Here is a 57,671-nt window from a genome sequence, read left to right on the forward strand (position 1 = left end):
CACAAATATTTTACTCACACGTTTAGCGTTGCACACTCGGCAGCGCTCGCTGTGCTCATCATTTAGAGCACCGCACTCGCCGCAATAAATCAACCTGCTCCTCCAATCACATGGTCATCTTTGTATTGAAGATCAAACCATCCTCTATTGTAAAGCCTTAAGTAGTTTGCAAATAGCAAACACCCCAAGCCGTAAACCTCAAAAATGTGCAGACACGGCAGAGGTATTATATGTTACAAGTTTGTAAGCATTACTATAAGCAACCAGATGTGCAAAACAACAAACTACAGGCAAGTATCTAACTATATAAACCGATATAGCTAATACTTAGTTTCCCAGTATTTTTACTCACTATTTACACATTAAATCTGGTACCCTATCGCACAGAAAGAAATGTTTTTTCTGAAAGGGACCAGATATGCCAAAGATCACATTTATTGGAGCTGGGAGTACCGTCTTCGCCAAAAACCTCATAGGAGATATCCTCTCTTTTCCAGAACTACAAGACTCAACCATATGCCTATTTGACATAGACCCAGATCGGCTTTCGACATCAGAGATCGTAGCTAACAAGATAAAGCAAGCCCTCAATGCGCCCGCCAAGATAGAGGCTACTACTGATCGCAGGGAGGCACTATATGGAGCTGACTATGCTCTATGCATGATTCAGGTCGCTGGATACAAGCCAGGTACAGTTATAGACTTCGAGATTCCCAAGAAGTACGGCCTAAGGCAGACTATAGCTGATACCCTAGGTATTGGCGGTATAATGAGGGCCCTCAGAACCATACCTGTACTCCTAGATATGTGCAAGGACATGGAGGAACTCTGTCCAGATGTTTACTTCCTAAACTACGTAAATCCCATGGCGATGAACTGCTGGGCAATAAGCCGCGCCAGCAAGATAAAGACTGTTGGCCTGTGTCATAGCGTCCAAGGAACAGCATGGGAACTATCGAAGGACATAGGCATACCCCTCGAAGAGATCAACTTTGTGTGTGCTGGTATAAACCATATGGCGTTTTATCTTAAGTTCGAGAGAAACGGAGAAGACCTATATCCGCTGATAAGAAAGGTCATAGAAGAGGGAAGAGTACCAGACCATAATCGCGTAAGATATGACGTGTTCAAGAGATTTGGATACTTTGCGACAGAATCAAGCGAGCACTTTAGTGAGTACGTTCCCTGGTACATCAAGAGAGACAGACCAGATCTTATAGAGAAGTACAACATACCCCTAGACGAGTACATAAGAAGATGCGAGGCACAAATCGCTGGCTGGGAAGAGCTACGCAAGCGTTACGAGAGCGATGAGCCCATACAAGTCGAAAGGACCCACGAGTTTGCATCTTACATCATACATAGCATAGAGACAGGTATTCCCAAGCTGGATGAAAGGGGTAACACCCGTGTAATCTATGGTAACGTACCTAACAACGGCTTGATCGACAACCTCCCTCAGGGATGCTGTGTTGAAGTTCCATGCCTCGTGGATAGAAATGGCATCCAGCCAATCAAGATAGGTTCTTTGCCAATACAGCTGGCAGCACTAATGCAGACTAACATCAATGTGCAAGCTCTCACTGTAGAGGCAGCACTAACTAAGAAGAAAGAGTATATCTATCAGGCAGCAATGCTTGACCCGCATACTGCAGCTGAGCTAGATCCAGATCAGATATATTCTCTAGTAGATGAGCTCATAGCTGCCCATGGCGACTGGCTACCAGAATATCACTAATAAACCTTTGGTTCACTTACCTAAGGGGAAGGAGGGTCTACTCCTTCCCCTTAGATGATAAAGACGATTATGAAAGCTCTGACTGTAACACTTAATGCAGCCATAGATATAACTTATACTCTACCTTACATACAGCCAGGCGAGTCTTTGCGCGTACACGAGAAGATCTACTCCCCTGGTGGCAAAGGCAACAACGTGGCTAAGATCCTCAATATTCTAGGTGATGATGTAATAGCCACGGGATTTGTAGGCGGATACACGGGGCAGTTCATAGAAGAGTCTTTGCAATCTATAGGCGTAGTGCCCAAGTTTGTAAAAACCACAGATGCTTCCAGACTATGCATAGCGATAATCGAGGAGGTAAACGGCCGGGTATCAGAACTGCTGGAGCCAGGAGCAAATATTACTAAGGATGAATCTGACAGGCTCTTAGAGAAGGTTAAGCATCTAGCGACAAAGGTGGATACAGTAGTATTTTCAGGTAGCTTGCCCAAGGGGGTTCCAAACGACTACTACAAGATCCTGTTATCGCAGCTAAGGAATTTAAATGTACAGACTGTTTTAGATACCAGTGGAGAGGCCCTAAGGTTAGGCTTAAACGGAAAGCCTAATATCATAAAGCCCAATAGAAAAGAGATTCAAGATCTGATGGGTAGAGATGCCCCAGTAAAAGAGATAATAGCTTTCTGTAGGCAAGAATTGCTAGCTAAGTACCTATCTCCGGGTGCAATAGTATTGACAACTCTGGGGAAAGACGGTGCCATACTGCTAACAAAAGAGCTTGTGTTGCAAGCAATACCTCCTGATATAAAGGTAGTAAACCCAGTTGGGGCAGGAGATGCGTTGCTAGCAGGTTTTCTGCATGCTCAGTACATATGGCAAGATTACGATCTGATGCTAAAGTATGCTGTAGCAGTAGGTACAGCCTCAGCTCTACAGAAAACCGCAGGGAATGTAAATCTGCAAGATATAGACCCAATAATGTCTCAGGTAACCGTTAGAACACTTTTATAGGAGCAGAATAGGTGTTAGAAACAAGCACAGCAAACTCCCATACCTACAACGAGATCACTAATCAGCCAGTCTCCTGGAAGACAACTATTGATGCGATATCCCCACAATGGGCAGAGTTGCAACCCCAGCTGAATATAACCCCTGACACTCACTACATATTCGTAGGATGTGGCACATCTCTGTATATAGCCCAGAGTGCAGCTCAGTGTTTTCAAGAGATAACTGGCTATATGTCATCAGCTGTGCCTGGCTCCGAAGTGTTCCTGTCCGCCAAATCTACTGTACCATCCAAGTATCCAGTAATAGCCTTCATAATCTCTCGTTCTGGTACGACTACCGAGGCATTACTTGCGGCCGACTATTTGACCGCTAACAGATCCAACGTAACTACAATTGGTATAACTTGCAACAGTGATACCGAGCTTACTAAGAGAACTAAACTCAGCATTCAGCTTCCTCATGCACACGAGGAATCGGTAGTTATGACCCAATCATTCACCTCGATGCTGATAGCTTTGCAGTACGTAGCTGCATCTCTAGCAGGAGATCAGAGGGTTATAGACCAGATCTCATCCTTGAGCAATCACTTGCAGAGAGACATCAGGAGTTTTGAATCCAAGGCACAGGAGTTAGGGGAGAATTTAAAACTAGATCATTTTGTGTATCTAGGGCTTGGACCGAACTATGGCCTCGCTCAGGAGGGCAACCTCAAGCTTAAGGAGATGACGCAGGTCCACTGTGAGGCATACAATCCTCTGGAGTTCAGGCATGGTCCAATATCAACAGTAAGAGAAGGCACCGCAATAATCTTGCTTGCAGGCAACAGAGAAAGAGAATATATAACACCACTAGTAACGGATCTTAAGGAAGTAGGCGCTTTTGTTGCTTCATGCTCTCCTTATCCCGTCGATGGAACCGACATATACCTGCCTGTAGGAAAAGAGCTGTCAGATGTGCCTAGATGTGCGCTGTACATGCCGTTCTTGCAATATCTGGCCTACTACAGGGCAGTTTCATTGGGATTAAATCCAGATCAGCCCAGAAACCTTTCGCAGGTAGTAAAACTGGATGAATAGTGAACGATCAAGACCTCTCGCCATAGTCGGCAACCTAAACGTCGATCTTTGGGTAAGAACAGTTAGTCGTTTCCCAAGATGGGACGAAGAGCTCGTAGTTGATTCCGCCCAAATGGTTCTCGCAGGTACCGCCGGCTATATCATGCTCGCAGCAAAGGGGCTAGGAATCCCCACTTTTACCATATCTACCATAGGGAATGACGCATTCGGGCGCTTTCTATTAGAAGAGATGAAGAATCACGGACTATCCTGCGAAGGTGTGATCGTAATGGAAGGGGAAGAGACTTCCATAGGGATCATACTCGTCGGGGATAAAGGGCAGAGGGGAATATTATCCACACTGGGAGCCCACAGCAAGATGGATCTAACTTTAGTTAGAAGTCGTGATTCTCTTATATCTTCTTGTGAAGAGGTCTTCCTCTGTGGTAATTATCTGTTACCTCTGATGTCCCCCTCGCACATTCAAGATTTCGCTAAAGAGCTACGAGAGCGAGGACAAATCGTATTCTTTGATCCTAGCTGGGATCCTAGTGGATGGACAGATATTACAAGGGGAAATACTTACTCCCTCTTACAACACGTGGATGTTTATTTACCCAACCAGGAAGAGCTTATACATCTTACAGCTAAGAACAGCTTAGATGGGGCATTAAGGGAAATAAGGCCTAGGATCGCAGGTGAGGCTGTTATCAAGATGGGGGAAAGAGGGGCTCTATATATAGACAAGAACGAAGAGATACATTTTGAAGGCTTTAGAGTTGAAGCCGTAAACACAGTGGGGGCAGGAGATGTATTTGATCTAGGGTACTTATATGCCCGTAGGTGCGGTTGGCCACCTTACCGCAGGTTACAATTTGCGTGCGCCCTTGCTGCAATGGTCATATCACAACATAGAGACCGCCAATATCCGAAACTATCAGAGGTGCTTAAATTCCTTCAAAAGAACACTCGTGATAACTTCTGGGACTTTTAGGGAGTTTCAGCTTGCAATTGCGTCTACCGCTTCCCTTATCTTCCTAGCTACTTCTTCCATAGCCGCTTCGTCTGCGTACTTTTGTCTAGGCCAAAAGAAACCTCTAAGACCATCTCCCCTCCTTCTGGGGACAACGTGCACATGCAGATGAGGAACGCTCTGGCTAATTTTATTGTTTATTCCCACGAAGGTCCCTTCAGCTTCCATCGCCCTAGGTACAGCTTCAGAAAGGATTCTTACGGCTTTGAATAAAGGTAATACAAGATCGTTAGGCAGATCTGGCAGAGTAGCATAATGCTTTCTAGGAATAACTAGTACGTGCCCTGGGAAAACAGGCCTTATATCAAGAAAAGCAAGACAAAAATCGTCGGCATAGACTACCTTAGCTTTGGATTCGCCACTGCTTATAAGACAGAATTTGCATTTGGGTTCTGATCCCATAGCTACTTCCAGTTCTCGATAGTCTCTATCGCTTTGCGCGCAGTCTCTTTACAGTCCTCCGCGTACTCTTCAGCATCATGTAACCTTTCTTGTAAGGCATCAAGCTCAGTAAAGGACATCTCCCTGCGCTGTCCTTCCTCAAGCTTCAGAAACACTGATTCCAGAATTCTGAAAGCTTCCATCAGTAGATCATGGGATCTCTCTACACTCGCTACCAATTCTTCTGACATTACATATACCTCCAAAATGCAGCAAATTTAGCAGTAACAGTACCACTGTAACAGGAGAAGTGGCAAATTTCTTGCTTCTTCTAGGGTCACGAATAACTGCGATCTGGGGCTAGAAATGATCAGGGATGTAGCTTTAAGGGATAAGAAGCTATGGGGATGGAACAAGACTACTTTCAAGAGGTGGCAAATACCGTAGTCAAAAAGATTGGTAGTCTGCTAGACCAACAAGTCATAGTGGCAGATGATCGGGGCTGGGTTATAGCTAGTACGGACAGAAGATTTATGGGGAAGAATCTTGATACTAGTCCCAGCCGCCGTGTGTTTCACCAACTTAGAGTGCCGATAAAAATAAGAGATAGGTGTGGGCAATTGATGATTATCGAGTCCAATAAGCCTTTTGTACCTCCAAGAATGGCAGAGGCTCTCGTGGAGATGGTGATCAATCAGATAATGCTGGTTGAAAGCCTTCCGAACCAATCTGATCTAAAGAACAAGCTGATATATGATCTTCTGCATGGCAACTCTAGCGATGAAGCATCGATAATCAGGCAAGCTCAAATCCTGGGAATGGACTTAAACTTACCACGAGCTGTGCTGCTGATAGATGCTTCCAAATACATCCTGGATGGCGATGATAGACAAGTACAGCAAAAGGTGAACACTGTAATAAGGAGCATTGTGGACTTCTTTATGCTGCCCTCGGATACAATATGCGGCTATATAGGTGAGGGAGAAGTCGTAGTACTCAAAGCCAGTAGCTCGAGGGACCTTGCCAACTGGTTGCGACCGAAAGAGAAGCTAGATACTAGTCCCTCTTCATGGGCAAATTTGGCGGCCTTGAAGAGGGCGGCTAGCGCTCTGTTGTCCAAGTTACGATCTGAGACAAAGCAACCCATTACTATAGGGATCGGAAGATATCACCCTGGTATACTAGGGCTTACTGCTTCTTATCAGGATGCTCGGGCAGCGCTCTCGCTTGGGCTTAAATTCTATGGCCCTAACAAGGTTCACTGCCTGGACAGCCTTGGTATACCAGCATTTGTCGGCATATCAGATGAACGCACAAAGAATGATTTGGCTACACATCTACTTAAGCCTCTTGAGAAATACCCAGAGCTGACGCAAACTCTCGAGGTATTCTTTGATGAGAATTGTTGCCCCACAAGTGCATCTAAAAAACTCTGCATACACAGGAATACCCTATCTTATCGCCTCGATAAGATAGCCTCCTTGACAGGGCTTGATCCTCGTGACTTTGATAGCGCTGTCCAGTTGAGGCTTGCACTCACCCTCAAGGCTTCCAGCAGAGACGAATAGAAGCACCATTATGCAATCGCACAAAGCATCCTGATATGCATCTTGATACTCTGTGCATATGCACGATGCGGTAATACATCTGTACCTACTAGGATTATCTGCAGGAGACAGGAATGACCATAAGTATCAATAATTTGCTCCAGCAAAGACAGGAAAAGCTGAATATGGCTATAAATCAACTCATTAAAGATTCAGAGTTGTTAGAGAGCGTGGCCAACACACTAATTCAAAGCTTGTGTTCGGATAGAAAGATCCTGATATGCGGGAATGGTGGAAGCGCTGCGCAAGCACAGCATATGGCAGGAGAGCTGCTCGGGCGTTTCAAGAAGAACAGAGCTCCTATAGCAGCCCTAGCATTGGGCACTGATGTAGCTACGACTACGGCTATAGCTAATGACTTCGGATATGAACAATTGTTTCTGCGCCAGGTCGATGCTTTGGGCAATGAGGGAGATGTGTTGTTGATCCTTAGCACTAGTGGGAATTCGCCTAATGTGCTTGCAGCTGCTAATACCGCCCGCAGGAAAGGTCTCAAAACGGTAGCCTTTACAGGCAAGAAACCTAGCAAGGTAGTGGGTCTGGCAGACATAGTAGTGCACTTCCCAGCCGAAGAGACAGACATCATACAGGAACTACACTTACTAGCCATACATATTCTATGCGAGGTTATAGAAGAGCACTTATCCAAAGAGGTGGTTGATGGGCAATAGGGCAGTGTTTCTAGACCGCGATGGCACGCTAGTACATCCAAAACATTATCCTTCCAGGGCTGAGGATCTAGTACTCTACCAAGGCTTGCCGGAAGAGATGCGAATCCTACAGCAAATGGGATTCAAACTAGTCGTGATCACCAACCAAGGAGGTATAGCTCATGGCTACTTCACAGAGCAGGATCTAGAACTCATGCACGCTAGCCTCCAATATCAGCTCTCTAAGTTTGGTGTACACATAGATGCTTTCTACTACTGTCCGCACCATCCACAGGGAAACTTAGCCCATCTAGCTTGTGAATGTGAATGCAGGAAACCAAAACCAGGAATGATATTACAGGCTACCAAAGATATGGATTTGGACCTATCGTCCTCATGGATGGTAGGCGACATACTCAACGACGTAGAGGCAGGCAGAAAAGCTGGCTGCAAGACCATCTTGGTAGACCTCGGTACTGAGTCTAAGCCTAGCGGACCGTATAGAACTCCTGATTACGTCGCAAGAACCACAAAGCATGCCCTCCAGATCATCCAAAGCCTGGAGGGTCAAAGAAAAGATGTCGATCTTGACTATATCCCTTCTTCCTGGAAGGCAGCTGTGTAGCCCAAGAGTCCAACAAGGAGCTCCAAGATGCTGAAAGTAGACATCGTAAACAACTTCCATAAAGTTAGGGCGCTGGTAATTGGAGACGCAATGCTCGACAGCTACTTAGAGGGCACAGCAAGCAGACTGTGTTCTGAGGGTCCAGTGCCGGTAGTAACTAAAAGTGGGGAGGAAAGAGTCCCTGGGGGAGCTGCCAATACTGCTTCAAACCTCAGAGCTCTTGGAGCGCAAGTTATGTTTCTAGGATTTGTGGGCAGAGATACAAACGCTGCCTACCTCAGGACCGCGCTTAAAAGATACGACATCGACGATGGGTGGCTGGTAGAGGACCCTAATATTTCCACCATACACAAGATGAGGATAATAGCAGACGAACAGTACGTGGTCAGGTTCGACGAGGGCGACACGACTAACTACTCGAAATCCTCCAGGGAGGAGCTGCTGTACAAGTTGGAGCAAGCACTACCGAAGTGCGACGTAATTGTAGTATCAGACTACAGCTATGGAACTGTATCTGAAGAGGTAACATCGGTAATAAAGGACTTTCGTAGGACTCACGCCATACCCCTCCTGGTAGATTCCAAGAATATCATTTCATACGACAAGGCTGGCGCGACCTTGATAACGCCCAACCATCATGAAGCTCGAGCTGCTGTTGGTAGACCAGCAAGTGTCAAGCCCCCCGATATCGAGGAAATGATGAGTATAGGCAAAAAACTCCTTGACTGCATAGACTGTCAATTTATAGCCATCACAATGGCCAGTGAGGGAGTGTTACTGTTGGGGCAAAAAGCCGAACCTCTACATATACCGGCTTATCCTATTCCCAAAGCCAGTGTGGCTGGTGCAGGGGATTCTTTCCTGGCAGCAACAGCTTTATCTCTTGCTGTAGGCGCTGATATCGCAGAAGCTACTCGCATAGGGGTCGAGAACGCTAGGCTGGCTGTGCTCAAGCGGAGGACTGCCGTAGTAGAACATAGAGAACTCCTCCTTAGGATGAGCACTCTAGATAGACAAAGCGACCAGCCATATGAATCTCTTATCGCAGAGCTGGAGGCAGCACGTAGAGAGGGCAAAGTCATAGTTATGGTCAATGGGGTTTTCGATCTGCTCCACGCTGGGCACGTAAACCTGCTTAGGAAAGCCAAAGAGCTTGGTGATCTATTGGTAGTAGCCATCAACTCCGATAAAAGCGCTCGCAGACTCAAAGGTCCTAACAGGCCAATAAACGATGAAAGACACCGCCTGGAGCTAGTAGCTTCGCTAGAGCCAGTAGACCATGTAGTGCTCTTCGACGAGGATACCCCTACACAACTGATCAAGGCGATCAGGCCTCATGTGCTTGTCAAAGGGGCAGACTACCAGAGACAGGAAATTCCGGAATCTCCGATACTTCAGGACATAGGAACTAAGCTTGTCTTAGTTCCTATGACGGAAAATTACAGTACATCCAGCTTGATAGAAAGAATCGTCAGCTCTGCTCCCAATCAACAACTAACAAGCGAGGTCATGTAGACGTGAACACAGACTGGCTTCAAGCCAAGCGAATATTAATTGTGAGGCTAGACAACCTTGGAGATGTAGTCTTGGCCACTCCTGCGATAAGAGCGATCAAGGAGACTTTACCTGAGTGTCAAATTACTCTCCTGGCCAGCCCAGTAGGGGCACAGGTAGCCGAAGTCAACCCCGATATAGATTCCGTGATCGTCTATAGCGCTCCATGGATGGCCCCCTGGCAGAGACTACCCCAAGACAGCGCACGAGAGATGAAGATAATAGAGCAGATAAGAAGCCAAAAGTTCGACGGAGCTATAATCTTCACCTCTTATCGTCAGAGTCCTTTGCCTGCTGCCTACTTGTGTTACCTAGCAGATGTACCCCTCAGGCTTGGAGCTACGAGCGACGGAGCAGGGTCCCTACTCACTACCAGGCATAAGCCACCAACAAAGCTTATCCACGAGGTGGAGAGAGGACTCGAGCTTGTATCAGCCGTAGGGTTCTCGGGCACCCAAGATGATCTGGTAATAGAAGTTCCCTCTGCATTTAGGCGTACAGTCCGTGGATGGCTCGAAGATATGTCAATAAAGTCTCCAGAATCACCGCTCGTAGTGATTCATCCAGGCTGCAGTATGCCCGCACGCACGTACCCATGGCAGTCCTATGCACAAGTAGCTGATCTCATCAAGATTGAGATAGGAGCAGAAGTCGTCCTTACTGGAGCAGAAACAGAGCTGGGCTTGCTTAAGCATATTAAGAGCCACATGACAACAGAACCCAAGCTCTTCTATGGCAGAAGCTTACCTGAACTTTGTGCGTTGATCGAACATGCGGATCTGGTAATTACCAACAATACTGGGCCAATGCACCTAGCAGCGGCTCTAAAGACACCCGTAGTAGCCCTGTTCGCATTGACCAATCCTCCAGAGCAGTGGCGCCCTTGGAAAGTTCCTCATAAGCTTCTATTCCACGAGGTTGACTGTCGTATCTGCTACTCTCGCATATGTCCATTTGAACATGAGTGTCTCGCCTCGGTGTCGCCTCAAGAAGTACTACAGGCTTCGATAGATCTGCTGCAAGGATCAGCCCAAAGGAGGATCGCATGAGCGAGTGGCTAAATGTCAAAAACCTCCTAGCTGTTCGCTTGGATAACATAGGCGACGTCATAATGACAGGACCAGCGCTACGTGCGATAAAAGAAAATCTGCCTGAGACGAAGATTACCATGTTGCTCTCTCCCGGTGGGGCCAGTGCCGCCCCACTACTACCTTGGGTCGATGAAGTTATAGCGTGGAAATCTCTTTGGCAAGATCTAGGAGATTTGCCTTTTGATCCAGTTAGAGAGCTTGAATTAGTAGAGAAGCTTCGAGAACATGCCTTCGATGGAGCGATAATATTCACCTCCTTCAGCCAGGACCCGCATGTTCCTGGTTATGTTTGCTACCTGGCTGGAATCCCACTGCGGGCAGGTGAATCTAAGGAGTTCGGGGGGAGCGTGCTCACACATGAACTAAAGAGCGTCCCCGACAATGTCCATCAAGTCGAGAGAAATCTCAGGCTAATAGAGTCTCTAGGTTTCAAAGTGAGAGATCGCAGTCTAAAGGTATTCATCCCTGAAGAAGCATCTCTATCTGCCTATGAGAAGCTGGGATCAATAGGCATCAGAGTCGATGAAGGGTATGTGGTTATCCATCCTGGCGCAAGTGCAAGTGCTCGCAGATATCCCGTGGATAGATTCACCGTGATAGCTCAGGAACTAACCAGAAAAGGTATACAGGTGATTGTAACCGGCAGTGATAGGGAGCGCCCCTTGGTAGAGGAGATCGCAGATGCCACACCGGAAGTCAAAACTTTGGTAGGTGTCACCTCACTATCTGAATATGCAGCAGTATTGAAAATGGCCAAGGCCGTGATATGCAATAACACTCTCCCTATGCATCTCTCAGATGCTCTAAGAGTACCAGTTGTGGTTCTTTTCTCGGGCACAGATGAGGAGAGTGCTTGGGGACCAAGAGATACCAGAGCCCTACTAATGAGGAAACCTACTCCATGCCACCCTTGTTATCTATTCAAGTGCCCTATAGGTCAGCCCTGCTTAGATATACCCCCACACGAAGTCTCTAAGGCCGTATTTGGAATCATCTCGTAATTCAAACGGAGATCGACATGAATCATCCAGTTGCACTTGACAACATAGAGAAAATAGCGATATTCAGAGCGTTGTTTCTAGGTGACCTGTTCTTTACTCTACCCGCATTCCGAGCCCTAAGGGAGAGGTTCCCAAATGCTGAAATAACCCTTATAGGATTACCCTGGGCAAAAGAGTTTGTATCGAGATTTAGCCATTATTTGGACCGATTCCTCGAGTTCCCAGGTTATCCAGGCATTATTGAGGTAGATGTTAATCCTACCAGAACTCAAGAGTTTCTTATACAGGCCAGAGACTACGGCTATGATCTAGCTATCCAGATGCAAGGTAATGGAACAACCAGCAATGGTTTCGTTGCCGAATTAGGAGCCAGAATAAGCCTAGGACATGCCGTCGATGGAGACGACAGGTTAACGATAAGTATCCCTTTTACCGAGAGACCAATCAAAAATGAGATATTAAGATGGCTAGATCTTATAAGTCTGTTAGGTGCACACAGCACGCCAGACTTAGAGTTCCCTATCTATCCATACGAAAGAGCTCGAGCCGAAGAGCTAATCCGGCTCGCATTGTATCACAACGGGCCAATAGTTGGCATGCACATTGGTGCTAAAGAAGACATCAGAAGGTGGCCGGCACGGAAGTTTGGAGAGTTGGCAAAGATCCTCGTCAAGCTTTTTGATGCCACCATAGTACTTACCGGAACTTCCCAGGAAATTGGGCTTTCACGGGAAGTAGAAGTAGCTGTTGGAAGCAACATGGTCAATCTTATGGGCAAAACAGACCTAGGGACTTTCGCAGCGGTAGTATCCTTGATGGATCTTCTAGTTACTAACGATACAGGAGCCTCTCATATAGCAGCAGCCACTGGCACACCTAGCGTAGTCCTATTTGGTCCTACCACACCTGAGCAATTCGGGCCCATAAACCAGGATCTACATAAGGCGGTGAAAGCTTACGAGCACGTGCAAACCTACAATGGTAGTCCCCTATGGGAGCTACCAGTTGAACCGGTGTTGGATGCCTGTGTCTATATGCTCCAGAACTACTACGTAAAGCCATCTACAGCATTTTGAGGTGTTTCTAGTGATGCGTAGATACAAAATACTTTGTTGGCATATACATGGCAGCTATCTGGACGCTTTGGCGCAAATAGACCAAGATTGGTACCTACCAGTAACTCCTGACAGAGGTGAAGGGTATGGTGGTAGACGCCCAGGAATGCCTCCATATGTACGAGAGGTACCAGCCGAAGAAGTTAGGAATCTGGACTTAGACATAATAATATGCCAGACTCCCAAAAACTTTTACGAAGATATTCCTGCGATACTTAGTCCCGAACAACAAAAGTTACCTAGGATCTACCTGGAACACAATTGTCCTCGGCAGCATCCCACTGATACAAAGCATCCAATAGACGATCCTAATGTCCTTTTAGTACACGTAACTCACTTCAACAACCTTATGTGGGATAGCGGCAGAACGCCCACTATGGTTATTGAGCACAGCGTGGCTATTGATCCCTCCATAGAGTACGTTGGCGATCGAGATAAAGGTATAACCGTAATCAACGAGATGAAACGTCGTGGACGCATCTCGGGCTACGACATCTTCTGCAAGGCTCGTGAGATTGTTCCATTGGACACTTGCGGCATAAAGAGTGAGGAGATAGGAGGACTAGGGGATATCAAGTACCGAGATCTGCATCGCCTGATGGCGAGATATCGCTTTCTATTCAGTCCCATGAGATACACCAGCTTACCACTGGCGGTGATAGAAGCCATGACCATAGGTATGCCCGTGATAGCACTGGCCACTACGGAACTACCTACTGTGATACAGAACGGCTACAACGGCTACGTATCTTGTGATGTCGAGTTCCTTATAGACAGAATGTTGTTCCTTTTGAACAACCCTGAGGAAGCAAAAAGACTAGGACAGAATGCAAAGTGCACTGCCCAGGAGAGATTCAACTTAGAAAGGTTCAGGAGGGATTGGAACAAAGCCTTCAATCTGGTAGCTGGAGGTCTATGATGCACTCACCTGAGGGACCCAAAGTTGCATTTATTAGTGAGCACGCAAGTCCAGCAGCCCTCCTTGGAGGCGTAGATGCAGGTGGGCAAAACGTGTACGTGGATGAAATAAGCCGTAACCTGGGATCGATGGGTATCAGTGTAGATGTCTTTACTCGCCTGGACTCCCCGAACTCTCCAGAGGTACAGGACTGGAGTAAAGGCGTAAGAATTATCAACGTGCCAGCCGGACCAAAACAGCACGTATTCAGAGATGATCTATGGCCTCTTATGCCAGAGTTCGCCCGAAACATGCTGGATTTTATCGAGCGCAATAACATTCGATATGACTTAATTCACAGCAACTTCTGGATGTCTGGCTGGGTAGCTACCAAGCTTAAACATCGGGCTAATATCCCAATGATCCATATCTTTCACGCTATGGGTAAGACTAAGCGCAAACACCAGAGGGATATGGACACTAGTCCCACAGAGAGAATTACTATCGAGCAATTCGTAGCTTCGGAAGCTAACTACCTAATAGCCCAGTGCCCCAGCGAAAAGCTGGAGTTGACCGAGGATTACGGAGTTGATCCTGCAAAAGTAATGATCATCCCTTCAGCAGTTAACATAGAGAGATTCCGCCCAATAGGTAAAGAAACTGCGAGAGCACTTATAGGACTAGATTGGCAAGGCCCAATAATCGGCTATGTGGGACGCCTTATACCCAGAAAGGACGTAAGAAACCTCGTATTAGCACTACACAAGGTCGTTACAAACAGAACAGACCTCAATCCATTGCTAATGGTGGTAGGCGGTGAGACCAGAGAGCCCGATCCCAGGGCAACTCCTGAGATCGGAGTTCTCCAATCCATGATCTCGGAGCTAGGTTTGCAGGATAGGGTTATATTTACAGGCAAGAGACAACCTGATGAGCTCTATGCCTATTATTCAGCCGCTGACCTGATAGTTACAACTCCTTGGTATGAGCCGTTTGGGCTAACACCACTTGAGGCTATGGCCTGCGGCAGGCCAGTAATAGGCTCTAACGTGGGAGGAATAGCTTTTACCGTATCAGAGGGCGAGACTGGCTATCTTGTGCCTCCTAAATCACCGGAGATCCTTGCCGATCGCATTGTAGAGCTCCTTGATAACAATGATCTCAGGAACCGCATGGGTTCTAACGCCAGGCAGCGGGTGGTGAAGTTGTTTACCTGGGAAAGAGCAGCGGAGCTAACAGCCCAACTGTATGGAAAAGCAATAAGCAAGAGACTTCACATCGCGAATACGGACTATAGAAAGGAGTCAGATTATGAATACAGATAGAGCTCATAACCGCACGGTTATCATCACGGGAGCTGGAAGCGGCCTAGGTGAGGCCACAGCTTGCACCTTTGCTCAAGACGGGTTCAACGTCGCATGTCTTGACATCAATGAGCAAGCAGCCCAAAACATCGCTAACAGACTGAATGAGAATGGAGCGAAGGCTATTGCTATCCGGTGTGATGTATCAAAAGAAGATGACGTATTTGGTGCAGTCCAAAAAACTTTCGAGACCTTCCAGAGGATAGATGTTGTGGTCAACTGTGCGGCTGTGGACCATACCCTTTCTGTCAGCGACATGACCATAGCACAGTGGGACCAGGTCATATCAGTGAACCTCAGGGGTCCTTTTTTGATGGCTAAGGCAGTACTTCCAATTATGAGGAGTCAAAAATATGGACACATCGTCAACATAGCCTCTACTGCAGCCACTAGGGCTTGGGCAAACGCCGCTGCCTATCATGCATCCAAATGGGGACTCAGAGGTTTCAGTAGGGCTCTAGGCGTAGAGGGACGTCCAGATAATATAAGGGTCACAAATGTTATTCCAGGGGGTATGAAGACTCACTTCTTCGATAGATTCGTCGAGCAGGGTATCCCTATGCCGGATCCTGCTAATCTACAGGATCCGGCAAATGTGGCCAAGGTAATACTCTTTGCAGTCAACATGCCTGAAGAGTCCTGCATGCAGGAGGTCATAGTTACACCGCTTACTGAGACAAGCTGGCCCTAGTCCACATTAGCTTACGAGACCTTAGGTTCTATGCAAGAGACTATAATCTCAAGGGCGCCATTTAGAATAAGCTTCGCAGGCGGAGGTACAGATCTACCGGAGTACTACCAGAGGTATGAAGGGGTTGTACTTAGCACCGCCATTAACAAGTACTGCTACACGATTCTGCGACAAAGCTTAGATGGCAGTTTCCACTTGAAGTCCACCATCGACGGGATAGTGTGGGAGTGTTTCCAAGGCTTACCCAAAACACGCGCGGAAGATAGGCTGGCCATCCAGAAGTCAGCAATCGCAACGTTCTACCAAGGTAACCAAGCATTAGATATCTTCACAACTTCTGAGATACCTAGCGGCACTGGTTTGGGATCTTCAAGTGCGCTGGCCGTATCCATGCTGCAAGCGCTACTTACGTCATCCAATGTACACTACAGCAAGTATGATTTAGCCGAAGCAGCATGTCGACTTGAGATCGATGTCCTCAGATCCCCCATAGGCAAGCAGGACCAGTATGCATCGGCCTTTGGAGGACTAAATCTTATCTGGTTCTATAGGAATAAGACTCTGGTTGAGCCCATGCAGATAGCCCCTGAAAGGCTACGTTTGCTCGAAGACAATCTTCTCCTGTTCTATGTCGGAGGTACACGTAAAGCATCTGAGATTCTAAAGGAGCAGAAACAGGCAACACAATCAAGCATACAGACGTTAGGCCACCTGCATCAACTAAAACAATTGGCTCTAGATATGGCAGATACTCTGCGTAGAGGCCAACTGAATGAATTTGGATCAATGCTACACCACGCCTGGGAGCTTAAGAAAGGCTTATCTGACAAGATCTCTAACCAATACATAGATGAGATCTATCAGCTCACACTCAAACTGGGAGCTATAGGAGGAAAGCTAGCAGGGGCTGGTGGTGCTGGTTTCCTAATGCTCTACGTACCGCAAAGTAGTCAAACCAAGGTAAAGGACAAACTAGAAGGCTTGGGCATTCGCGAGATGCCCTTTAGTTTCGACTTCGAAGGAGCTTGCTTACTCAAGTCAGGCTGGTCCATCGTAAGGAGCAATCAAAGATGATTGATACGATCAAGAATTATTGGGACGGTATAACTAGATCAATACAAAGAGTTGATCTCGAGGCTATTGAAGCAGCGACCTGGGAGATAATCTCATGTCATAACAGCGGCAACAACATATACATAGTGGGTAATGGCGGGAGCGCTGCTACAGCTTCGCACTTTGCATGTGACCTATCCAAGGGAGCAAGGGTCCCAGGACACGCTCCGTTCAGAGTCTTATCACTTACAGATAATATGCCATTGGTCACTGCCTGGGCTAATGATTCGTCCTTTGAACACGTGTTTGCTGAACAATTAAGACCAATGATCAGGCAAGGGGATCTATTGATAGTTATCAGTGCAAGCGGCAATTCTCCCAATGTAGTCTTTGCTGCCCAGGTAGCGAAGGATTTGGGAGCAAGGGTATTAGGACTTACAGGCAAAGATGGCGGCAAGCTACGGAACATAGCAAATCTGACAATTACAGTACCTGCCGAGCATATAGAGCAGGTGGAAGATGCACATCTAGTCATGGCTCATTGTATATGCTTTTCAATTAGGGAATATCTTACTAACAAAACTATCAAAATAGAGGATAGCGCTCTGCAACAGGTAATTCAGGCCAACCTCTGATCCCCTGGATCACCCCCGACAACTACAAAGCTCCATGGGTGGGCTCAAGTCCCACTTATAAAAGGGTCTAGCCAAAAACAGCAAAATTTCTTAGAATGCGGCTTGCAAGGTAAAAGTTCCTGCTTGCCTTTTTACCCGCAAGGGCAAACATCAAACATGAAAGGAGGAGGCTATGGGTAGACCAGTAACTCTCTTCACCGGCCAGTGGGCAGACCTTCCCCTGGAAGAGCTGGCTAAAAAGGTAAGTCAATGGGGGTACGATGGGTTAGAGTTAGCCTGCTGGGGAGATCACTTTGAGGTCCAGAGAGCCCTCAAGGAGCCCGATTACGTACAGTCAAGATGGGAGATCCTGAATCGCTATGGTCTCAAGTGCTTTGCGATAAGCAATCACTTAGTAGGGCAGGCAGTTTGTGATCCCATAGATTCTAGGCACAAGGCTATTTTGCCGCCGCATGTGTGGGGTGATGGAGACCCAGAAGGCGTCAGACAGAGAGCCGCGCAGGAGATGATGGACACGGCCAGGGCTGCCGCTAAGTTCGGAGTTACCCAGGTAAATGGCTTCACAGGTTCACCCATCTGGCATCTACTTTACTCCTTCCCGCCTAACGATTTTGAGGAGATTGAAAAGGGTTATCAGGAATTCGCTGAGCGCTGGGGCCCCATCATAGATGTATTTGAACAGGAAGGTGTAAAGTTCGGCCTTGAGGTACACCCTACCGAGATAGCTTATGACTTCGTAACCACCAGGAAGGCTCTGGACGCGATAGGCAACAGGGAAGGGTTCGGGATAAACTTCGACCCCAGCCATTTTGCCCACCAGTTTCTCAATCCCGTGGACTTCATAGAGGAGTTCGCTGACCGCATCTACCATGTGCACATCAAAGACTCCAAGAAATTCCTAGATGGTAGGAAGAGCATATTAGGATCACATCTAAACTTCGGTGACAGACGAAGAGGCTGGGACTTTGTCTCTCCTGGACATGGAGATGTTGATTTTGAGGCTATGATAAGAGCCCTGAATCGCATAGGTTACAACGGGCCACTTTCCGTAGAATGGGAAGACTCTGGTATGGACCGTGAGTGGGGTGCTCAAGACGCACTAGCCTTTGTGCGCAAGGTAGACTTCCCAGCTTCTGCTGTAGCTTTTGATGCAGCTTTCGCTCGAGAATAAATTACACCTAACCAATAAAACTCTAGGGAGTGCGAACATGTCTGAACAAGTAGGCTTCGTAACCATGGCTGGCCAGAGAGCTACCTCTAAGGCGCCAGAAGTAGGTGTAGGTATGCTCGGCTATGCATTTATGGGCAAGGCTCACACTAATGCTTTCAAGAAGCTGCCATACATAGTCTATCCACCCCCAGCCATTCCCAGACTAGTGGCTATAGCCGGTCGAAATGAGGAGGCTGTTAAAGAGGCTGCATCTCGATATGGCTATGAAGGTTACTACACTGACTGGCGCCAGATGCTTGACGACGATCGTATCCAGCTGTTCGATAACGGAGGGCCAAACTATGCTCATGCTGAGCCTTGTATAGCGGCAGCACAAAAGGGCAAGCATATCCTATGCGAGAAGCCCCTAGCAAGAAATGCACAAGAAGCTAAGGCGATGCTGGATGCGGTCAATCAAGCAGGCGTCAAGGCGATGGTCGGCTTCAACTACAGATTCGTGCCAGCAGTACGCCTAGCTTATGAAATGATTAAGAACGGCGAGCTAGGGGAAATCTATCACTTCAGGGCGGTGTACCTTCAGGAATGGATTACAGATCCAGAATTCCCATACATATGGAGGTTGGACAAGGAGCTTGCAGGTAGCGGTGCGTTGGGAGACCTTGGCGCACATATAATCGACCTCGGCCGGCATCTTATCGGTGAGGTTAAGTCTGTGATGGCTATGACCAGAACGTTTATCCCAGAACGCAACGACCCTGAGACAGGTCAGCGGCGTAAGGTAGAGGTAGATGACGCATTTGAGGCAGTAGTCGAGTTTGAGAACGGAGCTGTCGGCACCTTGGAGGCCTCCAGGTTTGCTACAGGTAGAAAGAACCACCAAGTGTTCGAGATAAATGGCTCCAAGGGCTCTATAAGATTCAATCTGGAGAGGTTGAACGAGCTGGAGGTCTACCGGACAGACTCTCCTAAACATACTCAAGGCTTCACGGATGTGCTCGTTACAGAAAGCTATCATCCCTTCTGGTCCAACTGGTGGCCTCACGGACACATAATCGGTTGGGAGCACACCTTTGTACATGAGATAGCTCACCTTCTGGATTGTATAGTGAACGATAAAGACATAGCTCCTTACGGTGCCACCTTTGAAGATGGTTACCGTAATGCAGTGATATGCGATGCGATTCTTCAATCCGCCGAGGAGGGTAAGAGGGTAGAAGTAACCTTCTAGCTCATCGCAGCACAAGACGTATATAGAGAGGGGATGGCTAGGTCTGCCATCCCCTTATGGTAATTAGAACTTTATCGTGGAGGGCCCATATGTTCGACCTATCAGGCAAGGTAGCTTTAGTTACAGGTGCAAGCAAGGGCATTGGGCAGGAATTGGCAATCGCACTGGGCAAAGCTGGTGCTGCTGTGGTGGCTAATTACCATACAGATCGTAGAGGAGCGGAGATCGCAGTTGAGAAAGTGCTAGAGGCCGGAGGCAAGGCCATAGCTGTGCAGGGGGATATCTCCTCTGTAGCTCAATGCCGTATGCTAGTCAGCAAAACCGTAGAAACGTTTGGGAGGATAGATATAGCTTGCTGCCATGCTGGGATAACAAGCTGGGGTAAATTCCTTGACTATACCGAAGAAGCATTTGATGCCGTGGTAAACACTAACCTTAAGGGGACTTACTTCACCGCTCAGGCTGCCGCTCGAGAGATGATCAAACAGGGAGAAGGTGGCAGGATAATCATCACGTCCTCCGTTACAGGCAACCAGGCAGTGCACTACCTCTCAGCTTATGCGATGACCAAGGGAGGACTGCAGATGCTCACGCGTAACCTTGTGTTAGAGCTATCTCCTTACGGGATCACCATAAACGCTGTAGCGCCGGGACCAATTGTCAATGAGCGTAATCTGCATGACGACCCTGAATACGAAACTAAATGGGCCAAAGTTGTACCTATGGGGAGAGCTGGTTATCCTAAAGATGTAGCCTCTGCCGTACTGTTCTTTGCATCAGAGGAGGCCGAATGGATTACAGGTACAGTACTGCTCGTAGATGGGGGATGGACTTGTTACAGTCCAACACCTGACTTCGAATTCGTCGAGCGAGAGGGAAGAATAGGAACGGGATAATAGGAAGCCTTAAGAAAGGATCGCTAAATGGTCGTACAAAAAATAACCATCACTTTGGTGTTGATTCTGACGCTACTAGTAGCTGCATGTGGTGGGGAGCAGCGATCACCAACCCCCACTCAATCCGTAATCTCTCCCTCTCCGTCAGTTGCTCCCACCTCACCAAGCACTAGCAATCCATCGCCCAGCCCAACTCAGATAGCAGCTTCACAGAGTACCCCGACACTGGTAGCCACCGAGGAAACGAACAAGCCTAGCCAAGAACCCACCAAAGAACCTACTCCAAATCCTACCCCTTCAGCCACCCAAGAACGCAAAGTCAATCGCAACGTACGAGTAGGTATTAGACAGGTTGCCTCAGGATTTGACCAACCCCTATTTATCACTTACGCCAACGATAACAGCAACCGACTCTTCGTGGTTGAGAAAGGCGGGAAAATAAAATTCCTGAATGGTCAGATTTTCTTGGATATTACCAATAGAGTAGGTTCTAGTGGATCCGAGCAGGGATTGCTGGGGTTAGCTTTCCACCCCAACTATAGGGTGAACAGGAGGTTTTTCGTAAATTACACAGACCTTAATGGTAACACGGTAGTCGCGGAGTTCAGAGCCTTAGACAATGGTAGAAGAGCAGATCCCAACTCCGAAAAAGTCATACTAAGGCAGGAACAACCAGCGGCCAATCATAACGGTGGCATGTTAGCTTTTGGGCCCGACGGCTATCTATACATAGCGCTAGGAGATGGAGGGGGCGCTAACGACACTTATGGTAATGGGCAAAATCTGAACACTCTGCTTGCAAAGATTCTCAGGATAGATGTAGATCGAGGCGATCCATACTCGATTCCTAAGGATAATCCCTTTGTTGGCCGCGATAATGCCAGACCCGAAACCTGGGCGTGGGGACTTAGAAATCCCTGGAGGTTTAGCTTTGATCGGCAGACAGGAGATCTCTATATCGCGGATGTAGGGCAAAACCACTGGGAAGAAATCAACTATCAAAGAGCCGGATCGAAGGGAGGTCAAAACTATGGTTGGCCAATTATGGAGGGCAATCACTGTCTATCCTCCGACCAATGCAACCAGGAAGGGCTTACACTGCCAGTTGCTGAGTATAGTCACGAACTAGGATGTTCCGTTACGGGCGGGTATGTCTATAGAGGGAAGAGATTTCCTGCCCTCAGAGGAAAGTACTTCTTTGGTGACTACTGCACAGGCAGAATTTGGAGCTTGCAAAGAGCAGAAAACGGCAACTGGGTTATGAAGGAAGAAACCGACACAGACCTGAGCATCAGCTCATTCGGCGAGGACCAAAACGGAGAAATATATGTCACCGACCTGGCTGGCGGTGGCATATATATGCTGACAGCCTCAAGCTAGAAGTTTACAAGATTGGGGGAGGTGTACCTCCCCCAATCCCAACCAATTCCTCTTAGTAACCGTAGCCTGAAGAACGGGACTCTCTCTGTTGCCTATAGCAATCAGAGCAGTACACAGGGCGATTACCCTTAGGCTGGAAAGGAACTCTAGCGACTCGGCCGCAAGAATCGCAGGTTACCTCATACATCTCTCGTGGCCCATTGTTGGAGTAGCTGGAGCCATTCTGAGCAGACCTTCTAGCTCTCCTACAATCGGGACACCTGCTGGGCTCATTCATTAGCCCCTTACTAGCGTAGAACTCTTGCTCTCCTTGAGTGAAAACAAAGGTTGCACCACAGTCTTTACATGTTAGAGTTTTATCCGCGTATACCAAGGTCTATTTCTCCTCCGAAAATGGAAACCAGTTATTTCTTCTTACCACGCCTCAACACGATCTTCCCATAAGTGCCAACCAGCGATGCGGCCTAACTCTCTGCGGGAAACACAGGAGAATTTCGAGGTTGGAGCTTATGAAGAATTTCCATATTGTTGCGTAGCATTAGTGCTAGTATACATCAGTCGAACGGAAATAGCGATAATTTTAGGGAAAATTGCAGAAATTGCACTACAATTAGCCTAGCTCTTGCCTAACTAATCACGGAGTCTAGTCCATGAACAGAGAGCAGCTAATCGAAAAATTGGTCGCGATCATTGGTCCTCAAGGAGTAGTACACGACAGAGAGCAGCTCAGGACATATGAGTGTGATGGCTTAGCTAACTATAGAGCTATACCTACTGCTGTTGTTCTGCCAGAAACTACCGAGCAAGTTCAAGCTATAGTCAAGTTATGTCACCGCCATAAGATTCCATTTGTAGCTAGGGGTTCAGGCACAGGACTTTCAGGTGGAGCCATGCCTGTCGAAAAGGGAATACTCATCTCCCTCTCCAGAATGAGGAGAATTTTGGAAGTCGACATTCCCAATCAAAGAGTAGTGGTTGAGCCTGGGGTTATAAACCTATGGGTCACTCAGGCAGTATCACAGTACGGTTACTACTATGCACCAGACCCTTCTAGTCAGTTGATCTGCTCGATAGGAGGAAACGTAGCTGAAAACTCAGGAGGAGCCCATTGCCTGAAGTATGGCTTCACCACTAATCATGTAACTGGTCTGGAGGTCGTGCTACCAGATGGTGAGATTATCCATATTGGAGGAAAAGCCCTAGACACCCCAGGATATGACCTTGTGGGAACTATTGTGGGGTCCGAAGGCACGTTAGGGGTAGTCACCAAGATAACGCTTCGCATAGTTCGCAAGCCGGAGATGGTGAGCACGCTCCTAGCCGCTTTTGACACTATAGAGCAAGCTGGGGCAGCAGTATCGCAGATCATAGCGTCGGGCATAGTGCCTGCAGCAGTCGAAATGATGGATCCACTTTCAATTGAGGCCGTAGAGGCGGCGGTACATGCTGGCTATCCTAAGGCTGGAGCAGTGCTGATAGTAGAACTAGATGGACCACTCCTAGAAGTTGAGGACCAGTTCAATAAAGTAAAGGACATTTGTCTACACAACGGCTCTACAGAGATACGAATTGCCCGTAATGAAGAGGAAAGAGCATTGATCTGGAAGGGACGCAAATCGGCCTTTGCTGCAGTCGGCAGGATAAGTCCTAATTTCTATGTACAGGATGGCGTTATCCCCAGAACGGCACTGCCAGATGTGCTGCGAGAGATAGAAGAAATAAGTGCACAAAGCGGCATAAGAGTAGCCAACGTCTTTCATGCCGGCGACGGCAACCTGCATCCATTAGTGCTCTATGATGCCAGCATACCTGGTCAGGAGGAGAAAGCGGAGAAGGTAGCAGGTGATATCTTATCAATCTGTCTTAGATATGGGGGATCCATTACCGGTGAACATGGAGTCGGAGTAGATAAGAAGAAGTATATGCCCAAGATGTTCTCAGAAGAAGATATGAATGCTATGCACATGTTGCGTTGTGCTTTCGATCCTGAAGGCATATGCAACCCTGGCAAAGTCTTCCCTACGCCACGCCTGTGTGGCGAGAGACCAGGCCCTGGTAAAATACATCCACTGCAGGAAGCAGGTTTGGCAGAGATCTTCTAATGACAACATTAGATATAACAGACAAATTACCGAATATAGAGATCAAAACCACATCAACCAATATAGATGGGTCGCAACCAGGATTTATAGCTAAACCAGGATCTCCTACTGATACAGTAGAGATACTCAAGTATGCACATCAGAAAGGAATTAGTGTTATACCCTTCGGCTCTGGGACAAAGTTAGGATGGGGTAATCCTCCCCAGAGATGCGACCTACTGATCAACACCACAAAACTTGACAAGATCATCGAGTACAGTCCAGACGACCTTATAGTCAAGGTGCAGGCAGGTATAAAGCTGGAAGAGCTTCAACAAGAGCTGCGAAAACACAATCAGATGCTTGCCCTAGACCCACCAGAAAAGTCCGCCACTATAGGGGGGATAATAGCTGCAAACGCCTCTGGTCCTAGAAGGCTCAGATACGGTACTACCAGGGATCTGCTCATAGGAATAACCGTAGCTCTAACTAATGGCGATCTTGTGCATGGCGGAGGCAAAGTTGTCAAGAACGTGGCTGGCTACGATCTTTGTAAGTTGTTCACAGGCTCATTAGGAACACTAGGAGTAATCGTAGAGGCAGTATTTAGATTGCATCCCTTACCTACCAAGTCCTTTATATTGAAAGTGAACCTCAAAGAACTTGATCAAGCAGAACAATGTATACAGCAAGTTCTCAACTCATATCTGGTGACATCAGCTCTTGAAGTTCATTATAGCGGTACAGGCGAAGTCTATTTATGGTGTATGGTAGAGGGTTCTTCAGATAATATAGCACGCTCAGCAGCTGAAGCCCTACGACAGATACTGAGTAACCATGGGACTTGTCAGGTTTTTGATCTCGATGAAGACCCAGCAGTCTATGACAATCTCAGACAGTATCCATGGGAAGCAGATGATCTGGGCATAAAGTTGTCCTCTACCATCTCCAGACTCAAACCCATAGCAATGCTAGCCAGATCGACATCTCAACAACACGGTTGCGGTTTTGAGCTTAGGAGTCATGCGGGATCAGGCATAACTTATCTGGCCCTAAAGGGAGGCAAAAACCTACCTGTCGATACGCAGGTGTCATTGATTCAATCAATAAGGGAAGCTTTGACGTCCGAAGACTCTGCTATGGTCCTGGAGGCAAGCTTACCTCTCAAGCAGAGAATAGATGTATGGGGATATGTAGGAGATGCCCTGCCCCTTATGAGGAGGATCAAGGATCAGTTCGATCCTGGAAAGATACTCAGCCCAGGCAGGTTCGTGGGAGGAATATAAATGATAAGAATTACCAATAGATCCAAAGGTGACTTCGGGAACACAATAATTAAGCCGGCATTCGACTCCCACGAGTCACCATCTAAAGAACTGATAGACGACTGCATACACTGTGGTTTCTGCTTGCCTACCTGCCCAACATATTTACTCTGGGGAGAGGAGATGGACTCCCCTCGAGGCAGGATCTATCTTATGAAAGCCGCTCTGAACGGTGATCCGCTTACAGATAGTATGGTCCTCCATTGGGATCTCTGCCTAGGGTGTATGGCATGCGTTACAGCTTGCCCAAGCGGTGTCAAGTACGACAGGCTTATAGAGGACACAAGATATCAAGTAGAGAAGCGTTACCCTAGACCCCTTGCCGACAGGGCTTTCAGAAAGCTAATATTTGAAATCTTCCCGCATCCCAACAGGCTCAGAGCTATTCTGCCTCTTTTGCTCTTTTATAGACACAGTCCTTTGTCTAAAATGTTGGAGTCGCGCCTTCTTAGCAAGCTAATCCCATCCAGGTTGCGGAATCTTCTCGAGCTTGCCCCAGAGGTTGACCCATCCTTCTTTTCATATAAATACCCAGAGAAGATACCTGCTAAAGGCAAACGAAGAGCTAAAGTAGGGCTTATTACGGGATGCGTACAGCGGGTATTCTTCAGTCATGTAAATAGAGCTACTATCAACGTGTTATCGGCGGAGGGATGCGAGGTATATATACCTAGGTCTCAGGGATGCTGTGGAGCTCTTGCACTACATTCAGGAAATAAGGACGCTGCAAGAGATTTTGCCAGATCTCTCATCAATGCCTTCGATGGCCTGGATCTTGACTATATAGTGATCAACGCTGCTGGATGCGGATCAACGCTCAAGGAATATGCACTACTGCTCCAGAACGATGCTATCTATAGGGGCCGGGCTAAAGAGTTCGCAGACAAGATTGTCGATGTATCGGAACTCTTAGTCAAATTAGGTCCAGTGGCTAAGCGTCACCCACTAAGAACTAGGGTAGCCTACCACGACGCTTGTCATCTTAGACATGCGCAAGGTATAAGGAATGAACCTAGAGAGCTGCTCACCGGCATACCTGAGCTCGAACTTGTAGAGCCCCCCGAGGCAGACATATGCTGCGGAAGTGCCGGTATATATAATCTTCTCAATCCCGAGGCTGCTCGAGAATTAGGCGAGCGCAAACTAAAGAATATAAGCTCCACCGGAGCAAAGTATGTAGCAAGTGCTAATCCCGGATGCACATTACAAATAAGCTCAATCGCACAGCTACACAATCAGGCTTTCCACATAGCGCACCCGATTGAATACCTGGAGGCTTCGATACTGGGCAAGGGAATACCATAAGCTTGCAGACTTCTTGGAGGTAGAAATCATGACAGTTGGGATTCATCCCAAGACGATCACGGTACCCAAGCGATTACTTCTTGGGCCAGGACCTAGTGAGCTTGATCCCGAGGTTGCGAGGGCATTATCTCTTCCCTCCCTAGGACATCTCGATCCAGCAATGGTGGAGATAATGCAGGACATCAAACGGCTTCTGCAGTACACATTCGTGACCAGGAACGAGGCTACTCTAGCTGTTTCTGGTACGGGCACATCTGCAATGGAAACAGCCTTAGCTAATGTGATTGAGCCCGGCGATAAGGTGCTCGTAGGGATAATGGGTTATTTTGGAGATCGCCTGGCTCAAATAGCTACCAAGTTGGGAGGCCAGGTAATCAGAGTTGAAGCAGAGTGGGGAAAAGCTATTGATCCGGATATGATGATTGCTCGCATAAAAGAGGTAATCCCCCAAGTGGTCTGTCTTGTACACGCAGAGACATCTACCGGGGTAGCCCAGCCAGAAATAGAACACATCTCCTCTGCGGCCCATGAAGTTGGGGCCTTGTTAGTAGTGGATACTGTGACATCGCTAGGTGGGCAGCCCGTGAAGGTAGATGAGTGGGGAATAGATGTATGTTACAGTGCAGGACAGAAGTGCATTGGAGCTCCTCCTGGGCTCTCACCAATTACCTTTGGTGAGCTAGCATTAGATAAGATCAACAAGCGCACAACTCCTGTCTCGAGTTTTTATCTAGATTTGAATCTGTTGCGTAATTACTGGGATAGCCAGCAATATCATCACACTATATCCGCACCACTCGTCTATGCCCTGCACACAGCTCTCAACAAAATACAGCAAGAGGGACTAGAAAACAGGTGGAAAAGACACGAGATAAATCAGCGAGCATTCCTGGCTGGATTAGAGGGTCTAAGCTTAGCTCCTCTAGCTGAGAAAGATCATAGGCTCAATACGCTGATTACTATAAAGACTACAGAAGATATCACAGAGAGAACCATAAGACAGGAACTGCTCAACGACTATTCGATAGAAGTAGGAGGTGGTATAGGACCGTTCCAAGGCAAACTGCTGAGGATTGGTTTAATGGGCTACGGATCAAGAAGAGAGTTTATCATCCAGTTGCTTGCAGCCCTAGAATCAATCTTGCGCAAGCACGGAAGATCCGTACCAGAGGGGTGTTCGGTAGCAGCAGCAATGAAAGTCTATGAAACAGCTCTGTAGGAGGGAAAGAAGGTATTGAGCTCGAACAACCAAGTCTATGGGGGAATAGAAGCAGGCGGTACCAAGTTTGTATGCGCTGTGGGTACTGGACCGGATGATATCAGGTCATCTATTACTTTTCCGACCACCTATCCAGAAGAAACTCTGGAAAAAGCGGTAAGCTTCTTCAGGCAGGCTACTAAAGGTTTGACGCTAGTAGCTATAGGAATTGCATCCTTCGGACCAGTAGATCCTAATCCCTTGTCTCCAACTTATGGGTACATTACATCTACACCTAAGCCGGGATGGGCCAACACCGACTTTGCAGGATACATCAGAGAATCCCTTAGGGTTCCAGTAGGATTTGATACCGATACTAATGTTGCAGCGCTGGGAGAGCACAGATGGGGAGCCGCAGTGGGACTTGACACCTTTATCTATCTGACCGTAGGCACGGGCATAGGTGGAGGAGGGCTAGTCAACGGCAAGCTTATTCATGGAATGCTTCATCCTGAGATGGGGCACCTTGCTATTCCCCACGACAAAGAGGAAGACCCTTTTGAGGGCTGGTGCAAGTTCCATAAGGATTGCCTTGAGGGATTAGCTTCAGGACCAGCTATCGAGTCCAGATGGGGGATAAGAGGCGAGAACCTTCCTGCAGATCATCCAGCATGGCAGCTGGAGGCTAAGTACCTGGCTTTTGGCTTAGTAAACTATATCTACACACTGTCCCCCCAGCGCATCATTATGGGAGGCGGAGTAATGCAACAATCGCATCTATTCCCTCTCATTCGCCAGAGGGTTCAGCATTTACTTAATGGGTATATACAAGTAGATGACGTTCTACAGCAAATCGATCAGTATATAGTCCCACCTAAACTAGGGCCCAGGGCAGGCGTACTTGGAGCGATTGCACTAGCACAGGATATTGCCGGGGACTGACAGAGAAAGTGGGGGCGGTGGGATTCGAACCCACACTGACACCATTTTAAGTGGTGTGTCTCTGCCAATTGGACTACGCCCCCTCGCTTACAATTATACTAATTAGGATTAGATACTCGCCATATATGCAAAAAGTGAATTCAAAACATATCGTGCTCATAGGATTAAGCGGTAGTGGCAAAAGTACTGTAGGATGCCTTTTGGCCTCCAAGATGGGGCTGCCTTATATAGATATCGACCGGGAAATTGAAAAGCACGCAGGCATGCTGATAGAGGAGATCTTCTCTAAGTTTGGAGAAGGGAAGTTTCGGCAATTGGAAAGTGATCAAATAAATAGAGCCCTAAAGGGTAAAAGGGCCGTGGTTTCGCTTGGAGGTGGAGCTATCCTATTGGAAGAGAACCGCAAGCTGATATGGGATTTATCCACGGTTATATGGCTACAGGCAAGCATAGAAACTATAGCTAATAGGCTGAAACATACTAAAGAGATAAGACCACTGCTTGCAGGTGACGACATGACGCGTAGACTGGAGAATATGCTCCGGAATAGAGAAAGGTATTACTCTCAGGCACACTTATGCGTGGTGACAGATAACAAGTCGCCCTACACTATAGTGGAAGAAATACTCTCTTTTGTCCGTTGATTGTCGGCTTGCTGGATAGCAACGCCTTTGATACCCTGAAGATTGATTAACTAGCTTCTTGGTGGTGATATAGATGCCCGAGATAGTTGCTAGCGATGTGGTGGATGTATATCCATTTTGCATATCAGAAAATAGAGCTTACTACCTGACCTTGCTAAGGACTCCAGGGCTTGAACTTGGTAACACCTGGCAAGCCGTACATGGCCGTATAAAGAAGAAAGAATCTGCTATCCAGGCCGCAACGAGAGAGCTTCAAGAGCAGACAGGGCTTACTCCCACATCTGTCTGGAATATCGATTTTGTCAACACGTTTTATTCTCCTGAGGAGGATACAATTTACTTGGTACCCTGCTTTGGGGTACACGTATCAGAAAGCGCTCAGATTGAACTTACGCCCATGCATGTAAACTGGGAGTGGGTACCACCAGAGGTTGCAGTAAGAAGGTTCGTATGGATTGGTCAGAGGCTCGCATTACAGACCCTGCATGATGAGATAGCGGGACCTATAGCAGCCGGACTCGATCCTAATCCGTATTTGCAGATACCTCCATCGTTATATCTGCACGGGAAAAAGAGAGGACTAATAAAATGAACTTCGGCGATCTGGTTGAAAGGCGTATAAGGGAAGCTCAGTTAGAGGGTAAGTTCAAAAACATTAAGGGTGAGGGCGCACCAATTGATCTACAAGAGAATCCTTTCGAAGATCCTGAGATGCGCCTTGCCTATAAGATGCTCAAGAACGCTGGCTTTTGTCCGGAGTGGATCGAGCTTATGAAACAGATAGACGAAGAGATCTCCCAAGTGGAAAGAGTGTGGGAAAACTACAGGTTCAACCGCCAACGGCAGATCAAAAGTGCTCAGAACGTTAAGGTAGTCAAGTTTGCAGAGACTATAAGAGAAATAGATAGGTCAAGGAACATCACTCTTCAGCGACTAGAGACTAGATGGCGCGAGATCAACAGCAAGATAACCTACTTCAATGCCATAGTGCCAGTAGATAGCCTAAAGAAGTCTCTTATAAGCATAGACAAGATGAGAGAAAGCTTCTCAAGGGAGTTCCCACTATTATCGGGATATCTGGAAAAATAAAGACCTCTATAGCCTTCTCATCTCACCGGCTTTTCGAAGAGATCTTCTCAGCTCCCCTTCCGCAAGATAATAGTGGGCAGTCACTATAAGCATGAACAGTATCGGAACACACAAAAAAACAAAGCCTATGATCAATAGTGTCCCTATCCAGTAAAGCAGATCTGCTATCATAACCACTCCAAGTAAGGATAATATTAGAGCTCTCACCGTATCAATGGCATAATAACTTTGTCATGAAACAGTCCAAAATTCAAACAACAAACAGATACGTAAACAGCACGTTGTTCAAATACCTCTACACAATTATAGTAGAACTCCGCCCTAAGCAGTGGACCAAGAACCTGCTAGTGTTTGCAGGATTAGTCTTCAGCCACAACATGCTTAGCCTACCTGCTTTGCTAAGATCGTCTGCTGCATTCGTAATTTTCTGTGCAGTATCATCTGCAGCCTATATAATCAACGATCTTGCGGACGTGGAGAGAGATCGTTTACATCCCGTCAAGAGGTTACGGCCTATAGCATCGGGCTTGATCAGTGAACCCACAGCTATATCAATAGCATCTTTGCTGTTGATCTGCAGCTTGATAGCTTCATTCCTTCTTTCCTGGTCTTTTGCCCTAGTGACTGTGGTCTACTTCTTGATCGTGGTTCTATATAGTTTCTATCTGAAGAACGTAGTACTTCTCGATGTGTTTTCGGTAGCATCAGGATTTGTGTTGAGGGCAATTGCAGGGACCTTTGTAATAAGTGTCACATTGTCCTCATGGCTGATACTATGCACCTTGCTGCTCTCGCTTTTCCTGGCACTAGCTAAGAGACGGCACGAGCTACTACTGCTTGAAGAGAAAGCCTCAGTACACAGACAGATACTCAACGAGTACTCAAGGGTTTTTCTGGATCAGCTCATGGCTGTGGTCACCAGCTCCACCATCATAGCCTACTCTCTGTACACTTTTTCCGCCGCTAGCCTACCTAACGATAGGTCTATGATGCTCACAATCCCCTTCGTTATCTACGCTATCTTTAGATACCTATATCTCATCTATCAACAAAATGAGGGAGGCAATCCTGAGACTCTTCTCCTACAAGATAAGCCACTGCTTATATCAATAGTATTATGGGGTATTGCTGTAGTTCTGATACTTTACAGACCATGGGCATGACTAGGAATGGCGTTGGAAAAATGATGTGGAGCAACGACTCTCTAGCAACTAGTACAGAGCAGACAGTCGAGTTGGAGCTTCATGACATGGCTCACGGTGGTAGAGCCTTAGGTAGGCACGAAGGCATGGTTGTCTTCGTGCCATTTGGCATACCTGGGGAAAAAGTATTAGCACGCATATATCACAAGCATAAGAGGTATGCAGAAGCCGAGATAGTAGACATAATCACCTCATCGCAGGACAGGGTAATACCCAAGTGTCCATACTTCGGAGTATGCGGTGGATGCCATTACCAACATATAAGGTATGAAAGGCAGCTTGAGATCAAACGCCACATAGTGGAATCCTTGCTGTCCAGAATTGGAGGCTTCAGAGATGTAAAAGTGCTTCCTACCATTCCTTCTCCAAGAGAGTATTATTACCGCAATAGCGCGAGGTTTCTCTGTGGCCAGCAAGGGGACCTAGGGTTTACTGACTGGCGAAGCAACAGTTTTATAAAAGTAGATACATGCCCAATAATGGATGAAAAGATTAACGACGTGCTCCATCACATACAGGGGCATGGCCTACCTGGAGAAAATGTAAGAATAAGATACAGCAGACAAAAAGATGAATTAGTAATATGGCCCAAGCTATCCACAGACCTAGAAACTGGGCAGCAGTTTCATACTCAGGTCTTACTAGGAAGAGAGTTCAGAGTATCCGCAACATCCTTCTTTCAAGTAAATACGCTGCAGGCTGAAAACCTCATAAGAATAGCGCTAGATGAACTTGAACCCTTGGAAGGCAAAACGGTCGTTGATGCCTATTGCGGAGTAGGAACTTTCACCCGTTTTATAGCAGAGAGAGCCGAACTTACGATAGGAATAGAAGAATCCCCTTCAGCTACTGCCGACTTTAGATACAACATGCAAGGGCTTAAGGCAAAGCTAATAGAGGGAAGAGCTGAGAAGGAACTGGGTAGATTACCAAATAACATCGACAGATTATTGCTGGACCCCCCTAGAACTGGTTGCGAACCTGAAGCGCTGGAAATCATATTAGAGCTTGCTCCTGAGAAGATCGTCTATGTTAGCTGCGACCCAGCAACTCTGGCAAGAGATCTAAAAGTCCTATGCTCAACTGGAGCATATAGACTCAAGAAAGTACAACCCGTGGACATGTTCCCACAGACATTCCACATAGAAACTATAGCTTCATTGGAGCTGCTATAAGAGAGGGAAATGAAGTGCCCCCAGCGGGATTCGAACCCGCGATCTTCACCTTGAAAGGGTGACGTCCTAGGCCACTAGACTATGGGGGCTTGAATTATAAAGCGGGGCAACACAATCGCCCCGCAGATCTCTGGTAGCGCATGCGGGATTCGAACCCGCGATCTCCACCTTGAGAGGGTGGTGTCCTAGGCCACTAGACGAATGCGCCATGCGTATGACGGGCATATTCTAGCGAACTAATTGGCCAGACGTCAAGTTCTACTTTCAGGCCAATGTATTCTTTTCACAATGTATCTGGGGCTTTCTATCTAACCTCGGATCACCACATAGGTGCTGAACTACAGAGTAGATCTCCGAGGATTTGGGTGTATAAGTAGCAACAGAGTTGTAGCTTTGGGATTGCAAGCATCGCACTACTAAATCCATATGCTTTCTCTGCTCCATAAGCGCTTTATCTATAAGAATGATAGATACGCTTGAGTCTTCAGCAGCTATATCAAGCCCCCAAAATAGATGGGGAAGGCACAAGCCATGAGACTTCATATACGCTTCTTCAAACGACTCATCTTCGAATCCTTGAAGAAGAGCGCTCAGGTATTTACGTTCCTCCTCTTGTTGAAAGACACAAACCGGACATACCGGCTTGCTTTTGATGACCTTCCTTATGTTCTCCAAGCTGTTTCTCAATCTATGACTCCATCCTTTTGAAGATCTCCTCTCAAACAACTCTCTTCTTTTGAGGTGAAGATGATAGCCTAGGTAGGCGACTATATCCCGGTAGAGGATGCATGTTGCTAGAAGCCTTGGTCTTTCAAACCATTGCTCAGCATGGTCCTTGCAGAACCCAAACGAGACAACTAAATCCTTTCTAACCTTGGCATCATTTATGAATTCATAATCCAGGCTATCTAAGTACGAATCTACTGCTAAACGGACAAGCCGACATACTGGACAGCCATCTAGGCGAAAAGCTGTAAGAAGATCATAATAGGTGTTGACATGCATAGCAGGCACCTGCAAATAATATGTCAAATTAGATTCTATCCCTATTCCTGCTTTAGTCAAATTACGGTTTATATGGGATTCAGGTACAATCTTGTTGAGAATATTCGCTGGTAGGTGTTACAGCTTTGACCAACAATCAGACCGATAGACCTAGACCACCCGGACCTGAATCTAGAAGGTTCGACAACAACGACGAGAACAACAGAAATAGATGGGGCCCCATACCCAGTTGGGCATGGATAGTTCTAATTGTGGCATTGCTACTCAACTGGCTGGTAGCTCCTATTTTGTTCCCTGAAGGCAAGGGGGCAGCATCCATACCCTATACTAGCTTTAAGCAACAACTTGAGAACAACAACGTCGTAGAGGTCACTACCCAAGCGGATAAGATAACTGGTGAGTTCAAACAGGCTGTCAAGGTACCAGGGGTTGATCAACCAGTCAAGAGATTTGTAACCCATATACCAGCCTTCGGCGATGATCAGCTGATGAGCCAGCTTGACCAGAAAGGCGTTATAGTAAATGTACAGCCAGAAAGCAGCACACGTTCCCTGCTGTTAAGCATTTTGATTAGTTTTGGACCTACGATACTCTTCTTCTTACTGTTCCTCTGGCTTATCTCCAAAGCACAGTCTTCTCAACAGGGGCTTTTTGGTCTCGGAAAGAGCAGAGCTAAGAGATACAACGCCACAGAATCTACAAGAGTTACTTTTGATGACGTAGCTGGCATCGAAGAGGCTAAGCAGGAACTTGCAGAGATCGTGGACTTCCTCAAGAACCCACAGAAGTACCAAAGATTAGGTGGCACCATACCGAAAGGTGTTCTACTGATAGGTCCTCCAGGTACTGGCAAAACTCTCTTGGCCCGAGCAGTAGCTGGAGAGGCAGGTGTGCCTTTCTTCAGCATGTCTGGCTCCGAGTTCGTGGAGATGATAGTAGGTGTGGGAGCTGCAAGGGTACGCGAGCTCTTCCAGCAAGCTAAGAAGGAAGCTCCCTGCATCATCTTTGTGGACGAGCTAGATGCCATAGGAAGAAGAAGAGGCAGCAGCATCAACGTTGGAGGACATGACGAGAGAGAGCAGACCCTCAACCAACTTTTGGTGGAGATGGACGGTTTTGACTCAAGGCAAGGAGTGATCGTCCTCGCAGCTACTAACCGCCCAGATGTCCTTGATCCAGCATTACTGCGCCCTGGGAGGTTTGACCGCCGGGTGGTGGTGCAACGTCCAGATAAGGTAGGCAGGCTCAAGATACTACAAGTACATACCAGAAACGTACCTCTTGATCCAAATCTAGACCTTTCGGAAATAGCAGCAGCCACTCCTGGACTGGTAGGTGCTGATCTGAGGAACCTCGTCAATGAGGCAGCGTTGTTGGCGGCAAGACGGGGGAAGAACTACGTCGACAGAGAAGATTTCTTCGACGCACTGGAGAAGATAACTCTTGGTGCTGAGCGTAAGCTCCTTATCAGTGAGGAAGATCGCAGGCGCGTGGCCTACCATGAATCTGGACACGCCTTGCTAGGGTTGTTACTACCTGAGGCTGATCCCGTACATAAGGTAACTATTATCCCCAGAGGGCAAGCCCTAGGTGTTACATACCAAACTCCCGAGGACGATAGATATAACTATACCGAGAGATATCTACGCAGCAGGATAACTGCGGCTTTGGGAGGTAGAGCCGCAGAAGAGTTAGTGTTCGGTACCGTAACCACAGGTGCGGAGAACGACCTCAAGCAGGTGACCGAGATAGCCAGGCAGATGGTCACAAGATGGGGTATGAGTAAGGAGGTAGGGCTGGTTTATCTGTCGCCAGATGGTCAGGATGATTTCCTAGGGCCTAACCCGGTCGCCACACGAGAATATAGCGAATCACTAGCGACCGTAATCGACAGGGAGACAAGAAGAATAATCGACGAGTGTTACTCAGAAGCTTTGTCTCTCTTGAATAGGGAGAGACAAAGGCTGGATAACTTAGCAGAGGCTCTACTTAGGGAAGAATCCCTAGATGAGCAGCAGATACGAGAGATCGTAGGGCTTGGAGAGAAACAACCAGAGCCTGCCTAGAACCATCCAGTTTATTGGTCTAGAAATTTGTGAACGGCTTCCACTATAGCAACTATGTCAAAAGGCTTATGGATAAGGCCATCGGCTGGACAATCACCCTTGTCCAGCCGATGTATAGCACTCATAAGAATGACTTTGGTATCGGAAATTGAAGGATCTGACTTGACCATCTTACAGAGCTCTCTGCCATCCAATCTAGGCATCATCACATCTGTAAGCACAACATCGGGCCTCTGCTCCTTGATGATACGCATCGCCTGCTCACCATCATAGGCTGTGAGCAATTGAACTCGGCCATCATCAAGGACCATCACAATTAGCTCAACTATCTCAGCTTCATCATCAACTATAAGTACTTTTTTCATAAGCATTATTGCTCTACTCAGAGAAGTTGGAGTACACTAGCGCCCAAGCCCCTCAACCTTATCTTTTATCTCTATACCAGCTGGTGTGATTGCAAACTCGTATACCGTGTTATCATGCTCAATGCCACGCATTCTCACTATGGTCAATACTCTCTTCAACTCTCCACTCAAATTTATCCTGTCCATGGTCAGGATGTTATCCACCGGTGCCCACTCAGGAGAGGCAGCCCACAACGACATGCTCTTATCACCGCATGTGATAAGAGTAGTCACATTGCGTGAACGCATTATCTGGGCCAAGGCACCAACGAAAGGCATAAATCGCCCATCTCTATCCAGCTCTTCTTTTACAACCTCAAAGCCATCGATCACGAGTCGAGATGGGGACGACTCCGGTAACTGAGAAATGATCTGATGTACTAGCTTGTCTGCACTTATATCAGAGAACGGAAATTGAATGGTGGTAACGTTTCCTCTACTCAAAGCATCTTCTAGATCTACTCCTATACTAGATAGACGTCTAGATAAATCCTCGAGAGTATCATAGAAAGTTGCGAATAAGACCCTCTGGCCCTCCTTTATACCTGCTGCTAAAAACTGCAAAGACAACAAGCTCTTCCCAACTCCAAGAGGGCCCAGCACTAGATTAGATGAGCAGATGGGGACACCTCCTGTTATCTCATCTAATCCAGCTACACCCCAGCTCACCCTTTTATTTGTATCGCAAGGCCAAACTTTGCTAGCTAAGGTTTCTATCCTTGGATATATTGCAATACCAGAGGGTGTGATCTCAAAGTAATGCTTGCCGGGGATGGGATCACATCCCCTCATCTTGAGTATCTCTATCTTCCTAGTCGCACTGCTGTTAAGGCTTGACAAGCTAAGATGAATGATGGTGTCGCTTATTGCCTGTTCCGGATGAGTAAAACTATCCATCCTGTACTGATCTTCAACCATCAGAATGGTGCATCCAAGCATGAATAGCGCCGAACTCAGATTGAAAATAAAGTTTTGTACAGCAGCTGCGTCCCCAGTTAGGGTAAAAAGGCTTCTAAAGGAGTCTATTACTAGAAGTTCTACTCCCTGTTCGATCACTGTGCTCCTTATCTCGGCAAGAGTCTTATCTAATCCTTCTTCTTGCAGCAGCTTCTGTATGTTCAGGATCTGAAGGGCATTACCGAGCAGGGTGTCATCAAAAAAAGATAGCGTGCTGAGATGAGCTATTAGCTTGGCATTGGTCTCGGTAAGCGCGGTAAGCATAACCACTTTCTTGCCTTGAAACGCATGGTGAAAAGCCATCTGAGTCACCAATATGGTCTTGCCAACGCCCGGAGGACCTCCAACCAGCACAAATGAACCTTTAGGTATACCACCACCAAGGAGCAGGTCAAAGCCAGGAACACCCGTACTTATCTTGTCCACCCCTACCCTACCTTATAAACTAGGCTTGCAGTGTCGCAAACATTATAAACATGTAGCAAGGGCATAGATCTAGATCCAAAGCATAAACTTAAAGGTCAGTTGTCGCAGTCAGGGAAAATAAGGGGCATGGGAAAGAACCCATGCCCCGGAGAATCACATCTGAGGAGTAGTAAACTCGCTAGCGGATTGAGCTCTAGCCTCGTGTATGCCTTCCTGCACCTCTTCTATGAGCTTAGCGCAGAAGGCTGGTAGGTCATTAGGATTTCGGCTAGTAATAATACCTTGATCAACAACCACTTCTTGGTCAACCCAATTGCCGCCCGCATTCTTTATATCGGTCTTCAAGCTGGGATAAGACGTGAGCGTCCTTCCACGGACTACATCAGCCTCAACCAGAGTCCAAGGACCATGGCATATAGCTGCTACAGGTTTCCCAGATTCTACGAACTCTCGCACGAGCCTTACAGCATCCTGGTTCATACGAAGTTTATCAGGGTTTGCCACACCACCTGGCAGCACAAGAGCATCATATTCGCTTGCTGAGACCTGATCCACAGTCTTATCCACTTTGAACGTATCGGCCTTATCCATACCGTTGACGCCTTGGATCTCGCCAGACTTGATAGATATAAGGTGAGCCTCTGCACCCTCCTGAGTAACAGCCCGCCAGGGTTCTGTCAGCTCTACTTGCTCGACACCATCGGTAGCAAGAAATGCGATCTTTTTCCCTTCGAGTTTGCCAGCCATTCAGAGACCTCCTTTAAACTACAACCTTGACGCTAATTAAGCTCGCAACTCTTATGCCAGCAGCCTAGGAGATCTCTGAAGTAGTCAACTCAACTCTGGGGAATATGGGCTTAGGTTCTCCAACGGAAGTATCAGGTTGCAGTCCTCCCCAGGCAGCTACATCAGGCCAGTTAGCTTGAGAACCTGCATCGACACCTAGCTGCTCAAGGATCTTACTTGAAGTCAAAGGTAGAAACGGTGAGAGATGTACAGCTATCACTCTCAAGCTTTCAGCCAAGGAATAAAGCACAGTATCTAGACGCGATGAAGCCGCGCCATCGCCATTCTTCTCCTGCCGAGCAAGTAGCCAGGGCGCACTCTCTTCTACATACCTATTAGCTCTAGTCACCAGCTCCCATATGGCAGTTATAGCTGCCCTTAGATCAAATTCGTCCAGATACTTATAGACCTTTTCAGGGATGCCCTCAGCTATCTGCCTGAGATCTTGCTCTAGGTCAGTGCTTTCAGATGGAGATGGCACCTTACCCTCTCTATATCGCTTGATCATGCTAACCGTCCTGTTAAGGAGGTTGCCCAGATCATTAGCCAAATCGGCGTTATAACGCGTTACTAGTCGATCCCAAGTGAAATCCGTGTCTTCCGTTCGAGACACCTCCCTCACGAACCAATAGCGCAGAGCATCGGTGCCGAATCTTTCGACAATACTAATAGGATCTATGACGTTTCCAAGGGATTTACTAATCTTCTGACCGTTAATAGTCAGATATTCATGCACGTAGATCGTAGTGGGCAAAGGTTCACCTGCCGAGAGCAGCATAGCAGGCCAATAGACAGCGTGGAATCGAAGTATGCCCTTGCCTATCACATGAGTTCTATGGGGATTCTCGAGCCAGTATCTCCGATAAAGCTCCCCGTCGTAGGCATAATCTAGCGCAGTTATATAGTTGCCAAGAGCATCGAACCAGACGTACATTACCTGATCTGGATCATCCGGCACCGGTATACCCCATCCTCTGGCCCTGCTACTAGCTCTAGATATACTGAAATCCTCGAGCCCGCGCCTAATAAAGCTAAGCACCTCATTACGCCTGGTCTCGGGCAGAATACGCAACTCGCCAGATTCAATTATTGATATAAGGCGATCGGTGTATTTTGAAAGACGGAAGAAATAGTTCTCTTCCTCAACTAGTTCTGGGCGCGTGAGATGTTCCGGACACAAGCCGTTGACCAGCTCCTCTTCCGAATAGAACTGCTCACAACCAACACAATATAGTCCTTTATAAACTCTCTTGTATATATCCCCTGATCGCTGACACGCACGCCACAGCTTCTGCACACCATCTATATGTCTCTTTTCACCGGACGTCCTTATGAAGTCATCGAAGGACACAGCTAAGGGTTCTCTTAACGCCTTAAACAACTCCGCATTGCGGTCAACTAATTCCTTAGTAGAAATCCCCTCTGCCTCCGCAGCCTGTACATTCTTGAGCGCGTTGTCATCAGTGCCTGTAAGAAAGCGCGTGTCATCCCCTATCAACCGGTGGTATCTGGCAAGTACATCGGTCTGCACCAGTTCAAGAGCAAATCCGATATGAGGTTTGGCGTTTACGTACGGTATAGCCGTTGTAATGTAATACCGAGAACCGCTCACCTCAACACCTCCATCCATTACTAAAATCAAAATGGCCCTCGCCCTAGGGACGAGGACCACTCGTGGTACCACCCTGGTTCTCCTGCAGCTTACACTGCAGGACTCTGAGGCCATCTAACTGGCCTGCAACCCTATAACGCGGGCGAGACGTCAGCACCTACTCATAGCTGTCAAAAGCACTATTTTCGGATAGCAGCTCCGAGGCCATGTCGGACGAGTCAGGTACCGGACTCTCAGCAACCCGGCTCTCTGTGACCTAACTAAACCGCCCTACCGATCCTCTTCTCAGCCTTTAGATCTTTAGCTGTTACTTCTCGATTGTAAGATGATATAGATCAAAAAATCAAGGAAGGGTGATCGCTGCCTATTACCTAAGTGGGAGGCAATCACCCTTTTGAGCACTTTTGTCTTTGTGTGCTAGCTACGAAACGTTCAGATCAGAAAGGGGACCAGCGGCTTGTACTGTAAAGGTCTCAGTAAAGGGATATCGTTCAAGTACTCGACGTATATCTTCCCGGGATACACCCTCGATACTATCAACGATCTCGTCAACGGACATAGCCTTGCTTTTGGCCACGTACAAGCTCGCCAGCTCAAACATCCTGCGGTGAGAAGCCTCCCCGCCAATCACTACATCTGCAACGGCCTTTACCTTCGCTCGATCTAGCTCATCCTGATCGACACCGTCTTGCTGTAGCTTCTGCATCTCCTGCCTAACTATCCTAAGAACTTCCTCAGCCCTGTCAGGAGAAGTACTGAAATACGTAAGGTAAAGTCCCGCATCATCGAAGCCGTAATACTCAGTCTCGATTGAATCAACCAGTCCTTTCTGTGTAACTTCCCAGAAGAGACGAGACCCAGTCGAATCTCCTAGTACAGAGGCTACAAGTTCAGCTGCCCAAGTGTCATCCTCATCCTGCTTAGGCGCACTCGAGGCTATAGCTATATGTTCCTGCTGAAACTGAGGCTTGAGATCAACCTTCACTTTTGGAGTTGGTCTGAACTCTACCTTCCGATGTCCCTCCTCAGAAGGTTCCCAACCACGCGTAACCTCTTCCAACATTGGGAGCAGGTTGTCCCAATCGAAGTTGCCGGCTATACCAAAGATGATGTTGTTAGCCCCATATCTTCTTTGATGGTACTCACGCATCCTATGTACGGGCATGTTGCGAATGGTATCCTGCGTTCCCAAAACACTGTTACCTAAAGGATGAGACTCGAAGAAGTTAGCGAAAAGCTGGTGTATAAGCTCGTGGGCTGGCTGATCCTCAGAGCGTGCTATCTCCTCTATGATCACGCCCTTCTCGGTTTCAAACTCCTTCTCGTCAAGAGCAGGACGCATCATATCGGCCAGCAGGTCCACAGCCTTAGGGAGCTGATCGCCAAGCACTCTAGCATAGTACACAGTGCTCTCGACCCAGGTAAAAGCATTAAATTCAGCCCCCATCTCCTCGAATTCTCTGGAGATATCGACTGCTGACCTTCTTGTAGTGCCCTTAAACATCATGTGCTCTAGAAAGTGGGAAACACCAGCTATGTCCTGGGGCTCATCTCGGGACCCTGTACGCACGTGGAAACATATAGCTACGGATTCTACTCCGGGCATCCTCTGCCCTACAACCGTCAGACCGTTGGGAAGTTTCTCGACTCCTAGCAGCTCATTAGACCTTACTGACATTTTCCCCCACCAAGCTTTCTTTTGTACTTGGGCCTAGAGCACACAACACCAAATTGGAGCTCAAAGGCCAATCCTTAATAACCTTGTTTACCTGATCAACAGTGACAGCGTCTATCCTCTCACGTATGTAGGAAAGCGGCTTTATCCTGCCCTCATACCACCATGAAGTCAAGAGAGATCTCAGCCTTGCACTCGTGCTTTCACCAGCCATAAGCACATGGCTTCGTGTTAGAGCCTGGAACCTTCTAAACTCCTCCTCGGATACACCCTCAGAGTCTAGCTTGTGCAGCTCCTCCATCAATACACTATAAGTCTGAGAAGCCCTTTCAGGGGTAGTCCCTGCATATATTCTCCATGAGCCTTGATACCTACTAGGAGAATAAGAGGCGCCCACTGAATATACCAGCCCTCTTTTCTCACGCACTTCTACAAAGAGTCTGCTACTCATGCCTCCACCCAAGATCTCGGCAGCAATAATAGCAGCATAATAATCGTCATGTCCGAATGGAACACTTGGCGCCGCGCCAGCGATATGTTCTTGCTGAGTCTGCTGATTTTCCACATACAATTGTGGACGAGGGTTAGGTGGGCCTATCTCGGGAGCCTTGGTTCCAGGTTTCCAGCTGCCAAGAAACTTCTCTACCAGAGACCTGAACAGATCCCAATCTAGATCCCCAGCTGCTGCACAGACTGTATTGGCGGGATTGAAGTAAGATGCGTGATATTCTCTCAAGTCAGCAGAAGAAAGGGAACTTATAACATCCGGCTCTCCTGTTGGCCTCTTGGAATAGGGATGTCCCTCGTAATAGACCCTCCGCAGGAGATCCCGAACCTTTACCATAGGTTCGTCCTCTTCGCGCCGAAGCTCCTGCAATATGGAAGATCGGGTCTGCTCCATTTCATCTTCTGGGAAGCTTGGGTTCTGAAGTATATCTGCAAATATCTCCAACGCAGGTTCCAGTCTGGAGCTAACCATCACCCCCGAGAGTCCTATAGTTTCGGCATCCAAGGAGGTACCGTAGCTTACTCCCAGGGAGTCAAGCGAATCGCTTATCTGACGAGAGGTCCTGTTGGTAGTACCTTCTAGAAGCATGGTTTCGGTGAAATGGGCGAGCCCACTTTTATCATCAGGATCATAAGAGCTCCCGGCTCCAACTATAAAGCCCAAAGCCAGAGATCTAACACCCTCGAGTCTCTCTCCAAGAACGGTTAAGCCATTAGGTAAAACATCCTTATATTGCTCGGGCATAGGGACAAAAACTCCAATCGTTGATCATTCAGAAATATAAAGGTGCTTCCACTAGCAAAAGTGTAGCTGTGTGTTTTTAAAATGTCCAGTGGATGGTAATGCAAGCAATTATCTACACCGCATATCGTGCTAAGAACTCAAGCCTGGCATTGATTTGATCATGAGGTACGGGTAGGTAAGACCGGAGCTCATCCAAGGCACACTCCTGTTCAAGAATCTCATTGGTTCCTAAAATGCGTGAGGTATAATCAGCTATCTCTTGGAGAACCCACAGGTAGTTGTAGAACTTGAATCTCTGGAGTAAGCACTTAGCTCTTCCAGTTAGAGACTTATACACATTCCAGAACATTGGCCAATCTAGATCGATATAGAATGACAGATCTCTTTCCGGTGCACCCATAGAGATGCTGCTCCAATCGATCAGATATATGTGATTGTCACCCCCAAGGATAAGGTTGGCCAGATTGGGATCGCCATGGGTCAGTACAAAATCATCTTGGTCTTTGGCGAGAATTCTTCCCAGAAGACTTGTGTAGCGTGCTGTGTCCAGAACATCGTCAAAATTATTTCTTATCAGTTCTTGGAGCATGCCCTGAATTCGACTACCCTCTGAGTTACTAGTTATGACCCTAAAGTTATTCATTATCCTTGACTCAAAGGGGTTTTCAAATACATCTCGCTTTGGAATCGAGAGCTTAGTTGAGTGCAGCTTAGCAATTATTTCGGCAACTTTATCTAGAGGAATTCCTTCTAACGAAGTAGATGACTGCGTTTTATCATACAAACTTTTGCCGCTCCCAATAAACGGATAAAGTAGAACACAATAGGATTTATATTGGGCCAGCAGGCAACCCTCAAGAGTCTCAACCGGAACAACGGCTGGTTTGAACCCTGAGTCATGCAACATTCGAACATACTCAACGAACTTACACAACGCTGTATCTTCAACTATCCTTCTAAGCTGCAATAAGAAGTCTCCTGTGGTGGTTACAACTTTGTAACACCATGAATCCTCGCCTTTCGGAAGGAATTCAAGGTTCAAAGCAGACAGTCCATAGATCAGGCTAATAAAAAGCATGAGATCTTCGTAGTCAATGTCTTTTGGTTGAAACTTCAAGTACTAAACGCTCCGGTAACTTCACAAATGCTTTTCCATTTCGGTAATCTCGCAGCTGTAATCATGAATCAGTATGTTATATTCGCGCGTAGGTAAAAAACCTTTGGCTAGGTAGAAGCTTTTAGCGGGAGCATTCCTGCTTTCCACCCTGAGCTTGATGACCTTAGCATCTGGAAAATTCTTGATCCCCTCTTGGAGAAGCTGAGTGCCTATACCTTTACCTTGATGGTTGGGAAGGATATATATCGCAGATAACTCCACCTCTAAGGGGTCTTGGATAGGTGTAAACTCAGCGAACCCCACTACTTTCCCCTCATCCTCAGCAACCAGCACAACATTGTTCCTCATTCTATAGGCCAAAGATCGATCCGAATAGGCGGTGGTTAGGAACTCAGTCCTTATATGCTCGGGGATTATATCCTTGTAGGTATGGTGCCAAGTAACTTCCGCCACATGCCTTACCGAAGGTATATCTTCTCGTGTCATCCTGCGGATTTTCAATGGAAAGGCTCCTGACAAATTGCAGCACGAATCTTGTATTTATATTATTCAAGCTTATAATAAGTGCAAATTTATGCATAAGTGTTTACTTTATATTGCCTTAAGTATTGCGCTAATCTTTGAGGAGATTTTATTCCAAATCTATTGGAGGTAATAGGTTGGCCAGAGATACTAAGTCTTTAATCTCCCAGATGACTCTGGAGGAAAAGGCAAGCCTATGCTCAGGACTAGGCTTCTGGGATACCAAGCCTATAGAGAGACTAGGAATACCTTCTATAGTCATGACTGATGGCCCTCATGGACTGCGAAAGCAAGTCCCTGGGAGCCAAAACTTCTTTGACAGCGTACCTGCCACTTGTTTCCCAACAGCAGCTACTATCGCCTGCTCCTGGGACAGATCCTTAGTAAGAGAGATTGGCATCGCCCTGGGAGAGGAATGTCAGGCAGAGGGTGTATCTGTGATTTTGGGTCCTGGGGTAAATATAAAGCGTTCTCCGCTCTGTGGACGTAACTTTGAATACTTCTCTGAGGACCCTTTTCTTTCTACAGAGTTAGCAGCCAGCTATATAGAAGGTGTACAAAGCCAGGGAGTCGGTACGTCCATCAAGCACTTTGCTGCTAATAATCAAGAACACCGTAGGATGTCGGTCAACGCAATAGTTGACGAAAGGACCTTACGAGAGATCTACCTGGCAAGCTTCGAAGGAGCGGTAAAGAGATCTAAGCCCTGGACGGTAATGTGTGCCTATAACAGGTTGAACGGCGATTATTGTTCTGAGAACCATTACCTGCTCACGAAGGTCTTGCGAGAAGACTGGGGATATGAAGGATTAGTTGTTTCTGACTGGGGAGCAGTCAACGAAAGGGTAAAGGGGCTCGAGGCTGGTCTAGATCTTGAGATGCCTGGTAACGGCGGCGTTGGAGACCGCAAGATCATTGAAGCCGTTCGCTCTGGAGAGCTGTCAGAAGAGGTTTTGGATAGAGCAGTTGAGCGTATCCTGAAACTAATCTTCCAAGCTGTTGACAATAGAAAAGAGAACTTCAGCTACGATGCTGATGCCCACCATCAACTAGCAAGAAAGGCTGCCAGGGAGAGCATGGTTCTCCTCAAGAACGACAACTCTATCCTACCGCTCCGGAAAGAAGGAACCATAGCAGTTATAGGAGCGTTCGCCAAACATCCCAGATTCCAGGGAGGGGGCAGCTCCCACGTCAACCCCACTCGGATCGACATACCTTATGATGAGATCCAAAAGGCAGCAGGTGATTCCGTTAGGCTACTCTATTCAGATGGCTATCAGTTGGAAAGCGACGAAGTGAACCCAATATTAATCGAGGAAGCCAAGCAAATTGCTTCTCAGGCAGACGTAGCACTAGTCTTCGCTGGGCTACCTGAGAGCTATGAGTCAGAAGGTTACGATAGACCGCACATGTTGATGCCTAAGAGTCACTCGGAGCTTATTCAAGCGGTGAGCGAATCCCAGCCAAATACTGTGGTACTGCTATCTAACGGTGCACCTGTAGAGATGCCATGGCTGCATAATGTACCCGCCGTGTTGGAGTGCTACCTTGGAGGACAGGCTGTTGGTAGTGCCATAGCTGACATACTATTTGGGGAAGCAAACCCTTGTGGTAAACTCGCTGAGACTTTCCCACAAAAGTTGAGTGACAACCCTTCATACCTCAACTTCCCAGGGGAAGACGACAAGGTAGAGTACCGCGAAGGTATATTCATTGGATATAGATATTATGATACGAAAGAAATCCAGCCTTTGTTCCCGTTCGGTCATGGTCTAAGCTATACCACATTTGAGTACAGTGATCTATCCGTAGACAAGAAGAGCCTCAAAGATAACGAAACCCTCAACGTACAAGTAACTGTTAGAAATACTGGAAAACTCGCCGGGAAGGAAATAGTACAGCTCTACGTAAGAGATCTAGCTTCAAGCGTTAGAAGGCCCGAGAAAGAGCTCAAAGGCTTTGAGAAGGTGGAGCTGCAGCCAGGAGAAGAGAAAACAGTTAATTTCACGTTGAACAAAAGGTCTTTTGCTTACTACAATGTGGACCTTAGCGATTGGTACGTGGAGGCAGGAGAATTTGAGATCTGCGTAGGGAGATCCTCCAGAGATATCGTCCTTACCGAGATCGTTCACGTCGACTCCACACAGATAATACCCAAGAGATACCATCGCAACTCATTGATAGGAGATCTGCAGGAGGATCCTAAAGCTGCTGCTATCTTCAACCAGATGATGCAGCATGGATTGGCGAACACACCATTCGCTTCATCAGGAGAGTTCAACAGTGAAATGATAATGGCCCTTCTAAGATACATGCCACTTAGAGCACTTGTAAACTTCAGTGGTGGAGCCTTCAGCGAAGATGATCTTAATAACTTATTAGACCAGCTCAACTCAGCTAGTCAGTAAGACGCACAAGGGTGCACGGGTGGATATCAAAGATTACTTTGCATCAGAGTCCAATACACCAGAGGTACTACCCAAGATGCTGGCAGAAACCCACCGGATTGGGTTTACCATGGGTTCGGACGTCGCGATGGGCTCACTACTACGTGCACTTGCCGCTTCCAAGCCAGGAGGTAGATTCCTTGAGATTGGAACTGGAACCGGGATTGCTACCTCCTGGCTACTACAAGGCATGGACCAAGATTCTATCCTGATAACCCTAGAGAAAGAGGAGAAATTCGCCTTCATAGCTCGCAAGTATCTTGGAAACGATCCTAGAGTCACATTCCACTTAGTAGATGCAGGAACCTGGCTAGAGCAAAACCAGCACGAAGAGTTTGACCTAATATTTGCTGACTCATGGCCTGGCAAATATAGCCACTTAAACGAGGCTCTAAGCATACTCAAACCTGGAGGCATCTACTTAGTAGATGACATGCTGCCTCAACCTAACTGGCCAGAAGGACACGAGACAAGCGTCAGGTGGCTATTAAATGAGCTTACAAGCAGGAGCGATCTTGTTGTTGTAAAGCTGGCCTGCTCTACAGGTCTAGTATTGGCAACCAAACTCAAACCATAAACTGTCAACATGCGAACAGTCTACTTTTGTAGTAGAATCTCATTGGCCCAAACCCAATTTTAGAATCCTTCTAAAACCATTTCGTATTCGTACACTGTGGCATAAAGAGTGCTAGGGCCCTTGTGGCCTCGTTCAAAGACCGCTTCATCTTTTTCGCCTTTACATCTAATAGTTTGCAACAACTGAAAAACAAAGCGAAAGGAGACACAATTATGTTAGGTAGGTTCAAGGTGTACTTGCTCCTAGTACTCGCACTTGTTGTCACGGCTTGCGGTGGCGGTGGAACAGCAAGCACTCCGCAACAGGGAAACTCAGGTAACCAAGGGAAAGTAACTATTAGGTTATCAACTTGGGCAGGTGTAGATGAATCCAAGGAACTCCAGGCTATCATAGATAAGCTCAATTCTAAGTCCAACACTTACAAGATAGTACATGAGCCCCAGCCAGCGGATTACTATACAAAGCTACAAACGACTATAAGCGGAGGTAAGGGCCCAGATCTGATGTGGCTCTCTCAGGAATACGTTCCTGGATATGCTGAGCGGGGCGCGCTTATGGATCTCACTCAATGTGTGCAGGAGCATAGTGATAAGCCAGCTGCCAAGCTGGATGACTACTTCGAGAGCATACTTGACGTCGGCAAGTTCGAGGGCAAGCTGTACGCACTGCCCTGGATATCTCAGCCCGTAGTCCTCTACTACAATCCCAAGCTATTCAAGGAAGCTGGCGTGGAGGAGCCCAACGAGAACTGGACTTGGGACGACTTCAAAGCAGCAGCAGCCAAACTGACAGATCCCAAGAAGGGGATATATGGAACAGCTTTCAACGGTTGGCCGCCCATCCAGATGTTTATATGGCAGGCGGGAGGAGATGTAATAAGCGAGGATCTGAAGCATTCTCCGATAGACTCACCAGAAGCCATACAGGCAGAGAAATTCTATCAGGAGATCGTCTACAACCCTAAGTACGCAGCACCTGAGAACGTAATAGCCGAGCAAGGATTCGCAGACCTCGCCAAGAATGGCAAGGTAGCGATGTTCTTCGGTGGAGCTGCAGATGACCTAGATTACGCTCATACGAAAGATCCAAAGTTTGCTGAAATGAAAGCAGCCCTGGTCCCTAAGGGACCCAAGAGTAGGACTACATTCGCCTGGACCGGGTTAATGGCTATCAACGCTAAGACAGCTAATCCTGAAGCTGCTTGCCAAGCTTTGCTTGACCTAACTGACGGTATCCATCACTGGAAGGTGCTAGCACCCAGGAAGTCCTTGGCTAATAAGGAAACGATAACTCAGGCTGTGCCTGAAAAAGCTAAATCGGCTGATGTAATAATCAAAGCAGCACAGGACATGAGAACATTCAGGGTAGTTCCGCAGCAGTCCGAGTGGGATACTACTTTCTCAGAAAAGTTCCTCGACCCGCTCTTCCACAGGAAAGGCACTCCAGAGGAACTGGCTAAGAAAGTTAGGCCTGAGCTTGAATCCATATTGCAGGGGCCATAACAAACCGGCCCCTGTTCACCTAACCAAAGCAAGAGGTAGCAGATATGTTATCCGACTACGCTCGTACTCTAGCGGACTATCTAATTGCCGCAGCACTGATAGGCAGTGCGATGTATCTAACCTATAACATTCTCAGGAGGTTTGGCGTCAAGCCCGAAACAGCTTCTGGATATACACTGATCGTACCCTGGCTACTAGGGTTCATAATATGGACCGCCTATCCAATCCTGGCATCTCTCTACTACAGCTTTACAGATTTCAACGGTTTGCAACCTCCCAGATGGGTGGGACTGGAAAACTATAAGAATCTCTTGGAGAGGGGTTCTTATTTCTGGCCTTCTCTTAGAATGACACTACTATATGGGGCCATAAGCTTGCCCATAGGGCTCACATTAGCTCTGTTGATAGCAATGGTGCTGGCACGCGAGGATGTACGCTTTATAGGCTTCTGGAGGACTATGTTTTATCTACCTGCGGTCATACCCACGGTGGCCACCCTAGTGCTTTGGATCTGGTTACTATCGACCAACGGCCTAGTCAACCAAATACTAAGTCCTATCTATAACCTGATTGGAATGGAAAAGCCCAGCTGGTTCACGGATCCTACCTATGCCCTACCTGGGCTTATAATCATGAGTCTCTGGGGAGTATTTGGTGCTAACACCGTGATCTTGTTAGCAGGTATAAAGAACATCCCTAAGGAGCTCTATGAGGCCGTAGCTGTAGATGGCGGAGGGGCTTGGGCTAAGTTTTGGCACGTTACCCTTCCGATGGTCAGTCCGACACTGTTCTACACATTGGTTTTGGGAATAATAGGCGCAGTCAAGACGTTCGAACCAGGAGTATTCATCAACTTACCCAGAGCCACCGGTACATTCCTGCAGGTACTTGTATACCAGTACGCATTCGGCACAAGAGCACTAATGGGCTACGCATCTGCTTTGAGCTGGCTCATGCTCCTGATAATACTTATCCTTACAGCGCTAGTATTCAGAAGCTCCGCCCTATGGGTCTACTACGAAGGGGAGAGGAGATAGAACCATGGCAACTACGACCACAGCACGAACAAGTGCTACTGAGAAGCCAACCTACCTCTATAAGATTCAGAGTTTTGCTATCAAGATCCTTGTGTACGCTGTACTATTGCTTGGACTATCGATAGTGATAATCCCCATTTACTGGATGGTTGCAACGTCGCTCAAGACCGATACTGCCCTGTTTCTTATACCACCACAATGGTTCCCAGACCCAATACAATGGAGCAACTATATAGAGGTATGGCAACTAGTTCCACTAGCTCGATATTTCGCTAACAGCGTATTCGTCACCTTACTGGCCATATTGGGTGAGATCATTACCTCGGCACTTGTGGCTTACGGATTCGCACGCTTCAGGTTTCCCGGTCGAGGAATACTCTTTAGCATCATGCTGGCGACCATGATGCTCCCAAGCATCATTACGCTGATACCATCATTTATTATATGGGCCAGATGGTTAGGAAGATACGATACCTATTCCCCACTTACTGTAGGGTCATTATTTGCATGGGGACCTGCCTATATCTTTCTGCTAAGGCAATTCTTCCTAACTATACCTAGGGACATAGAAGAGGCAGCCATTATAGACGGAGGGAATTTACTGCAGATATTCGGGTACATAATGTTGCCCCTGGTCAGGCCAGCCTTGCTAGCAATTACCATTCTCAGCTTCACAGGTAACTGGAACAATTTCCTTTCACCCCTAATCTACCTGAGCACTCCGGAGAAATTTACTCTACCCCTAGGCCTTTATCAGTTCAATAAGTCACTTGCAGGTGGAGCTGAGGCCCCCAAATGGAACATGATGATGGCCATGGCTGTGCTCATGACTATACCTATAATAGTCCTCTACTTTAGAGCCCAAAGATACTTTATAGAAGGAATTACTGTAGGTGCGGTCAAAGGCTAGACATCTACTAAATTCCCGAGAAAATACGCAGAAAAACGCAGAAACACTTGACAGCCCAGGAGCTAGTGTGTTACATTCTTTTCAGCTTTACAAAAACAAACGCTGCGAAAGGGAGTAGTAGGGAAGAGGAAGCGCTCAGAGAGCCGAGGGTTGGTGTGACTCGGACGCTGTAATCTCCCGAACTCGCCCTGGAGCGGTCGGCCTGAAATCTTAGTAGGGCCGAACGGCTAGCGCCCGTTAGCGCATACGAGTGGTCGTCACCAATAATGTGGCGGCAACAAGGGTGGTACCACGGGAAGCCCCCGTCCCTTGAGGGACGGGGGCTTCTGGCTTAAGAGCTTTGAAATGCTTGGAATACAGGTACAAACACAAGTTGATATCATCTTCGCCTTGCAGAAGGCTATCCTTAGCCTTCTAGTACTAGGACTTATTGTGCTCCTTAGAGCAGCAAATATCTCGGGAGGCTGACCTCAAACACATAAATTGCTTAGATAAGAAAGCCTCCCAACAAAGGGAGGCTTTCAAGTTATAGGTACCAAATATCTGAAAGGGGACGGAGGACATGGCTATTACAATTGATAAACCCAAGATAGAAGAAACCAAGAAGAAGGAAACCAAGAAGCTCAGTGGCGCCAGGATCATGTGCGAAGCCCTCGTGAATGAGGGAGTAGAAATCATATGGGGTTATCCAGGCGGAGCCATAATGCCGTTCTACGATGTATTACCTGAGTACCCCTCAATCCACCACGTATTAGTCCGTCACGAACAGGGCGCAGCCCACGCAGCAGATGGCTATGCCAGGGTAACTGGTAAGGTAGGTGTGTGCGTAGCTACATCTGGCCCTGGCGCAACCAATCTTGTAACTGGCTTAGCAACAGCTTACATGGACTCCGTACCCATAGTAGCCATAACCGGACAAGTCGCTAGACCTTTCATAGGTCATGACTCTTTCCAAGAGACGGACATAGTAGGTATAACTCTACCTATCACAAAGCATAACTTTCTAGTAACATCAGCGAACTCGCTAGGAGAAGTTATACACGAGGCATTCAGAATAGCTCGTGAAGGCAGGCCGGGCCCGGTGCTCATAGACGTACCTAAGGACGTGCAGTTCGAGGAGGGAGAGTACACTCCACCCGAGAAGACTTGGGAGGAGCGTAACTCCGATAACGGCTCTACGTACACAGATGAATATATAAGAGCTGCAAGAATAATCGACTCGGCACAAAGACCACTCATTATGGCAGGGCACGGAATCATCATTTCTAAGGCTTATGATGAACTTCGTACATTTGCAGAGAAAACCGGCATCCCGGTCATAACTACCTTGCTAGGACTAAGTGCCTTCCCAGAGAACCACCCATTGGCACTAGGGATGCCCGGTATGCATGGTCCTGCTCACGTGAACTTGGCCATAGATGAGGCAGATCTGATTGTAGGTGTAGGATTGAGGTTTGACGATCGAGTAACTGGTAACCTCAAGGAGTTCGCTCCTAACGCCAGGTTCATCCACATCGATATAGATCCGGCAGAGATAGGAAAGAACATAAAGCCAGAAGTAGGTATAGTCGCCGACGCGAAGGAAGCTCTCGCCAAGCTGACGGAGCTGGTATCAAAGAAGGAGCATTCCAGCTGGCTTGAAGAGATAAAGCGCCGCGAGAAACCAGAGCGCTCTGTCATGAAGACCACCAAGATCAGCCCTTATGATGTCCTGAAGGCAATTAAGAAGGCCACCAATGGGGAAGCTCGTATCGTAACTGACGTAGGGCAGCATCAAATGTGGGCGGCTCGCTTCTATGGTTGGGAAAAGCCCAACAGTCATATATCTTCCGGCGGACTGGGAACTATGGGCTATGCGCTTCCGGCCGCCATGGGCGTGAAAGCAGGATGCCCAGAAGATCCGGTATGGGTGGTGGCTGGTGATGGCGGTATCCAGATGAACATCCAGGAGCTAGGGACCATCGTCCAAGAAAACCTGGATATAAAGGTAGCCATCATAAATAACGGCTATCTAGGAATGGTCAGGCAGTGGCAAGAGTTCTTCCATAACAGGAATTACTCCGAGACCAGGATTTCATCACCCGATTATTCCCTGATCGCAACGGCCTATGGCGCCAAGGGGCGCCGGGTCACTCGCAAGGAGGATGTAGAAGCAGCAGTCGAGTGGGCCATGAGCCAACCTGGCTGCGTGATCCTGGACTTTGAGATAGAGCAGGAAGCGAACGTCTATCCAATGGTTCCCTCAGGAGGATCTGTCAAGACTATGATCCTGGATCCGGAGGCAAATGAATGAGTACTCAAGGGAGAACACTCGTAGCACTGGTACAAGATCATCCTGGAGTCCTAACTCGTATATCTGGCCTCTTCCGCAGGAGAAACTTCAACATCGAGAGCTTGGCAGTAGGCCACTCAGAAAAGCCAGGTGTTAGCCGCATGACTATAGTAGTCAACGGAGACGCCTCCGAGGTAGATCAAGTAGTAAAGCAGCTATCCAAACTTATAGAAGTCATCGAGGTCAAAGACATAAGCGAAGGTGCTCCTCTCCTGCGAGAGCTGGCTCTGATAAGAGTCGCGGCGGATGGAACCAAGCGAACAGAGGTTACCGAGCTCGCAAAGCTCTTCGGAGCTAAAGTTATAGATATCTCTCATCACTCTATAACCCTGGAGATGACAGGTTCAGAATCCAAAGTAGATTCCTTAGTGAGGCTACTCGAGCCATTTGGAATAACTGAAATGGTAAGGACTGGCAGAGTAGCAATGGCAAGAGACATGGCAGGTACATCTTCGGCTGAGAGAAGCGCCATCAGCGCCTAAAAATTTCGATAGAGGGAGATTTTATGGCACAAGTTTACTACGATGCAGATGCTGACATAAACATTATCAAGGATAAGCTCATAGCGATCGTTGGATATGGCAGTCAAGGGCATGCGCACGCTCTAAACCTGCACGATTCCGGTTGCAATGTAATAGTAGGTCTACACGAAGGTAGCAAGAGTGCAGAAAAGGCTCGGAACGACGGTTTGGAGGTTAGATCCGTAGCAGAGGCAGCAGAAGCTGCAGATATTATCATGATGCTCATCCCTGACACTATACACAAGAAGGTGTATGAGGAATCCATAGCACCAGCAATGAGAGCTGGAAAGACGCTGATGTTCGCGCATGGTTTCAGCATCCATTACGGGCAGGTGAAACCTCCCGCAGACGTTGATGTAGTCATGGTAGCCCCAAAGAGTCCTGGGCACATTATGCGTAACCTATTCACACAGGGAATAGGGGTACCAGCACTCCTGGCTGTATATCAGGATGCTAGCGGTCAGGCCGAACAGACAGGCTTAGCTTATGCCAAGGGACTAGGATGTACCAGGGCGGGGGTACTAAAGACCACATTTAAGGAAGAGACTGAAACTGACCTGTTTGGTGAGCAAACAGTGCTCTGCGGTGGTGTTAGCGCGCTGATCAAGGCCGGATTTGAGACTCTAGTAGAAGCAGGCTATCAGCCAGAAATAGCTTACTTCGAGTGCCTGAATGAGATGAAGCTCATCGTAGATCTGATCTATCAGGGCGGTCTCAGCTACATGCGATACAGCATCAGTGATACTGCTGAGTACGGAGATTATATAGCGGGGCCCAGGATAATCGATGAGCACGTTAGAGAGAATATGAAGCAGATCCTGAATGAGATTCAGGATGGCAGTTTCGCACGAAGATGGATAGAGGAGAATGAGAAGGGAAGGCCTGAGTTCGAGAAGATGAGGGAGCAGGACAAGAACCATCTCATCGAGCAAGTAGGGCAGAAGCTCAGGGCAATGATGAGCTGGACACAACCAGCTAACAGGTAGCAACAAATGTAGTACCGGCCCCGGGAGGCAGGAAAATGACACAATACAGTTATATGTGGCAGGACGCACAGGAATTCGCAAGCATGATATGGGCCTCATCCACAGAGACCCAACGGCAGGAAGAGGATCAGGATCAAGAAGCTGAGTGCACACAAGCTATTGCATGGTGTTACGAATAGGAGGCGCAAGTGAGCGAGATAGTAAGGATCTTCGACACAACATTGAGAGATGGTGAGCAGTCGCCGGGGGTCAACCTCAGCGCTCACGAGAAGGTGCTTATAGCAGAGCAGCTCGTCAGACTTGGGGTGGACATCATAGAAGCTGGGTTCCCCATATCCTCACCAGGGGACCTCGAAGCCGTACGCCAGGTGGCTAACACAGTCAAGGGTGTTGTGGTAGCAGCCCTAGCCAGAGCTAACAAGGCGGACATAGATGCTGCTTGGGAGGCCGTAAAAGGGGCTGAACAGCCAATGATTCACACATTTATATCCACCTCTGACCTGCACATTCACTACAAGCTGCGTAAGACGAGAGAAGAGGTGCTCGAAGCAGCCGAACAAGCAGTAAGATACGCTAAGCAGTTCACAGAAGAGGTTGAGTTCTCAGCTGAAGATGCCTCCAGAACGGATCCTGATTACCTCTGCCAGGTGTATAAGGTTGCTATCGATGCGGGCGCTACAGTCATAAACGTACCCGATACCGTAGGTTACGCTGAGCCAAACGAGTTCTCGGCACTGATTCGCACACTCTACGAAAGAGTTCCCAATATCCACAAAGCCGTTGTAAGCGTCCACTGCCACGATGACCTGGGGCTGGCTACAGCTAACACCTTAGCAGCAGTGCGGGAAGGTGTTGGACAAGTAGAAGTGACCATAAATGGCATCGGGGAGAGAGCAGGTAATACCTCCCTTGAGGAGGTGGTGATGGCGCTGGCGACGAAGCCAGCAGCCTTCAACAACAGGAGAACGCGTATCAATACTCGTGAGCTAGTACCTACTAGCAAGCTTGTCAGTCAGCTAACCGGCATGGTAGTACAGCCCAACAAGGCTATAGTAGGAGCCAACGCCTTCGCCCATGAGGCAGGGATACATCAGGATGGCGTGCTCAAAAACCCGCTGACATACGAGATTATGACCCCAGAATCAGTCGGCTGGCAAAATAGCAAGATAGTTTTGGGTAAGCATTCCGGCAGGCACGGCTTTGCATCCAGGCTATCAGAGATGGGCATACAGTTGAGCCCAGAAGAATTGGATATCGCTTACAATCAGTTCAAGCGACTGACGGATGAGCGCAAGCATATAACCGAGGAAGATCTAGTAAACCTAATAAGAAGTATTAGAGCTAGCAAGCAAGAAGTTAGCATAACTTAGGTCTGACCTCCTGGAGGACAAAGAGTTGACGGTCAAAGCAGAACAAAAACCCAAACCAATACCTACCGACCTTGAAGCCAACTGGTGTTACTTCAAGGGAGAGATCATACCTTTGGCTGACGCCAAGGTAAGTGTAGCCACTCATGCTTTAAACTATGGTACAGCGTGCTTTGAGGGTATAAGAGCCTACTGGAATGACAATCAGCAACAGATGTATGTGCTTAAGATGAGGGAACACTACCAAAGGTTCCTCCGTAACTGCAGCCTTATCAAAATAAAGCTAAGCCAAACAGTGGAAGACCTTTGCAATATCACCCTGGAAGTTCTACGTAAGAACCAGTACAAACAGGATGTATACATTCGACCTCTAGCCTTTAAGGCCACACCAACTATCAAGCTGATGTTGAGTGGGCTAGAGGACGAGGTAACCATATACACCTTCCCGATGGGAAACTACGTAGATATATCTTCCGGGCTAAACGTCAGTATCTCTTCGTGGCAGAGAATAAACGACAATGCCATACCAGCTAGAGGCAAGATATGCGGCGCTTATGTAAACAGCGCTCTGGCCGTGGATGATGCCCTGCAAGCCGGCTTCGATGAAGCCATATTCCTTACTAAAGATGGTAACGTATCCGAAGGTAGCTCTTGCAACCTCTTTATCATTAGAGGCAAGGAGCTTATAACCCCTGCAGTCACCGAAGACATACTGGAAGGCATAACGCGTGCCGCCATTATCGAGCTGGTCAGCGCAGAAGAAGACCTGGGACTGAAAGTGATCGAGAGGCCGATTGACCGGTCAGAACTTTATCAGGCAGACGAAGTCTTCTTCTGCGGCACGGGGGTACAGGTATCGCCTGTTACACGTATAGATGACAGAGCTATAGGTAATGGCACTCCAGGGAAATTCACCTTGGAGATTCAAAAACGTTACTTTGCCGCTGCCCGGGGAGACAATAGTAAATATATGCACTGGGTCACACCAGTTTACTAAAACTTACGCCTTCCCTATTTGCTAATCTAGAT

General features: G+C 47.5%; 55 protein-coding genes, 3 tRNA genes and 2 other annotated features. Of the genes, 42 read left to right on the forward strand and 16 right to left on the reverse strand.

The annotated features are described in order from the left end of the window. The first annotated feature begins 418 nt into the window (after positions 1–418). The 4 genes from N2245_RS02885 (at position 419) to N2245_RS02900 (ending at position 4,801) form a co-directional block, all read left to right on the forward strand. Positions 419–1,738 (forward strand): alpha-glucosidase/alpha-galactosidase, encoded by a 1,320-nt coding sequence (locus N2245_RS02885; RefSeq protein WP_494535228.1) that lies wholly within the window; start codon positions 419–421, stop codon positions 1,736–1,738. Positions 1,739–1,807: 69 nt separating this feature from the next. Next, positions 1,808–2,752: a 1-phosphofructokinase family hexose kinase gene (locus N2245_RS02890; RefSeq protein ID WP_494535229.1), complete on the forward strand. Its 945-nt coding sequence runs from the start codon at positions 1,808–1,810 to the stop codon at positions 2,750–2,752. A gap of 11 nt (positions 2,753–2,763) precedes the next feature. Then, a complete protein-coding gene (locus N2245_RS02895; protein ID WP_494535230.1) occupies positions 2,764–3,828 on the forward strand; it encodes an SIS domain-containing protein in 1,065 nt (354 codons plus the stop codon). Beyond that, positions 3,821–4,801, forward strand: coding sequence for a carbohydrate kinase family protein (locus N2245_RS02900; protein WP_494535231.1), 981 nt, complete (start codon positions 3,821–3,823; stop codon positions 4,799–4,801). Before N2245_RS02895 ends, N2245_RS02900 begins: the two co-directional genes overlap by 8 nt. Before the next feature lie 6 nt (positions 4,802–4,807). On the opposite strand, the gene N2245_RS02905 is transcribed toward N2245_RS02900, so the two are convergent. After that, positions 4,808–5,242, reverse strand: a complete 435-nt coding sequence (locus N2245_RS02905) for an HIT family protein (protein WP_494535232.1) — start codon at positions 5,240–5,242, stop codon at positions 4,808–4,810. A gap of 2 nt (positions 5,243–5,244) precedes the next feature. Continuing rightward, positions 5,245–5,472 carry a hypothetical protein gene (locus N2245_RS02910; protein WP_494535233.1) on the reverse strand — a complete coding sequence of 76 codons (228 nt, stop codon included), beginning with the start codon at positions 5,470–5,472 and terminating at the stop codon, positions 5,245–5,247. Positions 5,473–5,622: 150 nt separating this feature from the next. Here N2245_RS02910 and N2245_RS02915 point away from each other — a divergent pair, with 150 nt between their 5' ends. From N2245_RS02915 to N2245_RS02990, 16 genes are all read left to right on the forward strand, one after another. After that, positions 5,623–6,789, forward strand: coding sequence for a PucR family transcriptional regulator (locus tag N2245_RS02915; RefSeq protein WP_494535234.1), 1,167 nt, complete (start codon positions 5,623–5,625; stop codon positions 6,787–6,789). A 113-nt stretch (positions 6,790–6,902) separates the two neighbouring features. Next, positions 6,903–7,499 carry a D-sedoheptulose-7-phosphate isomerase gene (locus N2245_RS02920; RefSeq protein ID WP_494535235.1) on the forward strand — a complete coding sequence of 199 codons (597 nt, stop codon included), beginning with the start codon at positions 6,903–6,905 and terminating at the stop codon, positions 7,497–7,499. Beyond that, entirely contained in the window at positions 7,489–8,103 is a 615-nt protein-coding gene (locus tag N2245_RS02925) for a D-glycero-alpha-D-manno-heptose-1,7-bisphosphate 7-phosphatase (protein WP_494535236.1), read from the forward strand. The genes N2245_RS02920 and N2245_RS02925 overlap by 11 nt, the downstream gene beginning before the upstream one ends. A 27-nt stretch (positions 8,104–8,130) precedes the next feature. Beyond that, on the forward strand, positions 8,131–9,618 hold the full coding sequence (rfaE2, locus tag N2245_RS02930) for a D-glycero-beta-D-manno-heptose 1-phosphate adenylyltransferase (RefSeq protein WP_494535237.1): 1,488 nt from the start codon (positions 8,131–8,133) through the stop codon (positions 9,616–9,618). A 2-nt stretch (positions 9,619–9,620) separates the two neighbouring features. Next, positions 9,621–10,706 carry a glycosyltransferase family 9 protein gene (locus N2245_RS02935; RefSeq protein WP_494535238.1) on the forward strand — a complete coding sequence of 362 codons (1,086 nt, stop codon included), beginning with the start codon at positions 9,621–9,623 and terminating at the stop codon, positions 10,704–10,706. After that, entirely contained in the window at positions 10,703–11,749 is a 1,047-nt protein-coding gene (locus N2245_RS02940; protein WP_494535239.1) for a glycosyltransferase family 9 protein, read from the forward strand. The genes N2245_RS02935 and N2245_RS02940 overlap by 4 nt, the downstream gene beginning before the upstream one ends. A 17-nt stretch (positions 11,750–11,766) precedes the next feature. Then, a complete protein-coding gene (locus N2245_RS02945) occupies positions 11,767–12,825 on the forward strand; it encodes a glycosyltransferase family 9 protein (protein ID WP_494535240.1) in 1,059 nt (352 codons plus the stop codon). Between the two features lie 13 nt (positions 12,826–12,838). After that, a complete protein-coding gene (locus N2245_RS02950; RefSeq protein WP_494535241.1) occupies positions 12,839–13,783 on the forward strand; it encodes a glycosyltransferase family 4 protein in 945 nt (314 codons plus the stop codon). Continuing rightward, positions 13,783–15,087, forward strand: a complete 1,305-nt coding sequence (locus tag N2245_RS02955; protein WP_494535242.1) for a glycosyltransferase — start codon at positions 13,783–13,785, stop codon at positions 15,085–15,087. The genes N2245_RS02950 and N2245_RS02955 overlap by 1 nt, the downstream gene beginning before the upstream one ends. Then, on the forward strand, positions 15,074–15,817 hold the full coding sequence (locus N2245_RS02960; protein WP_494535243.1) for an SDR family oxidoreductase: 744 nt from the start codon (positions 15,074–15,076) through the stop codon (positions 15,815–15,817). The genes N2245_RS02955 and N2245_RS02960 overlap by 14 nt, the downstream gene beginning before the upstream one ends. A 30-nt stretch (positions 15,818–15,847) precedes the next feature. Next, positions 15,848–16,891 carry a GHMP family kinase ATP-binding protein gene (locus tag N2245_RS02965; RefSeq protein ID WP_494535244.1) on the forward strand — a complete coding sequence of 348 codons (1,044 nt, stop codon included), beginning with the start codon at positions 15,848–15,850 and terminating at the stop codon, positions 16,889–16,891. After that, a complete protein-coding gene (locus tag N2245_RS02970; protein WP_494535245.1) occupies positions 16,888–17,505 on the forward strand; it encodes a D-sedoheptulose-7-phosphate isomerase in 618 nt (205 codons plus the stop codon). The genes N2245_RS02965 and N2245_RS02970 overlap by 4 nt, the downstream gene beginning before the upstream one ends. A 172-nt stretch (positions 17,506–17,677) precedes the next feature. After that, positions 17,678–18,676 carry a sugar phosphate isomerase/epimerase family protein gene (locus N2245_RS02975; RefSeq protein WP_494535246.1) on the forward strand — a complete coding sequence of 333 codons (999 nt, stop codon included), beginning with the start codon at positions 17,678–17,680 and terminating at the stop codon, positions 18,674–18,676. A gap of 37 nt (positions 18,677–18,713) precedes the next feature. Beyond that, positions 18,714–19,904 (forward strand): Gfo/Idh/MocA family protein, encoded by a 1,191-nt coding sequence (locus N2245_RS02980; protein ID WP_494535247.1) that lies wholly within the window; start codon positions 18,714–18,716, stop codon positions 19,902–19,904. Positions 19,905–19,993: 89 nt separating this feature from the next. Beyond that, positions 19,994–20,800, forward strand: a complete 807-nt coding sequence (locus N2245_RS02985) for an SDR family NAD(P)-dependent oxidoreductase (RefSeq protein WP_494535248.1) — start codon at positions 19,994–19,996, stop codon at positions 20,798–20,800. 27 nt (positions 20,801–20,827) lie between these two features. Beyond that, positions 20,828–22,180 carry a PQQ-dependent sugar dehydrogenase gene (locus N2245_RS02990; protein ID WP_494535249.1) on the forward strand — a complete coding sequence of 451 codons (1,353 nt, stop codon included), beginning with the start codon at positions 20,828–20,830 and terminating at the stop codon, positions 22,178–22,180. Positions 22,181–22,232: 52 nt separating this feature from the next. Here the strand turns inward: N2245_RS02990 and N2245_RS02995 are convergent, their stop codons facing one another. Beyond that, positions 22,233–22,553 carry a zinc-ribbon domain containing protein gene (locus N2245_RS02995; RefSeq protein ID WP_494535250.1) on the reverse strand — a complete coding sequence of 107 codons (321 nt, stop codon included), beginning with the start codon at positions 22,551–22,553 and terminating at the stop codon, positions 22,233–22,235. Positions 22,554–22,830: 277 nt separating this feature from the next. Between N2245_RS02995 and N2245_RS03000 the strand changes: the two genes are divergently transcribed. Genes N2245_RS03000 through N2245_RS03020 form a run of 5 tightly spaced genes read left to right on the forward strand, consistent with a single transcriptional unit; the run spans position 22,831 to position 29,031 of the window. Then, a complete protein-coding gene (locus tag N2245_RS03000; RefSeq protein WP_494535251.1) occupies positions 22,831–24,282 on the forward strand; it encodes an FAD-linked oxidase C-terminal domain-containing protein in 1,452 nt (483 codons plus the stop codon). After that, positions 24,282–25,547, forward strand: a complete 1,266-nt coding sequence (locus N2245_RS03005; RefSeq protein ID WP_494535252.1) for an FAD-binding oxidoreductase — start codon at positions 24,282–24,284, stop codon at positions 25,545–25,547. Before N2245_RS03000 ends, N2245_RS03005 begins: the two co-directional genes overlap by 1 nt. Next, a complete protein-coding gene (locus tag N2245_RS03010) occupies positions 25,548–26,891 on the forward strand; it encodes a (Fe-S)-binding protein (RefSeq protein WP_494535253.1) in 1,344 nt (447 codons plus the stop codon). A gap of 28 nt (positions 26,892–26,919) precedes the next feature. After that, positions 26,920–28,110 (forward strand): pyridoxal-phosphate-dependent aminotransferase family protein, encoded by a 1,191-nt coding sequence (locus N2245_RS03015; RefSeq protein ID WP_494535254.1) that lies wholly within the window; start codon positions 26,920–26,922, stop codon positions 28,108–28,110. Positions 28,111–28,125: 15 nt separating this feature from the next. Beyond that, the gene (locus N2245_RS03020) at positions 28,126–29,031 is read left to right on the forward strand and encodes an ROK family protein (RefSeq protein WP_494535255.1); all 906 of its coding nucleotides are present in this window, start codon (positions 28,126–28,128) and stop codon (positions 29,029–29,031) included. 9 nt (positions 29,032–29,040) lie between these two features. Here the strand turns inward: N2245_RS03020 and N2245_RS03025 are convergent. Then, positions 29,041–29,114: transfer RNA gene (locus N2245_RS03025), tRNA-Leu, on the reverse strand. 42 nt (positions 29,115–29,156) lie between these two features. Here N2245_RS03025 and N2245_RS03030 point away from each other — a divergent pair. From N2245_RS03030 to N2245_RS03040, 3 genes are all read left to right on the forward strand, one after another. After that, on the forward strand, positions 29,157–29,675 hold the full coding sequence (locus N2245_RS03030) for a shikimate kinase (protein WP_494535256.1): 519 nt from the start codon (positions 29,157–29,159) through the stop codon (positions 29,673–29,675). Positions 29,676–29,748: 73 nt separating this feature from the next. After that, a complete protein-coding gene (locus N2245_RS03035; protein WP_494535257.1) occupies positions 29,749–30,267 on the forward strand; it encodes an NUDIX hydrolase in 519 nt (172 codons plus the stop codon). Next, the gene (locus N2245_RS03040; protein WP_494535258.1) at positions 30,264–30,764 is read left to right on the forward strand and encodes a DnaJ family domain-containing protein; all 501 of its coding nucleotides are present in this window, start codon (positions 30,264–30,266) and stop codon (positions 30,762–30,764) included. The genes N2245_RS03035 and N2245_RS03040 overlap by 4 nt, the downstream gene beginning before the upstream one ends. Positions 30,765–30,770: 6 nt before the next feature. Here N2245_RS03040 and N2245_RS03045 read toward each other — a convergent pair whose 3' ends face one another. Beyond that, entirely contained in the window at positions 30,771–30,935 is a 165-nt protein-coding gene (locus tag N2245_RS03045) for a hypothetical protein (RefSeq protein WP_494535259.1), read from the reverse strand. Between the two features lie 62 nt (positions 30,936–30,997). Here N2245_RS03045 and N2245_RS03050 point away from each other — a divergent pair, with 62 nt between their 5' ends. Further along, positions 30,998–31,927 carry a decaprenyl-phosphate phosphoribosyltransferase gene (locus N2245_RS03050; RefSeq protein ID WP_494535260.1) on the forward strand — a complete coding sequence of 310 codons (930 nt, stop codon included), beginning with the start codon at positions 30,998–31,000 and terminating at the stop codon, positions 31,925–31,927. After that, the gene (locus tag N2245_RS03055; RefSeq protein WP_494535261.1) at positions 31,924–33,141 is read left to right on the forward strand and encodes a class I SAM-dependent RNA methyltransferase; all 1,218 of its coding nucleotides are present in this window, start codon (positions 31,924–31,926) and stop codon (positions 33,139–33,141) included. Before N2245_RS03050 ends, N2245_RS03055 begins: the two co-directional genes overlap by 4 nt. 15 nt (positions 33,142–33,156) lie before the next feature. On the opposite strand, the gene N2245_RS03060 is transcribed toward N2245_RS03055, so the two are convergent. From N2245_RS03060 to N2245_RS03070, 3 genes are all read right to left on the reverse strand, one after another. Then, a tRNA-Glu gene (locus N2245_RS03060) sits at positions 33,157–33,230 on the reverse strand. Positions 33,231–33,272: 42 nt separating this feature from the next. Beyond that, positions 33,273–33,349, reverse strand: a tRNA-Glu gene (locus N2245_RS03065). 56 nt (positions 33,350–33,405) lie between these two features. Next, a complete protein-coding gene (locus tag N2245_RS03070; RefSeq protein WP_494535262.1) occupies positions 33,406–34,146 on the reverse strand; it encodes a DUF6062 family protein in 741 nt (246 codons plus the stop codon). Positions 34,147–34,271: 125 nt separating this feature from the next. Here N2245_RS03070 and ftsH point away from each other — a divergent pair, with 125 nt between their 5' ends. After that, on the forward strand, positions 34,272–36,212 hold the full coding sequence (gene ftsH, locus N2245_RS03075; protein WP_494535263.1) for an ATP-dependent zinc metalloprotease FtsH: 1,941 nt from the start codon (positions 34,272–34,274) through the stop codon (positions 36,210–36,212). 11 nt (positions 36,213–36,223) lie between these two features. On the opposite strand, the gene N2245_RS03080 is transcribed toward ftsH, so the two are convergent. From N2245_RS03080 to N2245_RS03115, 8 genes are all read right to left on the reverse strand, one after another. Next, positions 36,224–36,577 carry a response regulator gene (locus N2245_RS03080; RefSeq protein ID WP_494535264.1) on the reverse strand — a complete coding sequence of 118 codons (354 nt, stop codon included), beginning with the start codon at positions 36,575–36,577 and terminating at the stop codon, positions 36,224–36,226. 36 nt (positions 36,578–36,613) lie between these two features. Continuing rightward, positions 36,614–37,999, reverse strand: a complete 1,386-nt coding sequence (locus tag N2245_RS03085; RefSeq protein ID WP_494535265.1) for an ATPase domain-containing protein — start codon at positions 37,997–37,999, stop codon at positions 36,614–36,616. Between the two features lie 153 nt (positions 38,000–38,152). Then, complete coding sequence (locus N2245_RS03090) at positions 38,153–38,746, reverse strand: type 1 glutamine amidotransferase domain-containing protein (protein ID WP_494535266.1); 594 nt, start codon at positions 38,744–38,746, stop codon at positions 38,153–38,155. Between the two features lie 64 nt (positions 38,747–38,810). After that, a complete protein-coding gene (gene metG / locus N2245_RS03095; protein WP_494535323.1) occupies positions 38,811–40,415 on the reverse strand; it encodes a methionine--tRNA ligase in 1,605 nt (534 codons plus the stop codon). A gap of 24 nt (positions 40,416–40,439) precedes the next feature. Continuing rightward, positions 40,440–40,693, reverse strand: a binding site (T-box leader). Positions 40,694–40,818: 125 nt separating this feature from the next. Beyond that, positions 40,819–42,075 (reverse strand): M16 family metallopeptidase, encoded by a 1,257-nt coding sequence (locus N2245_RS03100; RefSeq protein ID WP_494535267.1) that lies wholly within the window; start codon positions 42,073–42,075, stop codon positions 40,819–40,821. Further along, positions 42,059–43,324, reverse strand: coding sequence for a M16 family metallopeptidase (locus tag N2245_RS03105; RefSeq protein ID WP_494535268.1), 1,266 nt, complete (start codon positions 43,322–43,324; stop codon positions 42,059–42,061). Before N2245_RS03105 ends, N2245_RS03100 begins: the two co-directional genes overlap by 17 nt. Positions 43,325–43,436: 112 nt before the next feature. Then, positions 43,437–44,441 (reverse strand): phosphotransferase, encoded by a 1,005-nt coding sequence (locus tag N2245_RS03110; RefSeq protein WP_494535269.1) that lies wholly within the window; start codon positions 44,439–44,441, stop codon positions 43,437–43,439. 21 nt (positions 44,442–44,462) lie between these two features. After that, positions 44,463–44,942 carry a GNAT family N-acetyltransferase gene (locus N2245_RS03115; protein ID WP_494535270.1) on the reverse strand — a complete coding sequence of 160 codons (480 nt, stop codon included), beginning with the start codon at positions 44,940–44,942 and terminating at the stop codon, positions 44,463–44,465. Between the two features lie 158 nt (positions 44,943–45,100). Here N2245_RS03115 and N2245_RS03120 point away from each other — a divergent pair, with 158 nt between their 5' ends. The 11 genes from N2245_RS03120 to N2245_RS03170 all read left to right on the forward strand — a co-directional run bounded on the left by N2245_RS03120 (position 45,101) and on the right by N2245_RS03170 (position 57,639). Continuing rightward, positions 45,101–47,371 carry a glycoside hydrolase family 3 C-terminal domain-containing protein gene (locus N2245_RS03120; RefSeq protein ID WP_494535271.1) on the forward strand — a complete coding sequence of 757 codons (2,271 nt, stop codon included), beginning with the start codon at positions 45,101–45,103 and terminating at the stop codon, positions 47,369–47,371. A 19-nt stretch (positions 47,372–47,390) separates the two neighbouring features. After that, on the forward strand, positions 47,391–47,987 hold the full coding sequence (locus N2245_RS03125; protein ID WP_494535272.1) for an O-methyltransferase: 597 nt from the start codon (positions 47,391–47,393) through the stop codon (positions 47,985–47,987). Between the two features lie 212 nt (positions 47,988–48,199). Then, a complete protein-coding gene (locus N2245_RS03130) occupies positions 48,200–49,489 on the forward strand; it encodes an ABC transporter substrate-binding protein (protein ID WP_494535273.1) in 1,290 nt (429 codons plus the stop codon). A gap of 44 nt (positions 49,490–49,533) precedes the next feature. Then, the gene (locus N2245_RS03135; protein WP_494535274.1) at positions 49,534–50,526 is read left to right on the forward strand and encodes a carbohydrate ABC transporter permease; all 993 of its coding nucleotides are present in this window, start codon (positions 49,534–49,536) and stop codon (positions 50,524–50,526) included. Positions 50,527–50,530: 4 nt separating this feature from the next. After that, a complete protein-coding gene (locus tag N2245_RS03140) occupies positions 50,531–51,436 on the forward strand; it encodes a carbohydrate ABC transporter permease (RefSeq protein ID WP_494535275.1) in 906 nt (301 codons plus the stop codon). 95 nt (positions 51,437–51,531) lie between these two features. Next, positions 51,532–51,749: a binding site (T-box leader), on the forward strand. 249 nt (positions 51,750–51,998) lie between these two features. Then, entirely contained in the window at positions 51,999–53,729 is a 1,731-nt protein-coding gene (ilvB, locus tag N2245_RS03145; protein ID WP_494535276.1) for a biosynthetic-type acetolactate synthase large subunit, read from the forward strand. Beyond that, entirely contained in the window at positions 53,726–54,250 is a 525-nt protein-coding gene (ilvN, locus tag N2245_RS03150; RefSeq protein ID WP_494535277.1) for an acetolactate synthase small subunit, read from the forward strand. The genes ilvB and ilvN overlap by 4 nt, the downstream gene beginning before the upstream one ends. Before the next feature lie 23 nt (positions 54,251–54,273). Beyond that, the gene (ilvC, locus tag N2245_RS03155; RefSeq protein ID WP_494535278.1) at positions 54,274–55,275 is read left to right on the forward strand and encodes a ketol-acid reductoisomerase; all 1,002 of its coding nucleotides are present in this window, start codon (positions 54,274–54,276) and stop codon (positions 55,273–55,275) included. A 35-nt stretch (positions 55,276–55,310) separates the two neighbouring features. Next, the gene (locus N2245_RS03160) at positions 55,311–55,454 is read left to right on the forward strand and encodes a hypothetical protein (RefSeq protein WP_494535279.1); all 144 of its coding nucleotides are present in this window, start codon (positions 55,311–55,313) and stop codon (positions 55,452–55,454) included. 9 nt (positions 55,455–55,463) lie between these two features. Then, complete coding sequence (locus tag N2245_RS03165; protein WP_494535280.1) at positions 55,464–56,645, forward strand: 2-isopropylmalate synthase; 1,182 nt, start codon at positions 55,464–55,466, stop codon at positions 56,643–56,645. Positions 56,646–56,670: 25 nt separating this feature from the next. Next, on the forward strand, positions 56,671–57,639 hold the full coding sequence (locus N2245_RS03170) for a branched-chain amino acid transaminase (RefSeq protein ID WP_494535281.1): 969 nt from the start codon (positions 56,671–56,673) through the stop codon (positions 57,637–57,639). Positions 57,640–57,671 lie beyond the last annotated feature (32 nt).

Source organism: Thermobaculum sp. T2p, assembly GCF_059335935.1.

Coding starts and splice junctions, on each gene's coding strand:
- N2245_RS03035 (WP_494535257.1), top strand. CDS start 29,749: ATGCCCGAGATAGTTGCTAGCGATGTGGTGGATGTATATCCATTTTGC.
- ilvN (WP_494535277.1), top strand. CDS start 53,726: ATGAGTACTCAAGGGAGAACACTCGTAGCACTGGTACAAGATCATCCT.
- N2245_RS03010 (WP_494535253.1), top strand. CDS start 25,548: ATGATAAGAATTACCAATAGATCCAAAGGTGACTTCGGGAACACAATA.
- ilvC (WP_494535278.1), top strand. CDS start 54,274: ATGGCACAAGTTTACTACGATGCAGATGCTGACATAAACATTATCAAG.
- N2245_RS03055 (WP_494535261.1), top strand. CDS start 31,924: ATGACTAGGAATGGCGTTGGAAAAATGATGTGGAGCAACGACTCTCTA.
- N2245_RS02945 (WP_494535240.1), top strand. CDS start 11,767: ATGAATCATCCAGTTGCACTTGACAACATAGAGAAAATAGCGATATTC.
- N2245_RS03040 (WP_494535258.1), top strand. CDS start 30,264: ATGAACTTCGGCGATCTGGTTGAAAGGCGTATAAGGGAAGCTCAGTTA.
- N2245_RS02885 (WP_494535228.1), top strand. CDS start 419: ATGCCAAAGATCACATTTATTGGAGCTGGGAGTACCGTCTTCGCCAAA.
- N2245_RS02980 (WP_494535247.1), top strand. CDS start 18,714: ATGTCTGAACAAGTAGGCTTCGTAACCATGGCTGGCCAGAGAGCTACC.
- N2245_RS03100 (WP_494535267.1), bottom strand. CDS start 42,075: ATGTCAGTAAGGTCTAATGAGCTGCTAGGAGTCGAGAAACTTCCCAAC.
- N2245_RS03090 (WP_494535266.1), bottom strand. CDS start 38,746: ATGGCTGGCAAACTCGAAGGGAAAAAGATCGCATTTCTTGCTACCGAT.
- N2245_RS02905 (WP_494535232.1), bottom strand. CDS start 5,242: ATGGGATCAGAACCCAAATGCAAATTCTGTCTTATAAGCAGTGGCGAA.
- N2245_RS03050 (WP_494535260.1), top strand. CDS start 30,998: ATGAAACAGTCCAAAATTCAAACAACAAACAGATACGTAAACAGCACG.
- N2245_RS03070 (WP_494535262.1), bottom strand. CDS start 34,146: ATGCATGTCAACACCTATTATGATCTTCTTACAGCTTTTCGCCTAGAT.
- N2245_RS02955 (WP_494535242.1), top strand. CDS start 13,783: ATGCACTCACCTGAGGGACCCAAAGTTGCATTTATTAGTGAGCACGCA.
- N2245_RS02925 (WP_494535236.1), top strand. CDS start 7,489: ATGGGCAATAGGGCAGTGTTTCTAGACCGCGATGGCACGCTAGTACAT.
- N2245_RS02900 (WP_494535231.1), top strand. CDS start 3,821: ATGAATAGTGAACGATCAAGACCTCTCGCCATAGTCGGCAACCTAAAC.
- N2245_RS03030 (WP_494535256.1), top strand. CDS start 29,157: ATGCAAAAAGTGAATTCAAAACATATCGTGCTCATAGGATTAAGCGGT.
- N2245_RS02910 (WP_494535233.1), bottom strand. CDS start 5,472: ATGTCAGAAGAATTGGTAGCGAGTGTAGAGAGATCCCATGATCTACTG.
- N2245_RS03045 (WP_494535259.1), bottom strand. CDS start 30,935: ATGATAGCAGATCTGCTTTACTGGATAGGGACACTATTGATCATAGGC.
- N2245_RS02985 (WP_494535248.1), top strand. CDS start 19,994: ATGTTCGACCTATCAGGCAAGGTAGCTTTAGTTACAGGTGCAAGCAAG.
- N2245_RS02915 (WP_494535234.1), top strand. CDS start 5,623: ATGGGGATGGAACAAGACTACTTTCAAGAGGTGGCAAATACCGTAGTC.
- N2245_RS02960 (WP_494535243.1), top strand. CDS start 15,074: ATGAATACAGATAGAGCTCATAACCGCACGGTTATCATCACGGGAGCT.
- N2245_RS03130 (WP_494535273.1), top strand. CDS start 48,200: ATGTTAGGTAGGTTCAAGGTGTACTTGCTCCTAGTACTCGCACTTGTT.
- N2245_RS02920 (WP_494535235.1), top strand. CDS start 6,903: ATGACCATAAGTATCAATAATTTGCTCCAGCAAAGACAGGAAAAGCTG.
- N2245_RS03080 (WP_494535264.1), bottom strand. CDS start 36,577: ATGAAAAAAGTACTTATAGTTGATGATGAAGCTGAGATAGTTGAGCTA.
- N2245_RS03140 (WP_494535275.1), top strand. CDS start 50,531: ATGGCAACTACGACCACAGCACGAACAAGTGCTACTGAGAAGCCAACC.
- N2245_RS02890 (WP_494535229.1), top strand. CDS start 1,808: ATGAAAGCTCTGACTGTAACACTTAATGCAGCCATAGATATAACTTAT.
- N2245_RS02970 (WP_494535245.1), top strand. CDS start 16,888: ATGATTGATACGATCAAGAATTATTGGGACGGTATAACTAGATCAATA.
- N2245_RS02990 (WP_494535249.1), top strand. CDS start 20,828: ATGGTCGTACAAAAAATAACCATCACTTTGGTGTTGATTCTGACGCTA.
- rfaE2 (WP_494535237.1), top strand. CDS start 8,131: ATGCTGAAAGTAGACATCGTAAACAACTTCCATAAAGTTAGGGCGCTG.
- metG (WP_494535323.1), bottom strand. CDS start 40,415: ATGGATGGAGGTGTTGAGGTGAGCGGTTCTCGGTATTACATTACAACG.
- ilvB (WP_494535276.1), top strand. CDS start 51,999: ATGGCTATTACAATTGATAAACCCAAGATAGAAGAAACCAAGAAGAAG.
- N2245_RS02975 (WP_494535246.1), top strand. CDS start 17,678: ATGGGTAGACCAGTAACTCTCTTCACCGGCCAGTGGGCAGACCTTCCC.
- N2245_RS03000 (WP_494535251.1), top strand. CDS start 22,831: ATGAACAGAGAGCAGCTAATCGAAAAATTGGTCGCGATCATTGGTCCT.
- N2245_RS03105 (WP_494535268.1), bottom strand. CDS start 43,324: ATGCCCGAGCAATATAAGGATGTTTTACCTAATGGCTTAACCGTTCTT.
- N2245_RS02940 (WP_494535239.1), top strand. CDS start 10,703: ATGAGCGAGTGGCTAAATGTCAAAAACCTCCTAGCTGTTCGCTTGGAT.
- N2245_RS03015 (WP_494535254.1), top strand. CDS start 26,920: ATGACAGTTGGGATTCATCCCAAGACGATCACGGTACCCAAGCGATTA.
- N2245_RS03135 (WP_494535274.1), top strand. CDS start 49,534: ATGTTATCCGACTACGCTCGTACTCTAGCGGACTATCTAATTGCCGCA.
- N2245_RS03160 (WP_494535279.1), top strand. CDS start 55,311: ATGACACAATACAGTTATATGTGGCAGGACGCACAGGAATTCGCAAGC.
- N2245_RS02950 (WP_494535241.1), top strand. CDS start 12,839: ATGCGTAGATACAAAATACTTTGTTGGCATATACATGGCAGCTATCTG.
- N2245_RS03005 (WP_494535252.1), top strand. CDS start 24,282: ATGACAACATTAGATATAACAGACAAATTACCGAATATAGAGATCAAA.
- N2245_RS02965 (WP_494535244.1), top strand. CDS start 15,848: ATGCAAGAGACTATAATCTCAAGGGCGCCATTTAGAATAAGCTTCGCA.